45 protein-coding genes and 2 tRNA genes are annotated in these 57,671 nt (G+C 41.2%); 17 read left to right on the top strand and 30 right to left on the bottom strand.

The features are described from left to right. Positions 1 to 199: 199 nt before the first annotated feature. On the bottom strand, positions 200 to 970 hold the full coding sequence (gene mazG, locus BM176_RS27785; RefSeq protein ID WP_090107669.1) for a nucleoside triphosphate pyrophosphohydrolase: 771 nt from the start codon (positions 968 to 970) through the stop codon (positions 200 to 202). Positions 971 to 1,123: 153 nt separating this feature from the next. Here mazG and BM176_RS27780 point away from each other — a divergent pair, with 153 nt between their 5' ends. The 3 genes from BM176_RS27780 (at position 1,124) to BM176_RS27770 (ending at position 4,343) form a co-directional block, all read left to right on the top strand. Then, a complete protein-coding gene (locus BM176_RS27780) occupies positions 1,124 to 3,388 on the top strand; it encodes a Tex family protein (protein WP_090107668.1) in 2,265 nt (754 codons plus the stop codon). A 296-nt stretch (positions 3,389 to 3,684) separates the two neighbouring features. After that, positions 3,685 to 3,927, top strand: a complete 243-nt coding sequence (locus tag BM176_RS27775) for a hypothetical protein (RefSeq protein ID WP_090107667.1) — start codon at positions 3,685 to 3,687, stop codon at positions 3,925 to 3,927. After that, a complete protein-coding gene (locus BM176_RS27770) occupies positions 3,924 to 4,343 on the top strand; it encodes a DUF983 domain-containing protein (protein WP_090107666.1) in 420 nt (139 codons plus the stop codon). The genes BM176_RS27775 and BM176_RS27770 overlap by 4 nt, the downstream gene beginning before the upstream one ends. 22 nt (positions 4,344 to 4,365) lie before the next feature. Here BM176_RS27770 and BM176_RS27765 read toward each other — a convergent pair whose 3' ends face one another. Next, entirely contained in the window at positions 4,366 to 4,884 is a 519-nt protein-coding gene (locus BM176_RS27765; RefSeq protein ID WP_143097943.1) for a hypothetical protein, read from the bottom strand. A 73-nt stretch (positions 4,885 to 4,957) separates the two neighbouring features. Then, complete coding sequence (locus BM176_RS27760) at positions 4,958 to 5,737, bottom strand: enoyl-CoA hydratase-related protein (protein ID WP_090107664.1); 780 nt, start codon at positions 5,735 to 5,737, stop codon at positions 4,958 to 4,960. Between the two features lie 285 nt (positions 5,738 to 6,022). On the opposite strand from BM176_RS27760, the gene BM176_RS27755 reads away from it, so the two are divergent. The 5 genes from BM176_RS27755 (at position 6,023) to BM176_RS27735 (ending at position 8,704) form a co-directional block, all read left to right on the top strand. Continuing rightward, entirely contained in the window at positions 6,023 to 6,868 is an 846-nt protein-coding gene (locus tag BM176_RS27755) for a hypothetical protein (protein WP_090107663.1), read from the top strand. A 109-nt stretch (positions 6,869 to 6,977) separates the two neighbouring features. Next, positions 6,978 to 7,053, top strand: a tRNA-Gly gene (locus BM176_RS27750). A 50-nt stretch (positions 7,054 to 7,103) separates the two neighbouring features. After that, positions 7,104 to 7,189, top strand: a tRNA-Leu gene (locus BM176_RS27745). A gap of 108 nt (positions 7,190 to 7,297) precedes the next feature. Then, positions 7,298 to 8,098, top strand: coding sequence for a Fic family protein (locus BM176_RS27740; protein WP_090107662.1), 801 nt, complete (start codon positions 7,298 to 7,300; stop codon positions 8,096 to 8,098). A 51-nt stretch (positions 8,099 to 8,149) separates the two neighbouring features. Beyond that, entirely contained in the window at positions 8,150 to 8,704 is a 555-nt protein-coding gene (locus BM176_RS27735; protein WP_090107661.1) for a GNAT family N-acetyltransferase, read from the top strand. On the opposite strand, the gene BM176_RS27730 is transcribed toward BM176_RS27735, so the two are convergent. From BM176_RS27730 to BM176_RS27680, 11 genes are all read right to left on the bottom strand, one after another. Next, a complete protein-coding gene (locus BM176_RS27730) occupies positions 8,705 to 8,959 on the bottom strand; it encodes an AAA family ATPase (protein ID WP_090107660.1) in 255 nt (84 codons plus the stop codon). A 726-nt stretch (positions 8,960 to 9,685) separates the two neighbouring features. Beyond that, positions 9,686 to 10,468, bottom strand: coding sequence for a hypothetical protein (locus BM176_RS27725; RefSeq protein WP_090107659.1), 783 nt, complete (start codon positions 10,466 to 10,468; stop codon positions 9,686 to 9,688). Between the two features lie 69 nt (positions 10,469 to 10,537). Beyond that, positions 10,538 to 11,098 (bottom strand): DUF3347 domain-containing protein, encoded by a 561-nt coding sequence (locus BM176_RS27720; protein WP_090107658.1) that lies wholly within the window; start codon positions 11,096 to 11,098, stop codon positions 10,538 to 10,540. A gap of 48 nt (positions 11,099 to 11,146) precedes the next feature. Then, positions 11,147 to 12,364: an efflux RND transporter periplasmic adaptor subunit gene (locus BM176_RS27715; protein WP_090107657.1), complete on the bottom strand. Its 1,218-nt coding sequence runs from the start codon at positions 12,362 to 12,364 to the stop codon at positions 11,147 to 11,149. A gap of 16 nt (positions 12,365 to 12,380) precedes the next feature. Next, positions 12,381 to 13,679 carry a heavy metal-binding domain-containing protein gene (locus tag BM176_RS27710; protein WP_090107656.1) on the bottom strand — a complete coding sequence of 433 codons (1,299 nt, stop codon included), beginning with the start codon at positions 13,677 to 13,679 and terminating at the stop codon, positions 12,381 to 12,383. After that, positions 13,657 to 14,901 carry a TolC family protein gene (locus BM176_RS27705; RefSeq protein ID WP_090107655.1) on the bottom strand — a complete coding sequence of 415 codons (1,245 nt, stop codon included), beginning with the start codon at positions 14,899 to 14,901 and terminating at the stop codon, positions 13,657 to 13,659. The genes BM176_RS27710 and BM176_RS27705 overlap by 23 nt, the downstream gene beginning before the upstream one ends. Next, entirely contained in the window at positions 14,885 to 16,819 is a 1,935-nt protein-coding gene (locus BM176_RS27700; protein ID WP_177230568.1) for an efflux RND transporter permease subunit, read from the bottom strand. Before BM176_RS27700 ends, BM176_RS27705 begins: the two co-directional genes overlap by 17 nt. A 2-nt stretch (positions 16,820 to 16,821) precedes the next feature. Beyond that, positions 16,822 to 18,156: an efflux RND transporter permease subunit gene (locus tag BM176_RS27695; protein ID WP_255373598.1), complete on the bottom strand. Its 1,335-nt coding sequence runs from the start codon at positions 18,154 to 18,156 to the stop codon at positions 16,822 to 16,824. A 181-nt stretch (positions 18,157 to 18,337) separates the two neighbouring features. Beyond that, a complete protein-coding gene (locus tag BM176_RS27690) occupies positions 18,338 to 18,736 on the bottom strand; it encodes an HYC_CC_PP family protein (protein ID WP_090107654.1) in 399 nt (132 codons plus the stop codon). Positions 18,737 to 18,848: 112 nt separating this feature from the next. Next, entirely contained in the window at positions 18,849 to 19,061 is a 213-nt protein-coding gene (locus BM176_RS27685) for a heavy-metal-associated domain-containing protein (RefSeq protein ID WP_090107653.1), read from the bottom strand. A gap of 102 nt (positions 19,062 to 19,163) precedes the next feature. Further along, complete coding sequence (locus tag BM176_RS27680; protein WP_090107652.1) at positions 19,164 to 21,437, bottom strand: heavy metal translocating P-type ATPase; 2,274 nt, start codon at positions 21,435 to 21,437, stop codon at positions 19,164 to 19,166. A gap of 425 nt (positions 21,438 to 21,862) precedes the next feature. Between BM176_RS27680 and BM176_RS27675 the strand changes: the two genes are divergently transcribed. The 4 genes from BM176_RS27675 to BM176_RS27660 all read left to right on the top strand — a co-directional run bounded on the left by BM176_RS27675 (position 21,863) and on the right by BM176_RS27660 (position 26,815). Then, the gene (locus BM176_RS27675) at positions 21,863 to 22,969 is read left to right on the top strand and encodes a Gfo/Idh/MocA family protein (RefSeq protein WP_090107651.1); all 1,107 of its coding nucleotides are present in this window, start codon (positions 21,863 to 21,865) and stop codon (positions 22,967 to 22,969) included. A 71-nt stretch (positions 22,970 to 23,040) separates the two neighbouring features. Beyond that, a complete protein-coding gene (locus tag BM176_RS27670) occupies positions 23,041 to 23,709 on the top strand; it encodes an FAD-binding oxidoreductase (RefSeq protein WP_090107650.1) in 669 nt (222 codons plus the stop codon). 129 nt (positions 23,710 to 23,838) lie between these two features. After that, positions 23,839 to 24,219: a hypothetical protein gene (locus tag BM176_RS27665; protein WP_143097942.1), complete on the top strand. Its 381-nt coding sequence runs from the start codon at positions 23,839 to 23,841 to the stop codon at positions 24,217 to 24,219. Between the two features lie 436 nt (positions 24,220 to 24,655). After that, positions 24,656 to 26,815, top strand: coding sequence for a TonB-dependent siderophore receptor (locus tag BM176_RS27660; protein WP_255373597.1), 2,160 nt, complete (start codon positions 24,656 to 24,658; stop codon positions 26,813 to 26,815). A gap of 114 nt (positions 26,816 to 26,929) precedes the next feature. Here the strand turns inward: BM176_RS27660 and BM176_RS27655 are convergent, their stop codons facing one another. The 13 genes from BM176_RS27655 to BM176_RS27590 form a co-directional block, all read right to left on the bottom strand. Further along, positions 26,930 to 27,124 (bottom strand): KTSC domain-containing protein, encoded by a 195-nt coding sequence (locus tag BM176_RS27655; RefSeq protein ID WP_090107647.1) that lies wholly within the window; start codon positions 27,122 to 27,124, stop codon positions 26,930 to 26,932. Positions 27,125 to 27,178: 54 nt separating this feature from the next. Beyond that, positions 27,179 to 27,940: a YoaK family protein gene (locus BM176_RS27650; RefSeq protein ID WP_090107646.1), complete on the bottom strand. Its 762-nt coding sequence runs from the start codon at positions 27,938 to 27,940 to the stop codon at positions 27,179 to 27,181. Between the two features lie 13 nt (positions 27,941 to 27,953). Then, positions 27,954 to 28,550 carry a class I SAM-dependent methyltransferase gene (locus BM176_RS27645; protein WP_143097941.1) on the bottom strand — a complete coding sequence of 199 codons (597 nt, stop codon included), beginning with the start codon at positions 28,548 to 28,550 and terminating at the stop codon, positions 27,954 to 27,956. Positions 28,551 to 28,670: 120 nt separating this feature from the next. Next, entirely contained in the window at positions 28,671 to 29,987 is a 1,317-nt protein-coding gene (locus tag BM176_RS27635) for a HupE/UreJ family protein (protein ID WP_218162295.1), read from the bottom strand. Positions 29,988 to 29,989: 2 nt separating this feature from the next. Then, positions 29,990 to 31,378, bottom strand: a complete 1,389-nt coding sequence (locus BM176_RS27630) for a DUF3500 domain-containing protein (protein ID WP_218162294.1) — start codon at positions 31,376 to 31,378, stop codon at positions 29,990 to 29,992. Positions 31,379 to 31,520: 142 nt separating this feature from the next. Further along, the gene (locus BM176_RS27625; protein WP_090107642.1) at positions 31,521 to 32,210 is read right to left on the bottom strand and encodes a LytR/AlgR family response regulator transcription factor; all 690 of its coding nucleotides are present in this window, start codon (positions 32,208 to 32,210) and stop codon (positions 31,521 to 31,523) included. A gap of 55 nt (positions 32,211 to 32,265) precedes the next feature. Next, positions 32,266 to 34,446 carry an alpha-N-acetylglucosaminidase gene (locus BM176_RS27620; protein ID WP_090107641.1) on the bottom strand — a complete coding sequence of 727 codons (2,181 nt, stop codon included), beginning with the start codon at positions 34,444 to 34,446 and terminating at the stop codon, positions 32,266 to 32,268. Positions 34,447 to 34,606: 160 nt separating this feature from the next. Continuing rightward, the gene (locus BM176_RS27615; protein WP_090107640.1) at positions 34,607 to 36,220 is read right to left on the bottom strand and encodes a RagB/SusD family nutrient uptake outer membrane protein; all 1,614 of its coding nucleotides are present in this window, start codon (positions 36,218 to 36,220) and stop codon (positions 34,607 to 34,609) included. Positions 36,221 to 36,243: 23 nt separating this feature from the next. Continuing rightward, positions 36,244 to 39,510 carry a TonB-dependent receptor gene (locus BM176_RS27610; protein ID WP_090107795.1) on the bottom strand — a complete coding sequence of 1,089 codons (3,267 nt, stop codon included), beginning with the start codon at positions 39,508 to 39,510 and terminating at the stop codon, positions 36,244 to 36,246. A gap of 314 nt (positions 39,511 to 39,824) precedes the next feature. Next, on the bottom strand, positions 39,825 to 40,985 hold the full coding sequence (locus tag BM176_RS27605) for a FecR family protein (RefSeq protein ID WP_090107639.1): 1,161 nt from the start codon (positions 40,983 to 40,985) through the stop codon (positions 39,825 to 39,827). Positions 40,986 to 41,051: 66 nt separating this feature from the next. Then, entirely contained in the window at positions 41,052 to 41,612 is a 561-nt protein-coding gene (locus BM176_RS27600) for an RNA polymerase sigma-70 factor (protein ID WP_090107638.1), read from the bottom strand. A gap of 201 nt (positions 41,613 to 41,813) precedes the next feature. Then, positions 41,814 to 44,717: an N-acetylmuramoyl-L-alanine amidase gene (locus tag BM176_RS27595; protein ID WP_143097940.1), complete on the bottom strand. Its 2,904-nt coding sequence runs from the start codon at positions 44,715 to 44,717 to the stop codon at positions 41,814 to 41,816. Positions 44,718 to 46,163: 1,446 nt separating this feature from the next. After that, positions 46,164 to 48,515, bottom strand: coding sequence for a GAF domain-containing protein (locus BM176_RS27590; protein WP_090107636.1), 2,352 nt, complete (start codon positions 48,513 to 48,515; stop codon positions 46,164 to 46,166). Positions 48,516 to 48,604: 89 nt separating this feature from the next. Between BM176_RS27590 and BM176_RS27585 the strand changes: the two genes are divergently transcribed. Both BM176_RS27585 and BM176_RS27580 read left to right on the top strand, forming a co-directional pair. Further along, on the top strand, positions 48,605 to 49,816 hold the full coding sequence (locus tag BM176_RS27585; protein WP_090107635.1) for a serine hydrolase domain-containing protein: 1,212 nt from the start codon (positions 48,605 to 48,607) through the stop codon (positions 49,814 to 49,816). 45 nt (positions 49,817 to 49,861) lie between these two features. Beyond that, on the top strand, positions 49,862 to 50,881 hold the full coding sequence (locus BM176_RS27580) for a class I fructose-bisphosphate aldolase (RefSeq protein ID WP_090107634.1): 1,020 nt from the start codon (positions 49,862 to 49,864) through the stop codon (positions 50,879 to 50,881). A gap of 385 nt (positions 50,882 to 51,266) precedes the next feature. Here BM176_RS27580 and BM176_RS27575 read toward each other — a convergent pair whose 3' ends face one another. Then, on the bottom strand, positions 51,267 to 51,455 hold the full coding sequence (locus tag BM176_RS27575) for a hypothetical protein (protein ID WP_090107633.1): 189 nt from the start codon (positions 51,453 to 51,455) through the stop codon (positions 51,267 to 51,269). Between the two features lie 40 nt (positions 51,456 to 51,495). After that, complete coding sequence (locus BM176_RS27570) at positions 51,496 to 52,908, bottom strand: protein kinase domain-containing protein (RefSeq protein WP_090107632.1); 1,413 nt, start codon at positions 52,906 to 52,908, stop codon at positions 51,496 to 51,498. Between the two features lie 535 nt (positions 52,909 to 53,443). Here BM176_RS27570 and BM176_RS27565 point away from each other — a divergent pair. The 3 genes from BM176_RS27565 (at position 53,444) to BM176_RS27555 (ending at position 56,727) form a co-directional block, all read left to right on the top strand. Then, positions 53,444 to 54,424 carry a helix-turn-helix domain-containing protein gene (locus BM176_RS27565; RefSeq protein WP_090107631.1) on the top strand — a complete coding sequence of 327 codons (981 nt, stop codon included), beginning with the start codon at positions 53,444 to 53,446 and terminating at the stop codon, positions 54,422 to 54,424. 329 nt (positions 54,425 to 54,753) lie between these two features. Further along, on the top strand, positions 54,754 to 55,632 hold the full coding sequence (locus tag BM176_RS27560) for a helix-turn-helix domain-containing protein (RefSeq protein WP_090107630.1): 879 nt from the start codon (positions 54,754 to 54,756) through the stop codon (positions 55,630 to 55,632). A gap of 105 nt (positions 55,633 to 55,737) precedes the next feature. After that, a complete protein-coding gene (locus tag BM176_RS27555; protein ID WP_090107629.1) occupies positions 55,738 to 56,727 on the top strand; it encodes a helix-turn-helix transcriptional regulator in 990 nt (329 codons plus the stop codon). Here the strand turns inward: BM176_RS27555 and BM176_RS27550 are convergent. After that, on the bottom strand, positions 56,724 to 57,500 hold the full coding sequence (locus BM176_RS27550) for a hypothetical protein (RefSeq protein ID WP_090107628.1): 777 nt from the start codon (positions 57,498 to 57,500) through the stop codon (positions 56,724 to 56,726). The genes BM176_RS27555 and BM176_RS27550 overlap by 4 nt on opposite strands. Positions 57,501 to 57,671: the final 171 nt, after the last annotated feature.

Genomic DNA, 57,671 nt, shown 5'->3' with positions numbered 1-57,671 from the left:
AAAATTGACTTCGATTGATTTTATATCGTCATGAATTGTGATTGATCATAAATATACTGCGTCTGCCTGTTTAGCTCCCTGATTTAGCTTTAGAATATGATTTTAGATTAGATCATTATTATACTTCACCTGGTCATCACGGCAGACAAGGTATATTTATTGATCAATCACAATCACACTTTGCCAGTACTATACTGGATTATTGTTTCTCTGTTTTTTTAGCTTTATTCCAGAGTTCATCCATTTCTACCAACGACATTTCATCTAAAGATTTCCCCATCTCACCCGCCATCTTTTCTATATATTGAAAACGGCGGATGAATTTTTTATTGGTGCGTTCAAGTGCATTTTCTGCATCTACCTTCAGAAATCTGGAATAATTGATCAGGGAGAACATCACATCTCCGAATTCATCTTCTATATCCTTTTCCGTGCCACTTTCCACCATTTCCTGCAATTCCTCCATTTCTTCTTTTACTTTTTCCCATACCTGTTGAATGTTATCCCATTCAAAGCCTACCTGTTTGGCTTTATCCTGCAGGCGCATTGCCTTTACCAGGGCGGGTAAGGCAACAGGTACCCCACTGAGAACAGATGTTTTTCCTTCTTTCAGCTTCAGCTTTTCCCAGTTCTGTTTTACCTGTTCATCATTTTCCACTTTTACATCCCCATAAATATGCGGATGCCGGAAAATCAGTTTTTCGCAGACACCATTGATAACATCTTCTATGGTAAACTTTTGTTGTTCAGTACCGATTTTTGAATAGAAAACGATGTGCAGAAGCAGGTCGCCCAGCTCCTCTTTCATTGATTTCCAGTCCTCATCAGTAATGGCATCCACCAGTTCATATAATTCTTCTATTGTTTGTTGTCTTAATGTATGGATTGTTTGTTTTTTGTCCCAGGGGCACTTTTCCCTCAAATCATCCATAATATGTAACAATCTTTCAAAAGCCGTATTATTTTCCATTTGTCAAATATAAACAAGAAGAAGCATTTAACAGGGAGTCAAAGCGGTGTGGCCACATACGAATATGTTAATTTCTTTTTGTGGACGTAAGGTTCAATTTAGTTACATTTGCCGCCGGTTTTGATGAACCGTTAAACGACTAATTTTTAATTCATGAATACCAAACACATTGCGCTTATTTCAGCAGAGCTGAATATCGCAGCGCGACAAGCGGAGAACACCATGAATTTGCTGGCAGAAGGGTCTACGGTGCCCTTTATCAGCCGCTACCGTAAGGAAGTGACAGGTAGCCTGGATGAGGTACAGATAGGGCGTATTGAAGATCTTCAGAAACGCTACAAGGAGGTGGATGAACGTCGCGCATACATTATCAAAACCATTACAGAACAGAACAAAATGACACCGGAACTGCTGGATAAGCTGGAAAGTTCCTGGGTGCTCACAGAACTGGAGGATTTATACCTCCCATATAAACAAAAACGTAAAACCAGGGCTACAGTTGCTATTGAAAAAGGCCTGGAACCACTTGCCAAACTGATCTTTGAACAGCTGGAAAATGCACCGCAAAGTGTTGCGGAGCAATACCTTAATGAGCAGGTAGCTTCTACAGAGGAAGCTCTCAAAGGTGCCCGTGATATCATGGCAGAGTGGATCAATGAAAATGCTGAGCTGCGCGATAAAATGCGTAAACTGTTCACCCATACTTCCAAACTGACATCCAAAGTGATCGAGGGCAAGGAAGCAGAAGGTGATAAGTATAAGGATTACTTCGACTTCAGTGAAGAACTGAATGCGATTCCTTCTCACCGTGTAATGGCTATTTTACGCGGAGAAGCAGAAGGTTTCCTGTATGGCACTATCAATCCTGAGGAAGAAGATGCTACTGAAATTATGCACAAACAGTTCATTACCGGCCATAACGCCAGTAGCGAGCAGGTAACCAAAGCAATTGCGGATGCTTACAAAAGGTTGTTGCGTCCATCACTGGAAAATGAATTCAGGGCAGTAGCCAAAGAAAGAGCAGATGCCGAAGCGATAGAGGTATTTACAGAAAACCTGCGTCAGTTATTGCTGGCTGCTCCGCTGGGACCAAAAGCAGTAATTGCTGTGGATCCGGGTTACAGAACAGGTTGTAAAGTGGTAGCCCTTGATGATCAGGGAAATATGCTGGATAACGATGTTATTTATCCCCTGGAAAAGAATTATAAAAGAGATGATGCAGAAGCCCTGTTGAGAAAATGGGCTCAAAAATATAACACCGAAGCCATTGCCGTAGGTAATGGTACAGCAGGTCGTGAAACGGAAGAGTTTGTGAAGAAAATTGATTTTGGCAAGAAGATCAATGTGTTTATGGTGAATGAAAGCGGCGCTTCCGTTTACTCTGCCTCTGAAGTAGCAAGGGAAGAATTCCCTGAATTTGACGTAACTGTACGTGGAGCCATCTCTATCGGTCGCAGGCTGATAGATCCACTGGCAGAACTGGTGAAGATAGATCCGAAGGCAATTGGTGTGGGGCAGTATCAGCATGATGTGAACCAATCTAACCTGAAACAGAGCCTGGACAGAGTGGTGGTAAGTTGTGTGAATAACGTAGGTGTGAACCTGAACACGGCATCCAAGCACCTGCTGGCATATGTATCTGGTCTGGGTCCTTCCCTGGCGGAAAATATCGTAAAGTACCGCAAGGAGAATGGGGCTTTCAGTAACCGTTCACAGCTGAAAAAAGTAACCCGCCTGGGTGAGAAGGCCTTTGAACAGTGCGCAGGCTTCCTTCGTATTGAGAATGGCGATAATCCGCTGGATAATTCAGCAGTGCATCCTGAGCGTTACAACCTGATAGAATCTATGGCCAGTAAACAGGGAAGTACTATACAGGACCTGATGGCAAAAGAAGATCTCCGTAAGAAGATCAATCCAAAAGATTATGTGAGTGAGGAAGTGGGATTGCTTACACTGGAAGACATTCTGAAAGAACTGGATAAACCCAGCCGTGACCCACGCGATGAAATAGCAATCTTTGAATATGCAGAAGGGATCCGCACAATGGAAGACCTGAAAGTAGGGATGACATTGCCCGGTGTAGTGACCAACATTACCAATTTCGGTGCTTTTGTGGATGTGGGTGTTAAACAGGATGGTCTTGTACACATCTCCCACCTGAGTAATAAGTTCATTACCAATCCTAATGAAGCGGTGAAGCTGAATCAGAAAGTGACTGTAACAGTACTGGAAGTAGATGCTTCACGTAAAAGGATCTCTCTTTCCATGAAGGATAATGAGGTAGCAGCTAACAGTGGTGGCGGCGGTGGTGCACGGAGAGAAAACAAGGGTAATAAGCCGTCTTCCAAGCCGGCAGCTCCTGCTCCGCTGAATGACTTCCAGGCGAAACTGAATGAGTTAAGGAAAAAGTTTAATTAAAATTACTTATAATAGGGATGTACATAACCCGGTGGTCATACCATCGGGTTATTTTTTTGTTACTAACAATATGGTTATTTCCCGGGATTATTGTTTTTTAACCTGTGTAAAAAGATGGGTATTAATGTAGCCATTCCACCGGAGTATTATTTATTAACATTGAATACCCTCAATTCTGAGTAATTGATAAAAATCAATTTTTTAAGTGAAAAGATTTAACGGATTTAATGCCCAACTAAGGTACCTTTGCGGCGTCAGACATCTCAAGTCAGAGAATGCATCTTTATACATGAATCATGACAACAGACGAATACGCATCACAGATCGTTGAGCAATTAAAGACAGCAGAGAATTACACAGAGGTAGAAGCCATTATAGAGAAGAACGACTTTATTATCCAACGATGTTTAGCAAAATTGCAGAGCATTTTAGAGAATTTATCGCCACTTGCCTTTAACAGTACCGAATGGAGTAGCTTTCGTTATGCTATTATACATCTTCGCAGGCAATCACTGCTACAGGCAGTTACCAATTTATGAAGAACCCATCCTATATACCCAGTTTATTACTGAATAAGTGCCCACGTTGCAGACAGGGGGATCTGTTTAAGAACAAGAATCCTTATGTGCTGAAAAAGGTTTTTGATATGCATGACAATTGTCCTGTATGTGGACAAAAAACCGAACTGGAAATAGGCTTTTGGTATGGAACCGGGTATGTAAGTTATGTGGTTGCGGTGCTTTTTTCGCTATTCAATTTAGCCTGGTACTGGTTGATTTTTGGGATCAGCTGGAGAGATGACAGTGTTTTTCACTGGCTGATTGTGAATGGGATTCTGCTGGGATTGATCATGCCCGGGCTTATTCGCTGGTCAAGGACCCTTTATCTGAACTTTTTTGTGAGTTATGAACCAGGAAGGCTCCACAGGAAAGAGGCTGACCAAAAGCCTGTATAACATGATTTTGGTCAGCGCAATATTAGTTTAGTGGGAATTTCTGTTTCCACCTTAATAGTTTTTGCGGGTAAGTTGAGTCATGCTTTTCCCCATAGAGTTTTACGATTCCATTTACGGAAATACCAACGTACACCAGGTCGCGGTTCATATCTACTGCAATTGCAGCTTCATCTGTACCACAGTAATGGCGCCGGCAGCCCTGGTTATAGAGTATTGGGCCTTCAACTTCTACGGGTGGTGTCACATCAAACCGTTCTGTAAAAGCCACTTCTTCTTTTCCTAATAGTTGGCTGATACGTGTTTTAAGCGGTTCTTTCTCTAACATGCCGGTTTCAAGGGCATATTTACCATCAAATCGTTCAAATAGTTGCCAGGAAGCTATCTGAATTGGTTCTACAGTATCGCTGGCAGCTATCATTGTATCTGTTTCCGGAGGGACACACCGTTTTTTTTCTTCAATTTTAATTACCGTTGGTTGCTTACATCCTAAAATGCAAGCAGCCATTACATAAAGAGCAGCCAGTTGTCTATTAATCGTCATGGTTTCTTTGGTTCTATTAGGAATGACGAGTTACGGATAAAAAGCAGCTAAATCCGGATTATACTTCGTCTATTCACTTTCCTTTAAATACGGGTGTTCTTTTTTCAACAAAAGCCTGCATTCCCTCTTTTTGATCATCGGAGGCAAACAGCAGGTAAAAATTTTTACGTTCAAAATGCAATCCTTCCTCAAGAGAACTATCAAATGCTTTCAGTACAGATTCTTTTGCCATTTTTACGGCTAAGGGGCTTAGCGCTGCTATTTCGGTTGCCAGTTTAACGGCTTCCTGTAAGTATAGTTCTACAGGAACGATCCGGTTAATAAGTCCGGCCTTCAATGCTTCTTCAGCGGTAATATAACGGCCGGTTAAGACCATTTCCATCGCAAGGGCTTTTCCTATTGCTCTGGTTAACCGCTGAGTTCCCCCAGCACCGGGCATAACGCCAATTTTTATCTCTGGTTGTCCGAAGCGGGCCGTTTCACTGGCCACAATCATATCGCACAACATTACCAGTTCACAGCCACCGCCAAGTGCAAAACCGCTTACAGCAGCAATCAACGGCTTCTTAATTTTCTTTATTGTATCCCAGGTGCTGAACTGGTCAGTGTTAAACATATCCATAGCGCTTTTACCCGCCATCTGTTTAATATCTGCGCCTGCAGCAAAGGCTTTTTCGTTACCGCTAATTACGATAGCGCGTACACTGTCATCTGCATCCAGGATCTTTAATGCGTCTTTCAGTTCGGTCATGAGCTGTAAGTTTAACGCATTTAGCTCTTTGGGTCTGTTTAATTGTATATGCGCCACGTATGGGGCAACTTGCTGGTGTATGATAATATATTCCGGTTGCATATCCTAAGTTACGGAATTAATACTGCTACGATCGCTGTGAAATTTGCAAATATAAATTGTTTAGCTTGCTAATAATTAATTGACAATCAATATTTTTCAATTCTTTAAATCCGTGGTATAACCAAATGGTTGTATTTTTCAAAATAGTGGCGTATACAATATCTTTCCGGTAACTTCCGTTCAAAGTAGCACCTATTTCTAACTGTACAGTACGTTATAGGGGGTAAATATAAAATTATCTTATCAAAAATGAATCGAAGGATTATTTTTGCATCTAATATGTATATGAGAAAATTATTTTTGCTGATAGCTGTAGTATTTGGGCTGCAGGGAGTGACTAATGGCCAGTTTTATTACCAGGACATTTTCAATACTATACGTACGGAAAACAATCTGCAGGTATTAAAAGAAAATAAAGTGCTTACGCAGTGGGTAGAGAGTTTGGATGCGAATATGGAAAGCGATGATGATTTCAGGTGTCAGCGGGAAATACTGCAGAACTACCGGAAAATGAAGTCCAAAGTACAGTCCAGGGCTACCGGTTACTCCTCCATGATGTCTTACTTCTCCACAAATGGGAAGCTGACAAAAACGGTTGACAGTTCACAGAACAGTACCACTATCATCAATTATATCCGCGATACGGCTTACAAACTGACAGAGGTATACCTGGTGTCACAGGATCAGAAAAGTAAATATCAGTTTACAGAAACGAGAAGATATATTTATGATTCGCTGGGCCGTCCGCTAAAGATGATCCACTTTCATAATGACAGGATTCAGGATTCATCTACTGTTACTTTTACCTTGAATGAGAAGGGACAGGTAGCTGAAGAATTTGAGTCCGGCAATAATGTTTACAGTCAGCGGATATACTATAAATACAATGATAAAGGCTTGCTGACAGACATTGTACGCTACTCTCCTTCCCGTCAGAAAATGCTACCTGATTACATGTTCGAATACGATAATCTGAAAAGAATAACACAGATGACTACCGTGAACGGACAATCGGCGAACTATACTATATGGAAGTATACTTACAATATACAGGGCCTGCCGGATAAAGAGGAATGTTATGGTAAAAAGAATGAATTACTGGGGATAATCAAATACCGTTATTCTAAGTAATTATTAAAAATAAGGGGTAGGAATTTTGTTTTTTCAAAACAATTCCTATCTTTGCAATCCCAACGAAAAAACAACAGTTCTTTTAGCGGGTAAAGTTCTTAAAAACTATGCGGAAGTAGCTCATTTGGTAGAGCACGACCTTGCCAAGGTCGGGGTGGCCGGTTCGAGCCCGGTCTTCCGCTCCAGTAACAACACTTCCAAATTGCTTGCAGTTTGGATTTTTTGTTTCCAGGATACCCGGATGGTGGAATTGGTAGACACGCCGGACTTAAAATCCTGTTCTCCGCAAGGGGAGTGACGGTTCAACTCCGTTTCCGGGTACGTTTACCAGAGCAGAGGCTCTAAGAGATTAAAGGTCGTTCGAAAGAACGGCCTTTTTTGTTTGTACCGCTTTATTGCTTAAATTCAGTAGATATCCGGCATAAATTTATGAAGCCATTAGAATTGCAAATATTAACAGCAGATTTATTAAGCGGGTATATTTCAGTAACATCGGCTGAAATATTGACAACTGCCTATAGCCAGCTTTCTGATGCCCCATTATCTACCAAAGAATTCAGCTTTTATACATCTGTTGCATCTGTATATTCGAGCAAAATAGAAGGTGCTACTATTGAGCTTGATTCCTATGTTAAGCATAAAAGATTTGGAATAGAATTTGAACCTGATTATACCCGAAAAATTGATGATCTCTATCTCGCATATGAATTTGCCCAAAATCAAATTCCCAATAAAGCAACCATTTCACAAGCACATACGGTTCTGGCAAAACACATTGTAGCAAAAAACTGGCAGGGGAAATTCCGGAGCCAGAATATGTATGTTACAACCAATGATGGACGTATTGAATATATAGCTACTTCTCCTTTTGAAGTAGCTACAGAAATGAGTAAGTTTTATGCTGACCTTGAAATATTACTAGCAACAAATCTAACTATACAGGAAACATTTTTCTTTGCCAGTTTGATCCATCTGATATTTGTAAAAATACACCCCTGGAATGATGGTAATGGCAGAAGTGCGCGTTTATTGGAGAAATGGTTTCTGGCGCAAAAGTTAGGACCAGCAGCCTGGTTTATTCAATCAGAGAAATATTATTATATCAAGCACCAGGAATATTATAATCATATACGTCTTCTTGGAATTGAATATACCGAACTTGATTATTCCAAGGCATTACCTTTTCTGTTGATGTTACCACAGGCATTGGTGATGAAGGAGGAGAACTAATGTATAAATTCGTATCTATGCCTTTTGTGTTTTAAATATATCATATAGAAAATGGAAACATTGAATTTAATAACCCCACGACTCAATATAAGGCACCTTGTATCAACAGATCTCCCTGACTTTTATATTTATCGTTCGAACCCTGAAGTAACAAAATACCAGGGCTTTGATGTCATGACAATGGAACAGAGTGATGCTTTTATTAAAACAAATTCGGAGAAACATTATGGGAAAGCAGGAGAATGGGTACAATACGCAATTGAGAACAAAGAAACAGGAAAGCTAATTGGCGACTGCGCAATTAAACTTGATCAATACGATCTAAGAATTGCGGAAATAGGAATTACTATTTCACACCTTGAACAAAAGAAAGGTTATGCAAAGGAAGCCTTATTTACACTTTTGACTTTCCTGTTTGACACAAAAAATATTCATCGGGTTGTAGAAATCGTAGATGTCGAAAATACCGCCTCGATTAACTTGCTAAAAAGCATTAGCTTCCGACAAGAAGGACATTTTATTGAGAATATATTTTTTAAAGGAAAATGGGGAAGCGAATTTCAATATGCCATGTTGAAAAGGGAATGGGACAAAAGAAAAATATAACTATAAGTGAAATTCTTGTAATCGTAATTCATCAACGACAACCTTTAGCGCGCGGAAAAGTTCAGGGACAAGCTGCACTTCATCAATGATTAAAGTGTTTTTATAAGCAGACAGGATACTTTCCGGAGCTGATGATGCCGCCGCCATATGCGTAGGACGGTCAAATGATACATAAGAAGCAGCATCACTATTGCTGCCAATTTGTTCCCTGAGATTTTGTACGAGGGTACTTTTACCGGATTTGTCTAGCTCCATTCAGGAAAACAACAGGACTTACATTTAAAGCCTGTAGCAATCGTGAGGTAATATAACGGGGTAATGTTTCCATACCTTGCAAAACTAAAGACAACCTTTATAATTTCAAAAGTCAACCTTTATTTTTGCAAGAACAACGTACAATCTATTGACAATAAGGATCATGCCATCTATAAAATCTACAATCAGGTGATTTTAGGGATACACTTTAGTTTACCAGAAGGGATTGCAGCCACAGAAGCTTTGTTTATCAAATACTATTGTAAACTTCAAACAGGATTATCTAACAAATGTGTAAACCTATATTAGGACTATACCGATACTGGTTAGATTCATGGCTCCTTGTGCTATAAGCCCTATATAAGCCCTATACAACCCCTCTATAACCCCTCTATAAGCCCTCCTTATTTAAGGGGGACTTATAGAGGGGTTATAGAGGGCTTAATAACAGATTTTAAGTAAATCGTAGTACTTACACACTACAATATGGCCAGGCTTAAAGGAGCTATAGATTACACCGGGAAACCAGGAGGGTTTATCCGTCTATAAAAGAAGAGATATGGATGGTACATTTTCAGGATGTCAACCCCCTCTATTTTCTTTTCAATCATTATTTAAAATCAATCTCGTAATCAAATCCTTTAGATTGCAACTTATGGAGCCATTTTTTATATAAACTCCTTCCGGTTACAAGCTTACCTTCTTTCAAATATAGCGTCTCCCCTGTTATCTTACCACCACCCTCTTTTTACCTCGTTTCAGCCATCGGGCACTCACGGCATAAAGCAGGAAACCAGACATTACCGTAAACAGGCCAAAAATTGAGAAAGCACGTAACATGATGTTACCGATATTATCTCTGGACTGATAATCCATAGTGTGCAACATCCACAGGAAGTCGAAGATTCGCCATTTATTATTGCGAAACTTCTGAACAGTTCCCAGTTCTGTTGCTACATACACGGTAGTAGCAGTGGGATGCTCAAAGGTTACAGCATATGCCGGCAAGGCACTTTCCCGGTATTCATGGTGCCCGCCGGTGGCTGTTAAGTATTCTACCGATGCTATCTTCGGATTACCGTTAAACCGTGCCATAGCTACTTCTACAGCTTCCTGCCGGGAAAGCGCGGGCCTGATCCTGCTGGTAGTGGCATCAACGAGATAAACCTGGTGATGGCCGGAATGCTCATGCGACATGCCATTGCCTGCAACTCCTTTACTTCTTATCTGATAGTATGGTTTGCCCAGGATCTGTATTAACTGAATGGAAGATATTGAGTCTATCCCTGCTGTCTTTTTGATACTATCTAAAGCTACCGAAGGAGATACGAGTGGAAGGCCCGCCGATAACAACGGCTCCGGCTTTTTCTGGAAATCACCATGTACTTCGTCCATATTACTCCAGCTGAAATATAGACCTCCAATTGTCCAGAGCAGGAACTGAATGCCCAGGATAAGACCCAGATAACGATGTGACCTGCGAATGTAGTAATGCTTGCTTTTTGCCATGAAAATCTGAAAGTAAAATAATTGAAATGATTAAAAGCGAACCAATATTTCCGGATTGTATCTGAGATATTATTGAATCGTTTCTTTTACTTCTCCACAGGTCAGCATCTGATCTCCGAAATAAGGATTCTGTATTTCCTTATCACCGCTCAGCCAGTAAGCACCCTTGTTATTCATCGCCATAGGACAGAAATCAACATACAGCTGACCGCTATTCAGACCCGATTTTCTGGCCAGGGAAATGAAATCGTTACTTAATGCTGAAAACGCAATCCGTTGCTCCTCTATATCAGTTGTGGCAGTTATTTTTGAGGCATTTGAACTAATTGCTTCACCGCCTGCCACTTCTTTGGCTCCGGTTTCAATGGCATTACCTGCTAACCTGGCTTCTTTCACATCGCCTTTAATCAGCGCAGAAGTAAGGTGTATATAATGCTGATAAATTGCATTCAGCTTATCGTTCTTCAACTGAATTCCCGGTACGGAAGTAGTGCTTTGTGCTACAGCAACCTCCTGCTCATTGGTTGAGTCAATGGCCTTACTGTCTTTACTTACATTACTGTTGCCACATGAGGCCAGGAATATCAGGGCCAACAGATTAACCATTGCTACTTTCATGAATTGTTTCATTATTTTTTGATTTTTATAAATACGCAATTAGGTGTAAATGTTTAAATATCACATTCCAGACATACCAGCCATTGGATCTGATCCTTTTTTAAGAATATATTCAGAATACAATAAATAAGCGCCGGTAACTACCACCGTATCTCCTGCCTCTAATCCGTCTGTAATTTCAACAACATCGAAATTTTCCATACCTGTTTTTACCATACGGGGTTCAAATTTTCCACGTGCTTTTCCAATCCATACATGTGCTCCTTTACCATCTCTGATTACCGCGTTTACTGGCAGACTTAATACATCCCCCTTACTTTTAACCGGTAAAAAGATGTTTGCCTGCAAACCTGGTTGCCAGCGGTTATCAGGATTAGAAATACTTCCACGTACCTGCATCAATTGACTGCCACTTTGCAATGACGGATTGATAAACTGTACAGTCATGGTTTGTGGTTCATTTTCCCATCCGGCAATGATCACCTTTACTGATTGCCCCACATGAACAGCAGATGCTTCTGCGGGATACAAATCGGCTTCTACCCAAAGTTGATTATAACCTTCCAGACGCATAACGGCGCTACCCTCTCCTACATATTGTCCTTCCGAAACAATAAGTTCTGATACCACCCCGCTAACGGTTGCCGGGTAAATAACATAAGGGTTCACCTTTTGAGATTGTACCAACCTGCTGATCTCTGCATCTGATTGATCATACAGCACCAGCTTTTGCCGTGCGGCCTTCTCAATTTGCTGAAAACGGGCATCGTCCGGGAACTGTTTTATCTGTGCTGCTGCCATCAGGTACTCCTGTTGCAAGGATGCCAGCTGTTCTGAATATATTTTATACAAAGGCTGACCCTTGTTTACTTTTACACCTGTTTCTTTTATATAAAGCATCTCAATCCGGCCTGGCACCCTGCTTGAAATAACAGCAGATTTTTCGGGATCCGTTACCAGCCGGCCATTCAGTTGTTTGAAATTGGATAAAGTATCCGAACCTATAACCATTGTAGTGATGTTGCCCAGCGCTATCTGAGTTTCTCCCAATGTAAGTGAGCTTTCTTTATTATTCTTATCAAACGGCACCAGGTCCATACCGCATATAGGGCAGGTCCCAGGCTTATTCTGCACTATCTGCGGGTGCATGGGACAGGTGTAGGTTTGCTTCTTTTCATCAGCCTCCTGTTTTTTACCTGCATCTTTGCAGGCTGCCAGCAATAACACCGGCGCGAGTGAAACAAACACAACTGCTTTTAAAAAACTTTTCCTTTCCATGTCGTTATTGTTTCATTTAATTATTAGTTTTTATGAAGCTCTCACTATCCACCAAATAATAGGCATTGGAAGCTACCTTCCAGTCACCGATATCCGTAATCACCTGGATCATGTCTTTTACTTCCACTCCTGTTTCTATTTGAACCGGAACATATACATCCTTTTCTCTCCTGAAGACAATAGATTTATTACCCAAACGCCGCACTGCTTTTTTAGGCAGCCACCAACTGTCCGTATAAATTATAGGTACATTGGCAGTCAGCAACTGACCTACCTGCAAGTGATTGTCGCCCAGATACACCCGTGCCAGCGTAAAGTTCAGGCCATTGCGAAATACAGGTTCTATCAATCCAATATTACCGGATTGCATCGCGTTGTCGTCGCTGGTAGGGAAGAATAATAATTTCTGCCCACGTTTGATTCTTGCGGCTAATTGAGATGGAAAAGCAAATTCAGCTACAAGCGCTTTGGCCTGATAAATAGAAAAGAGCGACTGACCGGCACTTACATATTGCCCTTCACGTAATAATACAGGGGTGGCCGCTGGAGCCGTGGAGGGTGCAGGACCTGATGCTCCAGCCCCCATGCCGCCCATTCCGTCACCTGAAGCCACAGCTGAAGGAGCTGTGGCTGTGATGGCTGCAGGAACTGCTGCTGTTTTTTCAAGAATATATCCATCACTGTTACTATAAACAGGAATACGATAAAGGATATTACCGGTTTTAAGCACCTTGTCAATTTGCGAAGTTTGCATGCCCAGCAGCAATAAGCGTTGTTTTGCTCCGGCCAGCATTTCCTGGCTGTTACGGGCAACGTAGAGTAACTCCTGCTGTGCCGCTGCCAGATCAGGAGAATATATTTCCATAATAAGCTGACCTTTCTGTACTGGCTGATAATTATACTTTATCAGCAATCGCTCTACACGCCCGCCAACCCTGCTGGAAATACTGGTTTGGTTGCGGGTATCATAAGTAATAATCCCGTTTACTTCTGAGGCATAAATACGGGTGCCGCTTTCTCCCTGAATAACAGGAATAGTGGCAATCACCTGCGCATTAACGGGCCTGGTCAGCCTGGTAATACTACTATCCATTACCAGTTCCTTATTGTTATCCTTTAATACAAGGTCCATACCGCATATGGGGCATTTTCCCGGCTTATCACGGATTATCTGCGGATGCATAGAACAGGTATAAAGCTGACTGGTTTTATGTTCAGCATGAGCTGCCTTATCTGTCTTTCCTTTACAGGCTGCTAGCCCCAATAAGGCGACTGACAAAGGGAAGAATATTTTAACGATATAACTGTTTCTCATAATCCACTATCATTTCGTAGAGTTTTAATTTCTCATCCAGTACATTAGATTGCATCATGGTGAGCGCTTCCCAGGAGTCGATCACATTAGATAAAGCCAGTTTATTTTCCTGGTAATTCAGGAAATTGGCGTCCAATGTTTGCCGTAAGGCAGGAATGATTTTTTCTTCCATAGCTTCCACGCGTTTCTGCATCGACTGTATCTCATACTGCATACCGTAAAGCATCCCCTGCGTTTCCTGCAACATAGCAGCCCTCTCCTTTTCCATGGCCTGTACATTATACTGCATGGCTTTTACGCCCGACTTATACATTTTAGATGACCATGGTGCAATTGGAATGCTGATCATACCCATGGCGCTAAAGGCATTTGGCATCATACGGTTCAAAGGATACATATGGTCAAAACGTACCCTGAAATCGGGTTTCTTCTCCCGCTTCATACTTTCAATATTCAGCTGCATGGAACGGATGCTCTCATCCATTTTCACCACATCCTTCCTGGCAGTGGCAAGTGAGGCTGTGTCGTACGAAGGTGCCATCTCAAAAACGGGCTGGTAAGCGGTATCAATTTCAAACTCCTGGTTTCCCGGTGCATTCATCAGGCTATTAAGCCATGATCTTGCTTTTGCAATGATACCTTCCTGCATGCGGATCATGTTGTAATTCTCCTCAATCTTTGCTTTGGCTTTAAACACACCGCTGAGCTGGGATTGATTATACGGATACCGCACTTCCTCAATCTTCTTCATCGTTACCATGATCTTCTCATTCTCATGCAGTACGGCTATACGCTGTTGGGCAATGATCCAGTTAAAATAAAGACGCTTGGCCTGCGCTTTCATATCATTCAAGGTAATATCCCTGGTGGCGCGTTCTACATTTCCCTGGGAGGCAATATATTTCTTCTTTGCATTCAGCTTGGCTGGATTAGGAATGTCCTGTTCCACCTGAAGCATCAGGCTGCCTTTGTCCCTGTCGTCCATAATCACCTGGCCAGGGTAAGGTGTCATAAACGTTCCTATACCTACCATGGGGGCCATCCAGGCAGTGGAGGCATCTGCGCTATATTTATAGCTTTCTGCTTTCAGGCCATATGACTGTAACATTATATTATTCTTATCCACTCTCTGCAGAATGGTGTCCAACGGTAATACCTGGGCAACCAGTTTCAATGGCATCCAAAGCATTATTAATAGTATATATTTAGTGATGTACTTCATGAATATCTATTTTTCCATACTTGCGTAATTCGTATTCTTTCGACAATAAAAAGATCAAAGGTGTTACCAGCAGAATATGGGTGGATGAAGTAAGCACTCCACCAATCATAGGTAATACTATTGGCTTCATCACATCTGTGCCCACACTGGTAGCCCAAAGAACGGGAACCAAACCAAACAGCGATACACAAACCGTCATCAGCTTGGGGCGCAAACGTTTGGCTGCGCCGTGTATCACTGCCAGTCGCAGATCTTCCCTGGTAATTGTTCCGGAAGAATTGCCTTTCTCTTTCACCAGTTGCTGCATGGCATCGTTGAGGTAGATGACCATTACGATCCCCGTTTCTACTGCTATACCAAACAAAGCGATAAAACCTACTGCTACTGCAACGGACAAATTCACACCCCAGAAATAAATCATATAGGCACCCCCTATAAGTGCAAACGGTACCGTGATCAGGCTCAGAAAGGCTTCCCTGATAGAATTAAATGCGAAATACAGCGAGAAGAAAATGATCAGCAATACGATGGGAGCAATCCACAAAAGCGTTTTCTGACCACGGATAAGGTTTTCATACTGGCCGCTCCACTCCAGGTAATAGCCCTGTGGCAGAATGCCTTTGGCCTTACTCATTTTACTTATCGCCTCACTCACAGTACCGCCAAGATCCCGTCCGCGTACATTGAATAAAACGGCGCCGCGAAGCATCGCATTCTCAGAAGAAATCATCGGAGGCCCATCTTCAAACTTCACATCTGCTACAGAGGATAATGGAACTTCTCCAAAAGAAGCAGACATGATGGGGATACGTTTAATACGCTCCACGCTGTTGCGGTAATCCTGTGCCAATCGTACGCTGATAGAGAAACGTTGACGGCCTTCCACAGTATTACCGATTGGAGCACCTCCAAGGGCAGATTCCACTGTTTGATTTACATCATCTACGTTCAGGCCATAACGTGCCAGATCCTGCCGGCGAACATCAATGTTGAGGTATTTACCTCCGGTAACAGGTTCCACATAGAGGTCCATGATTCCAGGTGTACCTTCCAGGGCCATTTTCACACGCTCAGATACAGAGGCAATTGTATCCAGGTTCTGGCCGTATACTTTAACCCCTACGTCCGTACGAATACCTGTGGCGAGCATATTGATACGGTTAATAATTGGCTGTGTCCAGCCATTTACCACTCCGGGAATCTGCAACTTGCCATCCAGCTCATTGATAATATCTTTCTTGGTTATGCCTTTCCGCCATTGAGCTTTGGGTTTCAGCATAATGATGGTTTCTATCATACTGATAGGAGAATTGTCGGTAGCCGTACTGGCACGTCCGGCTTTTCCCAATACCTTATCTACTTCCGGAACAGATTTAATGATCTTGTCCTGCACCTGCAAAATACGCTTGGCCTCAGCATTGGATATGTCCGGCAGCGTTACGGGCATAAATAATATATTTTGTTCATCCAGTGGTGGCATAAACTCACTTCCCAGACTTTTAAGCAGGGGAATAGTAATAACCAGCGCTATTACATTAATAGCAATGGTAGTCTTACGCCACTTTAATACACCTTTTATAATAGGCTCGTAAATTCTCTCCAATATCCTGTTCACGGGGTTATCATGATCTGGTCTAAACTTTCCTTTCATAAAGAAAGAGATCAGCACTGGTGCCAGTGTTATTACCAGGAACGCATCTACGATCATGATAAAAGTCTTGGTATAAGCCAGCGGGTGAAACAGTTTACCCTCCTGACCGGTCAGCATGAATACTGGCAGAAACGAGGTAATGATAATGATGGTCGCAAAAAATACCCCACGGGATACCTGCTTGCTGGACTTCTCAATTATCTGAAGCCGCTCTTCTTCGGATATCCATTGCGGAGATTTTTTAAATATATTCTTCAGCCAGTTCATAATTACTTGTTTTTTTGTTCGTCCTGCCACTGCATGTACCGTTCTGCCAGGTGTTTATAGGCATTTTCGCTCATGATGATCCCATTATCCACAATGACCCCGATTGCCAGTGCAATGCCTGTTAACGACATGATGTTGGAAGAAATACCAAATGCATTCAGCAGGATAAAACTTGCCGCCAGGGTAACCGGGATCTGTATAATGATACTAAGGGCACTACGCCAGTGGAAAAGAAAAATGATCACTACAATAGACACTACTATCATCTCTTCAATAAGCGTATGCCTGATAGAATCTACTGATTCTTTAATGAGCTCACCTCTGTCATATACAATATCAAACTTTACTCCTTGTGGAAAGCCTTTGGCTACTTCCTGCATTTTTGCTTTCACCTTATCAATTACAGCAGCTGCATTCTCACTATAACGCATTACCACAATACCGCCTACACGTTCTCCCTGACCATCCTGGTCAAAGATGCCCAACCTGGTTTCTCCGGTCATCTGAACGGCGGCTATATCCGATACCCGGACAGGAATACTGTTCTGTGTTTTAACAGGAATATTCTCTATTTCAGCTATTGACTTTAAGTAGCCGGATGTTTTAATAATATAGCCAATATCACTAAGCTCAAATTTTCGTCCTCCCGATTCATTATTATTGGCCCGTACTGCATTGATAACTTCCGCTACTGAAAGTTTATAATAAAGTAGTTTGTTGGGATCAACTGTAATCTGGTATTGCTTTTGAAAACCGCCGAATGAGGCTATTTCACTAACGCCTTCTACATTTTGCAAGGCAAATTTTACGTACCAGTCCTGCAAAGCCCGTTGTTCTCCCAGGTCCATTTCCGGTGCATCCAATGTATACCATAGAATATGCCCTACACCGGTACCATCTGGTCCTAGCTGTGGGGTTACTCCTGTTGGTAATGTTCTGGAAATGGTACTCAATCTTTCCAGCACTCTTTCTCTTGCCCAGTAAATATCTACGTTATCGTTAAAGATGATATAGATAAAACTCATTCCGAACATAGAAGTACCACGTACATATTTTATTTTGGGTAATCCCTGCAAATTAGTCACCAGCGGATAGGTGATCTGGTCTTCGATCAGTTGCGGTCCGCGGCCCATCCATTCTGTAAATACAATCACCTGGTTTTCGGACAAATCCGGAATAGCATCAATGGGGTTCTTCTTTACCGCAAATATGCCCCAGGCAAACATTGCTGCCGCCATCACCAGTACAATAAACCGGTTGCGCAATGACCATTCTATAATACGATGTACCATATCTCTTCTTTTCTGTAAACCGATGCAGCAGGCATTCTGCCTCATCTGCCGTATAATGTTTTATTTGCCTGTCACCTGATGCATGCCCATGAGATAGCTGTTACTGACAGCAGCACAGAACAAGCCATTACAATCGCATGGCGTTGGCTCATAAATATGTAATTGATGGAAGTTGGGTTTGAGGCTATGCAGAAGTCATCGCATATGCCAGGGGGTATTCGTGGAATCAGATAAGAAAGGTGCAGTTTAATATATGGGGCGGTACTTTGCTACTTCGCGGTGGTGCATTACTGGTTGGATATTCTACGACCAAAGAAAGTGAATGAACCTGTGGCAGTTCAAAATAAGAAACGGGAGTTTCCAATGCTGCCATCTGAATGAAATGAAAAGCATTTTCAGCTGCCTTCTGGTCTTTCTCCAGTTTTACTGTTTTGTGCTCATCCCTGCAGCATTTCTTAGCAGTTACTTTACTTTGATCAGCCCCACACTTGTTGCATTTTTTAGCGTCTGCATGCCATAATCCTACTTCTACCAGCTTTCCCATGCAGTAATGCATGTGGAAAGTGGCTCCGATGGAGGAACCAACATACAGAAAAGCTAATATGAGCGCCAGGGCCTTTTTCATTTCATGACAAAAATAGACTAATTCTTAAATTATTTGTTATATAATTTGGGGCTTGTTTTATATTTAAGAGTTATACGGACAACCAGTGGCCGTCCGTATAATGATTGGGCTATCATACCAATGCTTCTGCCTTATATCCTGCTTTTTCTATAGCCTGTTGTATTTCTTTTTTGCCGGCTTTATCGGTCGAAACTGTTAACACCTTGTCCGGACTTTGAAGATCCACTTCCCAATTGTCCTGCCCTGCTAAGTCATTCAATACAGGTGTAACAGTAGCGATACAACCTGAACATTTGATATTTGTTTTAAACTGTACTGTTTCCATTGTTATTCCTTTTTAAAATTAGATTATAATGTAAAATTAAATGGTTTGATCCACGCCATTGTTATACAATCATTACTACGTTTTATATAATTATTGGCGTCTTTAAATTTTTGCTGCTTTCAAACGCAAACTGTTGCTGACAACACTCACAGAACTGAGCGCCATAGCAGCTCCTGCAATCATAGGATCTAATAAAAATCCGTTGACAGGAAATAAAATACCTGCTGCTACAGGGATACCAATTATGTTATAAATAAATGCCCAGAAAAGATTCTGTTTGATGGTGCTGACTGTTTTCCGGGAAAGCTTCAATGCTTTGGGAATACTATTCAGATCAGATGTGATCAGGGTCATTTTTGCTACATCCATTGCAATGTCAGAACCTTTGCCCATGGCAATGCTTACGTCTGCCTGGGCCAGAGCCTGAGAGTCATTGATGCCATCTCCTACCATTGCCACGATCTTGCCTGTCTGCTGTAATTCTTTTACGAATGCTGCTTTATGAGAAGGAAGCACTTCGGCCTTGTATTGTTTTATTCCTGTTTTCCTGGCGACTGCTGCAGCGGTGTGCGTATTATCACCAGTAAGCATATACACTTCAATACCATCCTTCTGCAATGATGCAATGGCCTCTCTGGATGTTTCCTTTATTTTATCTGCGATGGCAATTACTGCCAACAGTTTTTTGCCTGCTGCAAAATAGATTACTGTTTTGGCGTCTTCCTGCAGAGACGCTGCTTGCGTTGCCAGTTGTTTATCAACAGTAATACCATTTTCATCCATTAGTTTCCGGTTACCGGCCAGGTAAATCTGCTGTTCAAAAATAGCCTTTACTCCCTGACCAGTCAGGCTTTCAAAGCTATTCAGTTTAACAGGTTTTGCTCCACCATCATTCAGATATGTTACTACTGCTTCCGCCAGCGGATGTTCCGACATCTGTTCAAGGGAATACAACACTGATTCCTGCACTATTGGATTATTGATCTGTGCATTCCATATCATATCTGTTACTACTGGCTTACCTTCTGTAATTGTGCCGGTCTTATCCAGGATAATGGCATTCACTTTATGGGCCAGTTCCAGGCTTTCGGCATCTTTAATGAGAATATTGTTTTCAGCACCTTTACCAACGCCCACCATGATAGCGGTAGGAGTTGCCAGACCTAACGCACACGGACAAGCGATCACTAATACTGTTACAGAAGTAAGCAATGCATGAGTGAAGGCATTGTCCCCTCCTATCACCATCCAGATTAGAAATGTAAGAATAGCAATACCGATCACTACTGGTACAAAAATTCCGGCAATCTTGTCCACCAGCTTTTGTACCGGTGCTTTGCTGCCCTGGGCTTCCTGTACCATTTTAATAATTTGTGCCAGCAGTGTATCTGCGCCCACTTTCTCGGCCCTGAACCGGAAGCTGCCTTTCTGGTTAATGGTACCCGCAAAAACGGGATTCCCACTATTCTTTAATACTGGTACGGGCTCACCGGTTATCATGCTCTCATCTACATAAGAAGTTCCGTCTGCCACTTTACCGTCAACAGGAATCTTTTCTCCTGGTTTCACTAACAGCAGATCCTGCACTTTTACATTAGAGATGGGAATTTCCCGCGTATTGCCAGATTCATCTACCAGCAAAACTGTTTTAGGTTGAAGTCCGATGAGCTTTTTAATAGCTGAGGAAGTATTGGATTTGGCTTTTTCTTCCAGCAGTTTGCCCAGCGATATAAACGCAATTACCACAGCTGCTGCTTCAAAATAAACGTGTGCATGTAACCCGCGCTGATGCCAGAACTCCGGATATATTGTATTAAAGGCACTGAATAACCAGGCGATACCTGTACTCAGCGCCACTAATGTATCCATATTAGCTTTACGATGTTTTGCCTGTTTCCAGGCATTGATAAAGAAGTTACGACCCAGGAAAAAAACTACCGGGGTTGCCAGTGCCATCATGATCCAGTTGCCATAAGGCATATTCATAAAGAACATTCCAATAATCACTATGGGCAAGGATAATACAGAGGCCCAGATGGTGCGTTGTTTCACCTCCCGGTAATGGCGCTGCTGAGCTTCTTCCTTTACTTCATCCTGATTCTCTTTGTCGATCACCAGGTCATAACCAACGGAACGAACACTGCTTTGCAGCATTTCCGGGGTTACCAGTGTATGATTATATTGTACCCAGGCGGTTTGATTGGCAAAATTTACTCCGGCATCCTCTACACCGGGTACGGACTTTAACATTGATTCCACGCTTATGGCACAGGCTGCGCAGGTCATTTCCAGCACGGGAAAGGTATCTTTTGTGGTGCCTCCTTTGTGCTTCCTGTTTACTGCTGATTCCGGATGTAATGATATAGCTGATGACATAAAGTTCTTATTTTATACAAAGCTACTTTGTCCCCGGGGCTCCGGCGTTACACTATTCATTAGGAATTGTATATAATTTTAAGACTGGCTATCAGAAAAATCATTGAAAGTTATCCGGTCATGTAAGAATTGGTTAGATAATCGTCCTTTTTATGTACGTTTACCTGAAACAAACAAATGGCCCTTAGTTTGAAGTTTGTGTCAGGTTGACGACAAGTTCGTCGTGAGTCTATAATTGCTTCATAGATAGGACATACGTTGAACAATCTTTGAGCACTAATATGCGATCTAAGGGTGTCCAACGTATGTCCAAAGTATGTTCAACGTATGAAGCAACTATAGACTCACTATTAACTTGCTCTAATGTTACCCATATGTCAGGTACAAAAATTGTAGGATATTTACCCATATAAAAACCCTCTGTTATGAATTCACGTCGTGACTTTTTGCAAAAAATTACTGCTTCTGCGATAGCCTTTTCCGTATTTCCCCGATACGGACTGGCAGAAAATCCGGAGCTCTACGATGGCCCAGTGTTAAGAGTAGCTATTATGGGACTTGGAAGTTATGGTTCCCGGGTGGCAGAAGCCATGCAATTCTGTAAAAAAGCAAAACTGGTAGGACTGATCAGCGGTACTCCCTCCAAGGTCAAAGACTGGCAGCAGAAATATAACATTCCGGAAAAGAACTGTTATAACTACGAGAACTTCGACAAGATTAAAGACAACCCGGATATTGATGCCGTATATGTGATAACGCCAAATGCCCTGCATCGTCCGCAGGTTATAAGAGTAGCGCAAGCCGGCAAACATGCGATCTGTGAAAAGCCAATGGCAGTGAATGCGAAAGAGGCACAGGAGATGATAGACGCATGTAAAAAAGCCAATGTGAAATTACTGGTAGGTTATCGCATGCATTTTGAGCCACATACTTTAGAGGTTATCCGTATGAGGAAAGCCGGGGAATTGGGAAAGATCCTGTTTTTCCAGGGATTGTGTGGATTCAAAATAGGTGATCCTACCCAATGGCGGTTAAACAAGCAACTGGCAGGCGGTGGCTCTTTAATGGATATAGGCATTTATGCGCTGAATGGCGCACGTTATATGGTGGGTGAAGACCCAATATGGGTAACTGCCGAAGAGACGAAAACAGACCACGTAAAATTCAAAGAAGGGGTGGATGAAACCATCCAGTTCCAACTTGGATTCCCCAGCGGAGCTGTAGCCTCCTGCCTGTCCACGTACAACATGAACAATCTGGATAAGTTTTTCCTGAATGGCGAGAAGGGATTTGCAGAATTACAACCCTCTACCGGGTACGGGCCTATTAAAGGACGAACCAATAAAGGTGAACTGAATCAACCGGTGGTAGTACATCAAACTTTACAAATGGAAGAAATGTCTGCCATCATACTGGAAGGTAAACAACCGGTAGTTCCTGTGAACGGAGAAGAAGCATTGAAGGACCTGAAAGTTATGGATGCTATTTATGAGGCTGCGAAAACCGGCAAACGGATACCTTTGGTGTTGTAGAAGATTGTTCTCAGATGTTCAGGCTGCTCCTTTAATCAAAAAATTGGTGACCTTGCATTAAACAACTATCTATGGCATCTTACCCGGTAAAAATCATCTCGTTACAACAGGTAACCCATGATGTAAAACGTTTTCGTATAGAAAAACCTGCAGGCTATAAATATACTCCCGGCCAGGCGACTGATGTATCTGTCAATAAACCAGGATGGGAAAATGAAACCAGGCCCTTCACATTTACATCATTAAACAGTGATCAATGGCTGGAATTCACTATCAAAAGATATGCAGATCATGAAGGGGTCACCAACCTGCTGCATCAATTGGCAGAGGGAGACGAATTAACCATCCGTGACGTATGGGGAGCTATCGAATATAAGGGTCCTGGTTATTTTATAGCAGGTGGTGCCGGTCTTACCCCGTTTATTGCTATTCTCAGGGAATTACATCAACAAAATAAGCTGGATGACAATGTATTATTCTTCTCTAATAAAACGGCTGATGATATCATCTATCAGGAAGAATTAATAAAAATGTTAGGTAAAAACGCACATTTTATTCTTACCCGCGAGAAAAAAGAAGGTTATGAAAATGCACATCTCAACAAAGAATTCTTTCAGTCAAAAATAACTGACTTCAGCAAACACTTTTATGTATGTGGTCCGGATAAAATGATCCTGGATGTAAATGCGGCACTTGAACAATGCGGGGCTACCACCGAATCTTTAGTCTTTGAAAAGTAAACGTCCCCTTTCAAAAAATACTGACGCAAATCACCCCCTTTAATAATTCCCATCATAGGCCTTTTTTTTACATCCGGCTAATTTTGGGTGAAACAGTAGATGCAATTTGCGCAGAATAAATATTTGAAAATGGTAAACGGTAAACTTGAGGAATTATTAACGACACATGAGTCCTGGAAAAAAGGTTTAAAAGTTTTGGAAGATGAAAACATACATTTCAAAACCAGGCTGGCCCAGATCTTAAAAACAGAACCCAACAAAGAGCAGTTGGAAGTATTAGAATATTTTCAGAACAAGTTCCTCAAAACTGATGAACAAATAAGCCTTCTAAGGCATGAGATCAGGGAACAGCAATACTTCCTGCAACCCGCTTCGAATACAAATGGCCTGCAACTCAGGAAAAGTATAGATATGCAGAAAAGACTGGAAGTAAAAATCATCATCATCACAGAAAACTTTGACAACCTGCGAATATCGTTCAACGATTATCTGTCAGACAATTTTTCTTAACCCATAGTTTTCCTTCTTCTGGCAACGGATAAAAACAGGATTCCAATCCGTATGCCCATCTCCCACCCCTGCTGTGTGATATATAAAAAGGACGGCTGTAAGGCTTTGCCACAAAAACGTAATACAAACTGAAAATGAGCACTTTATCATTGATAAGCCTGGATTCCAGCATATAAGGCCGGATACCCACCGGTATAGAACCAGAAAGGTAACCGCCTTACCAGAATTATTGCATCGGGGAATTTCAGATTCATTTTCGACATAACAAATTGATAATGAACGTATTTATTTATAAACAACAGGTAATATATTGATTATCTACCTCTCATAATAATACTGTATATCTCAATTTATTCCTGATTGCGTAAGTTGTTTTCCCGATTTGATAAATGGCTTTCTCCGTTTAACATTTCCTTTGCACAAATATTCTCTGTCTGTGAAGCATTTCTACTTTTTCATTTTAGCATTAATATCCGTAAGCGTCTCTACTTTTGCCCAGAATGGGCATAAAGATACCACCAGCCAACTGGCTGAAGTAGTGGTAGATGGCAAAAGGAGCCTGAATAAAAAGGCTATTACTATAGGTAAATTGCCTGTAGCCTCGATAGATTTACCACAAAGCGTAACTGTTATCAACCAGGAAGTATTACGGGATCAGCAGGCACAACGCCTGAGTGATGTTGTGAAGAATATCAATGGAGTGTATATTTCTACCACCCGGGGTAGCACACAGGAAGCATTTTTTGCCCGTGGCTATTCATTTTCCAGCTTTAATATGTTTAAAAATGGCTCCCGTGTAAATTCAGGGGTAATGCCGGAAATGAGTTCGCTCGAAAGAGTGGAAGTATTAAAGGGAAGTGCTGCTATCTTATACGGGAATGTGGCTCCTGGTGGTATTCTGAACATGGTTAGCAAGCAACCTAAATTCGAAAGTGGTGGAGAAGTTTCCATCAGAACAGGTAGTTTTGATCTATTCAAGCCTGCCATAGATATTTATGGTCCTGTTTCTAAAAACATTGCCTATCGTGTAAATGGTACTTACGAAATGACTAACAGCTTTCGTAAAGAAGTTAGTTCGAAACGTTATTATATAAATCCTTCTATGTTGTTCAAACTGGGAGAACGTACCGAATTACTTGTGCAGGCAGATTATCTGAAACATGATTTTACTCCTGATTTTGGAATAGGTACATTAGGTAATACTATCATTCCGGATGTTCCCCGCTCCAGATTCATGGGTGTAAGCTGGCAGTATGCTCATACTCAACAGACTACATCTACTGTTACCTTGAAACACCAGTTAAATAACAACTGGTCTTTGAACGGAACAATCTCTTATCAGAATTATAACAGGGATTATTATTCCACCGAAAGAATACAGGCTTTGGCAGATGGCAAATTTAGACGCCCACTTGGAAGAACAAAGACTAATGAAGATTATTATATCGGGCAGATTGATCTGACAGGGAAATTTAAAACCGGAGTTTTCGAACATACCCTATTAGCAGGTGTGGATGCTGACAAGTATCTGACCGTGAACTATGCATATGATCAGCCTACAATGTATGATTCTATCAACATACTTGATTTAAATATGTACAAACAGCGTACAGATATTCCTGCTGCAAATATTACCAGAAGGGCAAATACATCTACCAACAGAGCAGGAGTATACGTACAGGATCTTATCCGCATCTCAAAGAAGTTTAATTTATTAGCCGGCATACGCTGGTCATATCTCGAAAATGGAGCTCCTGATACCTTCTATTTTAAAACAAATACACATATAATAGGAAAAGGTAAATATGATCAGGCATTCTCTCCCCGTTTTGGATTGGTATATAAACCATTGCCTGCTACTGCCATATTCATGAGTTATTCTAATTCATTCTTAGTGAACACAGGCGTAGGTGTAGATGGTGTACTGAACCCATCTATTATAGATCAATATGAACTTGGTGTAAAGAATGATTTCTATGAAGGATTACTTTCCACGAATGTGACACTATATCGTATAAAAAATAACAACTTTACTCAAACAGCTGCTTTCAAGGCTGATGGAACACAAAATTCCGATCCCAATCTCAAAGCTATGATTGGTGAAACGATAAGTGATGGGATTGAGGTAGATATCATGGGGCATCCGCTTCCGGGCCTTGACATTATAGCGGGTTACAGCTATAATAATATGCGTATCACAAAAACACCTGGTACAATTGGTAGTAATATTAAAGGTGAACGCCTGGTAGGTACTCCGGATCATACTGCTAATGCCAGTATTTTTTACACCTTTGCTACTACAAAATTAAAAGGCCTGAAAATAGGTGCTTCTGCTTATTATACTGGTCAGCGTTTTGGAGGATGGAATAATGTAGAGCCTGCAAAAAACACAACACCACCACCCTCCAGGCTGATCTCCGTAGCAGGTTTTGCAACAGCAGATCTTACTGCAGGGTATACTTATAATAAAATATCTCTCCTGGTGAAAGTATCTAATATTACCAATACAAAAAGTTATCTGGTGCATGAAAACTATAGTGTAAACCCTATTGCTCCAACAGCATTTGTGGCTACTATAGCATATAGATTTAAATAATCAGAATAATCTCATTCGGTAATCCCCCGGTTACTATAATACTGCAATACAATGCAGCATTATAATAACCGGGGGATTGTCCTTTTTATAAATATATTTCCTCTTTCGCCCTCTTTATACTTTCTCGAAATTGTACTTCCCTTTAATATGCCTGTTCAGAAATATACCTTTTGATTTCGCTGCTTTCATTCTGTTATAAACATACTCAGGCACATGCAGATAATCATATATCAGTCCTGATACAAAGGTTATCCGCAATATCTGTTTTACAGAATCATATTTCATATGTGCAACTACAGTAGAAGGCATTATAATATCTTCTATTGAAGAGACGCTACAATTATCATTCCCTTGTTGAGTGGCTTAATTATTACTATATGAATAAATATGATGTCTGGAAATCCTGACTTTAACGTGGTGCATCATTTTAGTCAGTTTAATGCGGAAAATGTCATAAAATATAGTGATCACCAATATACCCGCGGGCAAATAAAAAGTATAATATTTGAGGTGCAGAAAAGTATACCCACCAATTATTCCACCCATCAGGAAAAAGAATATGATCACCAGCCTGAGCATAATTTTCCTGCCAACAACAAATCTGTTTTTACGTGGTACAGAGATAACAGTATACAGATCAATTCCAAGATCAGTAAACATCCCCGTCAGATGTGTTGTTCGCACTACCGATCCGGATACAGTGGATACCAGTGCATTCTGCAATCCCATTGCAAATAAAAGGCTTCCCGCAAAATATTCTGTTTTGATAATAGACTGATCGTAGGTATATCCAAAAGTACCTATCAATATGAGGATCACTATTTCAATTATTATGGGTACTGTATGAGCATGCTTCCTGTTACGTCCTACTTTTCCAATACAAAAACTTGAGAAAAACGCACCGGCAAGGAATAATAACAACCATAATCCCACCATTCGTACAGATCGAAGATCGCCTGTGGCCAGCTTCTGTGCTAAAAGGGCCGCATGTCCCGTTACGTTTGTAGTAAGAACTGCAAATGCAAAAAAACCTGCTGCATTTACCATTCCCGCTGTTGAACATAAAAGTACAGCTATGCGTAAATTATGTTTATAATTTCTTCTTCTTCCTGTATGACGTAACATATTGTTTCAATCATTACCTTTTTACCCACATTTTTAATAGGAAATCTACTGTTGCATCCACAAGCTGGTAACTTGGAGGCACTTCATCTTCCAGACTATGATAGGTTACCAGGCGCGTACCACTTGGTCTATTGTCTAATGCCTTAAAAAGGTATCGTGAATAGTAGGTGTATAAACTGAAAGAATATTCTATCTGCTGATCAATATGATCTTCTTTGGCAAGGTTTTCAAAGAAGGCATTATAAAAGTAAAAACTATCATACGCATCAAGATCTACCTGCGTAAAATTTACGTTTATAAAATCCGCATTTCTTGTTTCCGTTAGTTCTTTTGCTGCAAGTGAATAATGGTATAACTCTTTCCGTTGCTCAATACCATGAAAAGATACGTCTGGAAAGAAATGGGCGCCAACAAGACAAAATTTACCTACTCCACTACCAATATCCAATACTTTTTTCTTTGGATCCTGCGCAAGGAACCGGGCAGCTTTCTTTGCTATTTCCAACGGTGTCCAATGTCGCTTCGATAACTTCTGTATTCTTTCAGGATATAACCAATCAAAGGCAGCATCATTTTCATACCATATTGGAATTGATACAATTTTCTCCATATTCTGACCAGGATATTTTTCTCCTGTGAAGGTAGTTCTACCTGCACTAAATTAAACTGATACTTTTCAATCAAAAAACTGAAAAAAATCAATTTTATCTCTGGTCATTTTCTCTATGAATTACAAATGAGGCATTTTATTTTTATACCACTCCCACCCAACACTCAGCAATGCAATTACTCCTAACACGAATAGCATCCACGGGGCATACTTTGTAATATTCTGTACCAGGTCAGTAACCAGGTTCGCCTTATCGGAGATCCGTTGCATCACCCATGCAGATGCTGCTATAGCGGCCAGAATTGCGCCCGCAATTCTCACATAGGGATAGACAGCTGTCCGACTTAACAAAATCAACCAGGGGGCTGTTAATACAATTACCAGTAACTGCATCAGTTCAATGCCTATATTAAAACCAAGAATACTTAGTCCCATACGGCCGGCATCCAGATCCAGATTTGCAAGTGTGCTGGCAAAAGCCATTCCGTGAATAAGTCCAAATCCCGCTGTTATCCAGGTTTCCCTACCGGAGAAGATAGGCCGTAATGCATGAATGGCAGATACCAGAATGGAAATAGCAATGAGAATTTCTACCGGTTGGCCGGGTAACCGTAGCCAGCCGCTTGCGCCTGCCAGCAAGGTAATAGAATGACCGATAGTGAAAGCTGTAACAACCTTCAACAGGCGGAGAGTACTATATTTTAAACCTCCAAAAGTACCCCAGCGTTTTTGTCTTACCAGCAAAGGGGCCGGCAATAGCAGTACCAGCAGGAAAAGCAGATGATCAGTACCTTCTGCAATATGTTGAATGCCTAATCCTACCATGCTTTTAAAGCCCCGCCAGAGGCTGCCGCCCGACTGGTTAATATGTAATGGCGGAATAGTCCAGTTAGGCACATCCAGCCGGATAACGCCTACTTCTGTTGGCTGTTCTCCATAATTACCATTTTCCCAATCCTGCCGGATAGATACCAGCGCTTTATGTGTTACCAGCTGATGAATGATCACATCATAATTCAGTGTGAAATCTTTGGTACTTGCACCCGCAGGAGGTTGCAACCAAAGATGCGCGGTGAGTTCCTGGTAAGGACCACTGGCGCTTTCTTCTACAGGTTGCACTTGCAGGTCGCGGACGGTTACTGTCCACCGGCGGCCATCCGGACTTACCGGATGAATATGTGCCAGAAGATATTCACGGAGTTGTGGTGAAAGCCGGGTAAGCAATGTATTGGTATGCTGATTCACATCATGCCCAAAGGCAAGTTGTAATTCGCTGAGCGGCAATTGCAATTCTGCGGTAACACCATCTGATTTAATATCAAGCAGCACAAATGAGTTAGGCATTGGATGCGCCAGAACTTTTCCGGGTAATATTATTAAAGCTGAAATCAGCCACCGGATAATAGTCCGGCGGCTGAAGTTGATTGAATATGGCATTGTTAAAATGTAAAACTGTTACCGTAATCTCTTGTATGATCACGCCAGATGCTGTGATAGTGTATCTGGCTTGGATATACCACCCCTGTCTGACAAACAAATTCAATCCATACACTTGGTCCGTCGATGCGTACATAATCTGCATTGGACGCAAGCGTGGCATTTCCAGAATAAGCAATATAAGTACTGCTTAATTCACTCTGGTAAGTAGCCAGCAGCGTTGCTGCCGTAGCATCATCAACATCCTGTACCCATGGTTTCATAGCCGCCAGTACAAGTAATTGTTGCGCACTGGTTAAAGAACTTACTGCAAGTCCAACTTTTGTAGAAGGAAACTGTCCGTCTTCGTTTGGCCCTAACAGTACGTCGCTAAAGGTGGTTGAAAGTTTTGCACTTGCAAGTTCCGTGGTACTTAAAGAAGCCAGCATAGCTGCCATAGTAGATTGTTCACTGGCAAGTGGTGCATAAGTAGTACCGCTGGTTGTCCAGCTTTTTGGTTCAATACCTTCAAATCTTGGTGTAGCGCCAACCACTGCTCCAGCTTTATACGTGATATTCACAGCCAGATGGTGACCACCAAATTGCAACTGCCAGGTACCTGTTGTAGAAGGAGTACCAAGGAATGCAATGAAATAAATACCGGATGAATATGAGCTGCCGCCACTGGCTGTTTTCAGCACATCATCTGCAGCCATAATCTGTGTAATTTCACTATATCCCTCATCGGTAACAGTACCGCTCGCAGCAGCTACAACGGCCAGTGCAGCAGTGATCTGAGCAGAAGTCAGATTTGTGAACTGCAAACCATTACGACAACTGGAACCACATGGAAGATTTGACCATTTGATAGCAGTAGTTTGCGAATACCCTGGTAATAATGTGGAAAGTTGAGAAGAAGAAAGTGTTGCTTCAAATGCTTCTGCCAGGCACACTACTTTAGCTGGAGTATTTGCGGCAGAACTACAATCCGCAGTAACTGCAGCAGAATCTACTGTCAGTGAAAGACTGCAACTTTGTCCGCCCAGGCTGATTGCAAATGCCGCCGTACCATATGAAGTGGGCGTACCAGCAATAGTGTAAGTCAGACTACCAGCTCCACTGGCCAAGGTGCCTGCTTGTAAAGTAGCTGTTAAACCTGTTACTCCTGTGGAAGAAATAGCAGAACCGGCTGAGTAAGTAGCTCCGTTTCCTCCAGTATAGGGAACAGTTGCGGTTCCACTATAAACAGTTCCATTTACGGCAGTAGTAGAAAAGGTAGCTCCGGAACAAGTGAGCGCTGTAATAACAACACTGGTACTGCTATCTGTACTGTCTTTTTTGCTACACGCAAAAAGTAATAAAATTACTAACGTGGAGATGGACATCCCACAAAAAATCGTTCGCTTTTTCATGCTATTGGTTTAAAGGATTCAATAAGGGTATATCATCATAAACCAGAATTTATGGTCGGGGTTTAATACCGGAGGTGCGGATTGGGGCGAATAAGGAATATTCGAGGGTGAATTCTGTAATTATTTTTCGGAGCTGGGATAACTATTTCCGGAACGACTGAAAAAACAGGTTTTCATAACTATTGCCAAGTGGTACTTTATGTCCTGCTACAAAGATGATCTTATTGCGTACATTATCAATATGCCTGAGCGAAACAATATAAGAGCGGTGTACGCGGATAAATAAGGTAGCGGGTAATTTTTCGAGCAATGCCTTCATTGTCATTCTTGAAACGACCGGATTCTGATCCTTTACATAAATTTTCAGGTAATTATCATATCCTTCTATTAAGAGGATATCGTTCATTGGTATTTGCATCAAACTATAATCAACGCGCAATACTAAGTTCTGCTCTTTGGGAATATTTAACTGCAAATGTTTTTCCGCTTTTGCTATAGCTTGTTGAAAACGCAGAAAAGTAAATGGCTTCAGAAGATAATCTACGGCATTCAATGTATAACTTTCTACGGCATATTCACTGTAGGAAGTTGTGAAGATGACCATTGCCTTTTGCGGAATAGATTTGTAAAACTTTATTCCTGACAATGAAGGCATATTGATATCGAGAAATAACAGGTCTACCGGAAATTGCTCCAGGTATTTCAAAGCTTCTATTGTTCCGGTAAATGTTTTTTCCAGGACGATGGTATCCAGTCTCCCGCAAAAAGTGCTGATTACTTCCAATGCAGGAGGTTCATCATCCAATGCTATTGCCTTTATCTGATAAGCCATCAGGGACAATATAGTAAATCTTTCCGGGGCAGTAATGAATATATTGATTTACCATTCATCTTAGCGCAAATTCTTGCCGGTATTTCCGGTATAATTCCTGTGCCACAGCAATACTTTTCCCCTTTGGATAAACAGGAAAAACTTTCTGTTCATTCACCCATTTCCATTCCCATCCACTGATCCTTTTGTTGAATCCGTTGAAGTCAGGAGGTGTTCCCGATCTCAGTGAAAGTTGCAGCATATGAAAGAACTGCTGCCAGCGCTGGCTGTAAAAATCATTCAGCAGGCCGCTCCATTGCCGGTTGGAATATTCATGTAATGGACTATTTGCATCTCCCCATAATGTGATAAGATCACGGGCATTGCGCTCATACAATGCCTTTTCTTCATTAGTATTTCCCCATTTCCTGGCATCTGATAACCACGGTCCCAGCATAAAATCCTTTCTTGTTGTTAGTAGCCTGTCCATATCACTGATCAGGGCAATAAACTGCCTGCTATATGTTAAAAATGCAATGCTGTCTCTGTTAAGGAAAGCATTTACCCATTTGCGTTGTAATGGCTGTGCGTAGTTGGCCAGTGCCTGTCTTGTTATATCAACTACGTCATACCGGAATCCGTCTGTCCCCTCCCCTTTGGCGGATGCTTTTATAAACAGATCCCATGCTGGTAAAAGTTCTTCCGGATTATAATTCAGCTTTGTACGCGTCCATTCAGTCGTTGAATCCAATGTGGGTCTGCCGGTGATGATGGACTCTGCTCCGTCCCTGATCAACTGTCCATTGTAAACAGTCCGCCTTAATATCTGCCATGCTTTTATGAGGTCTTTATCATTGCTCCCATAACGGTTAAGCACATATTTTGACAACCAATCATCCAGTAATATGGGATCCGGCTGCCAGGTATGCTGCATCATCAGTTCGTACATTACAGGATTCTGTTCTATGGCCTCCATAGTTAAGCCAATGCCACTCAAACGCTTTGATGCAGTGTCTTTTAATGCCAGTGCAGGATCAGCAGCTACTCCGTCCATTCGTCCAAACAGGTTTACATTTCCGCCAAAGTTGTTAAGCATATTCCAGATCCAGGGCTTACCATAAAAGGCGGCTGTTCTTTTCCATACAGGCTCGATTTCAGCTGCAAGATCCAGCAGGATCATCTTATCGTCTGGAACCGCATTCAACAGTGCAGCTATCTGCGGACTACCCCAGAACTTACGGTCACTATAAAATAACCATCCCTGCATTACCCAAACAGCGGCGGTATCTGCCTGCTTCATGCCATCATAAATTCTTGCACTCAGCTTTGATAAAAAAAGAGAATCATTTGATGGAGGTTCATTTTCATTAAAAGTATCGGCAGAATACAAATGGTCTGTACCATATAGTTTCGTCTGCACTTCCAGGAACTTCTTACCTATCAGTGCAAACTGAGGATCTTCTGAATCAAGAATATAAGTATCTGCAAAACCATTTTTCCAATTGGTTGCTTTTAATTTTGCAGCTGGAAACTTTTCTTTAAATGCGGGCGGTACATGTCCTGTAAATGCGGGCAATACTGGTTTCATTCCCAGGTCTCTTGCACGTTGCAGGATTTTTAACTGCAATGCTGCATGACTTTTTATCCAACTGAGGGGTAAGGGACCACCCCAGCCATCCAGATTTCCCATCCAGAACCAGGCAGTGTAAGCAGGGCCGCTGAAAAACCCCGCCAGTTCCTGATCGGTGAATCCCATTTCCTTATACACCAGATACCATGTATATTCCTCTCCTGTGATAGCCAGTGGCATATTGATGCCATGCAATGCCATCCAGTCAATCTCTTTTTCCCAACGTTCCCAATCCCACCAGCTCATGCTATAATTGAAGGTGCAGTAGTTGAGGTAATACCGGTATTCATACGGTGTTTTACGCTGTATCTTCTCTTTTACTACAGGCAGTTTTGCAGGCAAATGCAGGTTCGTACCGTTCCATGTAATCTGACAGTGGCAATATTCATCCAGGTAATAATACAATGCTGAAGCGATTGCTGTTCCGTTATTTCCACGCAGGATAATTTTATCATTCCTGCTCTCTATTTCAAAAATATCTTTCTGTTCCGGTAAAGCTTCTACTATAAACGATGTTTTCTTATCCGGTACTATCCTGCCTATAAGATCATATGCTGCGGTTGTTTTCAGCTGGGCATATGTATGAATACCTGAAAATATAAAAAGTATACAGAGTAATTTCTTCATCCTGATAATTATTAATTTCCGGAAACCTGAATAATGGTTCCATGTGATTAAGCCTTTGGTGCGTACAGCAGAATTTTATGTTTGAAAAGAATATGGCTTTGAGATGATGTGTAACTTTAAATTACAAAATCTCAAAGCCATGAATCTTAGAGTTCTATTATCAATATCCCGGATTCTGTATTAGTGCCGGGTTCAACTGCATAGCAGTAGTTGGAATAGGGAATATGCGATGACGGATATCAGCATCTGTTTTGAAACCCCATTTATCCTCAAATTTGCCAAAACGGATCATATCGTTCCTGTGCCAGCATTCCCAAACAAGTTCTCTGCATCTCTCAGAAAAAACATCATCCAGTGTAACGCTACCTAATGCAGCAGAAGTTGTTCTTTCCGCTCTTAATTCATTCACCAGAGAAAGTGCCGTTTGTCCCATAGTAGGCACACCACCCCGCAGTATTGCCTCTGCTTTCATGAGAAGAATATCTGAATAGCGAAGAAGAGGAATATCATTCTTCTGATTCCTGTTAAGTGAAGTAGCATCAGGATAGAATTTGATATTACGATATCCCATATTCCAGGCTATTTCATCATTTCCTGCATCAAACGATGCCACATCCTGGCGAAGCGTAACTTCCGGTTTTATATCAATCTGATAAGTATAAGGTTCAGCTCCATCAGCACCGGAATAAAACTGGTCGTATCCTTTTTTGGTAGTGGTAACAGTGGCTGGTGTAACACCGTCTGCAAGGAATTGTGGACCTGTAAGCCACTGGCCGTTGCGTACATCATTCGGATCGTTAAAGTTGGCGTAAAATTCCGGCAGCGTACATATAGCCGCATCCGGAGTAAACGGTAAACCAAATTTTTGAACCAGTCCGCGGGGCACATCATATCGTGCATGCAGGTTCTGCGCTCTATATACGAACGTACTTGTCCAGGAAGGATCAAAAGGTATAGCAAAAATGAATTCCTTCATTTGTGGTCCGTTATTGGGATAGAACATTTGCAGATAGGTACTGGCAGGTTCCAGTGAATATAAACCGGATTTTATAACATTATCGCAGGCGCTGATACAATCATCATTACGTTGTGTACCTGTATATACTTCGGCATTCAGATACATTTTAGCCAGTAAAGCATATGCCATCCATTTATTTGCCCGTCCATATGTAGATACACCACTTGCCGGATTAAGATCAGGGATGCAGGCTTTTATTTCATTTTCTATGAATGTAAATACCTGTGCTCTCGCAACATTGGGCTTAGCAGTAAAATCTCCGCTCACAGTATCAATTGGTACATTACCAAAATTATCCATCATCATAAAGTAAGCCAGTGCGCGGATCATTTTCAGTTCTGCCAGTGTGGTTTTCTTTGTAGCGCCTTCAGGCATATTACCCTGCAGAATTGAAACCGACTGGTTAACAGTACCTATAATTGTGGAGCACCAGTTCCATTGCTCATTCACTTTGGCATGATCTCTTGTCCAGGTATGATAATGTAACTGTTGAAATTCAGCTCCATTATACCAGTTACCACCTTTGGCTGGAAAGATGGCTTCATCTGTGGTTAATGTTTCAAGAAAAAAATATTCTACAGAAATATTCCCCCTTAATGCCACATAAGCCGGGCCTGCGGCTGAATTAAACTGTGCACTATCGTTCGGAAAAACATCCGATGTCAGTTCAGATTTGATTGGCACATCCAACTTATAACAGGCACTTAAAATACACAACAGCACCGGAACGTATATATATTGAGTTATCTTTTTCATACTGCTTTTTTTAAGAGATTCGATTAGAATGACACATTAACACCAAACAGGAACGTGCGCGTTTTAGGATAAAAGTTATTGTAATCAACTCCCGGTGCAATTCCGCCCTGGTTTACTTCAGGGTCTGTACCTTTAAAGCTGGTAATTACAAAAAGATTGTTCGCTGTTGCATACACCCTTACATTTTTAATGTACGGACCCAGATTCTTAAAATTGTATGCAAGCGTTGCATTATCAAATCTCACATAACTACCACTTTCAACAAAACGGGAGGAATACAGGTAAGCATTATAATCTGCTACACTTTCGCCTGCGGCATCTTTTAATATATTAGTATACTGCGCTGTGTTTGGCCGGAAAAGATCTGCCCGTGTGGCATTAAATATTTTGTTACCGAATACGCCTCTTAAGAAGATACTAAGATCAAAATTCTTATAGTGAAAACTGTTAGACCATCCCATTAATAATTTAGGCTGGGAATTACCGATATAGTGATAATCCGTACCAATGGCAGGTGTTGTTGTCAGTTTACCATCTCCCCCTATATATTGTGATACGCCGTTAGCATCTTTTCCTGCATAGATCAGTGAGAAGAATTGCCCTAAAGGCTTGCCTTCTTTTAAGATCTCTAAAGAATGACTTGACTGACCAAGACCTTCCGGGAATGCCAGCAGGATAGAGTCTCCTCCGGAGAACAATGGATTAGATAAACTTGTGATCTCATTCTTATTATGTGCGAGATTGATACTGCTGGTCCAACTGAAGTTTTTATTATCTATCACTGTAGCATTCAAACTCAATTCAATTCCTTTATTACTCATACTTCCTCCATTGGCAACAATAGTACCTGCGGGAACAAGAATAGGATCTACCTTATAGGAATAAATCATGCCGGTAGTTTTCTTATTATATACATCTACCGAACCACTTAGTTTACCTTTCAAAACAGTAAAGTCTACGCCTATATTAGCGGTGCTGGTTTTTTCCCATTGCAGATTTGGATTGGCAGCCTGAATAGGGCCACTGGCTGCAATAGCCGATCCATTATAATAGTATACACCCTGTGTACCTGAAATGAACCTTGCTGTGTATGCATTAAAACCTGTAGCATTACCGGTAACACCATAACTTGCTCTGAGTTTCAGATCGGTAAATACTGCCTGGTTCTTCATGAACTCTTCCTGAATAATTCTCCATGCTACCCCTACTGATGGGAAATAACCCCATTGGTGATTTTCTCCGAATACAGAACTCCCATCTCTTCTCAAAGATGCCTGCAAGAGATACTTTTCATTATAACCATAATTTAACCTGGCAAAATTGGAGATCAGCCTGTTTTCCTGGTAAACGCCATCTGGTCCAAATCCAATCTGGAATCCGGAAACTGCATATGGGTTACTTAATGCGAGGTTGGTATACCCTATGTTGTCAACGGGAAAGTTACTGGTAGTTACCTGGAAGCCTTCGCCTACTTTATTATTCTGCCATGAATATCCTAATACAAGATTTACAGCATGTAATTTGAAATTCCTGTTCCAGGTAAGAAAGGTTTCCAGGATCTTGCTGGTGTTCTGATAAGAATTTCTTGTTGCCTGTCCGTTTGCGCCAAAGGTTTGCGGATTATGAAATCCCAGTCCAGGATTGGGATTATCATACATGCTGTTATAATTGGTGGTGAAGTATTTATTGTAGAATTCACCATGCATTGAAGTAAAGCCGATATAAGATAAATTCAGGTCATAGGTAAGTCCGAATGGTAATTTTACCTGTGTATTAAAACTTCCAACCAGATTATTATATTTATCATTCATCTGGCTGTTATTGATCATCGATAAAGGATTATAATAACCTTGTGACGTAAAATTCTCAAAATAGCTGCCGTCTGCATTTTTAATTGGAGAAACCGGCAAGTGAAGTGCTGATTGCAGCAATACTACATTACGGTAAGGGATATCATTGGCATTGCTATTTGAGTTAGTTACATTCAAACCAAAGCGTACTTTATCATTCAACGCATATTGTTCTACACTAAGCCGGGCAATAACACGTTCCAGATCACTGTTTAAAAGGATACCTTCTTTTTTGGTATAATTCAAACTTGCGGCATAAGTACCATGATCGCCACCGCCACTGAAGGAAATATTGTGATTATGAGATATTGCCTGATTTCGCTGGATGGAACTCTGCCAGTTTGTATTTGCACTTTTATCATCAGCCGGAGAAAACGACTGGCCATTTTTAGTAAGGAAGTTTCTTAATTCACCGGCATCCATCATATCCAGCTTATTTGACACTTTTTCTATACCAACATAACCGCTGTAGGAAACCTGTGTTTGTCCCTTTTTCCCCTTTTTGGTTGTTACCATAATAACTCCATTGGCGGCACGGTTACCATATATGGCGGTAGCTGCGGCATCTTTCAGTACATCGATAGATGCAACATCATCTGGTGCTATGGCAGAAATGTCTACTCCCGGTACTCCATCGATCACATAAAACGGACCCTGGGAACTGTTGAGGGTGGAGGCTCCACGTAATACAACAGTAGCTACAGCATTAGGGTCGCCACTGGCTGAAATATTCAGTCCGGGTACTTTCCCCTGCAATAACTGCCCTACGTCAGTAATGGCGCCTTTATTAAGATCTTCTGCCTTTACCGTATTTACGGCACTGATCAAACTTTTGCGGGATTGTTTTCCATATCCAACCACTACCACATCACCTAATCCTATTGATGAGGATGTAAGTGTAACTGCTATGCTGTTCCGGCCATTTACCGGTAACTCCTTTGGCTGATAACCGAGATAGCTGAATATAAGTATTGCATTCTCATCTATTCCGGTTAGCTGATATTCTCCGTTTGCGTTAGTCTGCGCCCCTTTAGATGTTCCTTTTACCTGAACAGATACTCCGGGAAGGGGATTACCCTTCTCATCAGTTACCCTGCCGGAAACAGTCATATTCAGCACCGCTGCCTCCACTTTAATATCCGCATGTTGCCTGGCTGTAACAATGATCGTTTTATTTACGATCTGATAAGTAAAAGGCTGGTCTTTAAAGATGATATCCAGCACATAAGGCAGATCTGCATTATCTATCCGGATACTTACATTCTTTGCATTATTCAGTAAATCCAGTTTGTAAAAGAATTTGTAACCGGTCTTTACCTTTATCTCTTTCAGTACCTCCACCAGTGGCCGGTCTTTTAGAGATAAGCTCAGCTTTTGTGCATATCCCGCTGCATTTACCTGCAAACAGGCGATTGTGAGCAAAATGACAATCATTTTCATAATAAGGAGCGTTTTTCGTTGCCGGAAACGAAATGTTTCAATGAGATGGGCAACGCTGCCACATTTAATTCTGGTTGAATAAAGCCAATTTACAGGCATGGCTTTTACATCATCATGCAATTGCATAGATTTGCAGTGTTTGGGTGAGCGATAATTGATCTTCGGTAGATTTTTTTGTCACCTGCAAAACCCAGGCATTACAGGGGCGGCCTCAATCGCCCCTGTTTAATTACAGGTCATGCAGGTACACTGACTCATGGTGGTTCGTTTTCCATAATGCCCGATTTAATTTTGGTTGAATACTCTTATGTTGACTACGCGCGTACCAGTATTTTATGTCCCTCTACAGTAAACTTAACGCCACTTACTTCCAGTATCTTTAAAACAGTTGAAATATCTGCTGTCCTGTCTATTTCTCCACGGAAAAGTCCCTTGGGAATGCCATCAGGATAAACCACCTCTGCATCATACCAGCGGGCCAGCTGCTGCATTACTTCTTCTATCGTTACATCATTAAAACTAAATACACCATTCTTCCAGGCAACTACCTCATCTACATTCACAGCCAGTACATTCAATTCACCTGTATTCTTCATTTTTGCCTGCTGTCCGGGTTTGAGCAATACTTCTTTATTATTGCCGGCAACCTTTACCATTCCTTCCAGCAATGTTGTTTTAACAGCTGGTTCTTCTCCATATGCCATTACATTAAAGTGTGTACCTAATACCTTTACTTCCATATTATTATTGACACTGACAATAAATGGCTGATGGTCATTTGCGGCTACTTCAAAATATGCTTCTCCTTTCAATTTCACCGTACGGTCCTTTCCATTAAAAGCTGTGGGGAAAATAAGCGTGCTGGCTGCATTCATCCATACAACAGTGCCATCGGGCAGTGTTACCTGGTACTGCCCTCCACGTGGCGTAGAAAGAGTATTAAAGGATACCGGTTTCCCGGCATCCTTCCCCTGTCCATCCTTATAAGCCAGCTGTCCGTTGCCAAGTTTTATGATCTGTACAGTTCCCTGTTTTGTTAATGCTCCGTTTTTCTCATCTTCCAGTACTATCACATCTCCGTTTGCCAGGGTAAGTGTGGCTTTATTCCTACCGGGAACAATGCTGTTTTTAGCTTTAGACTGAGCGTCTGCTAATGGCCGATCCTGCTTCTCTTTAACTGCATACCGGTAAATTCCTCCTGTTATAATTAATGTGAGCATCACTGCTGCTGCCCAATACCATTTCCTTCCGGATATGCGATGAACCTTTTCATCTCTTATAGCATTGAGTATGGGAGATAACATCCGGCTTTGCAGCTCTTCCGCAGAATGCACATCTTCTTCCTTCCACTCAATTGCTTCGTCGGGAAAAGTATTATACCAGTTTTCAAACAATACCCTCTCTTCAGGACTAATAGTGCCTTTCAGCAATTTATTTGCTAATAAGGATATTTGCTCGGGAGTCAGATCACTCATTATAAAGCTGCTTTATTATATAGTCTTTACAACTGACCGGTTTCCCTTAGTCCTGTTAAAAAAAAATTAAAAAAGGAGAAAATAGAGATGTTTCAGGGAGGTGCGCAGGGTCTTTAGCGCCCTGCTTATATGGGCTTCTACAGTCTTAACAGAAATATTAAGCGTTTGTGCTATTTGTTTTTCACTAAGCCCGTTTTCACGGCTCAACCGGAATACCAGCCTGCATTTCTCAGGCAGCGCCGTTACAGTACTTTCCAGTTCATCCTGTAATTGCTGATAACTAAGCCATTGTTCTGTGCTCGTATCTGCTTCAGGCAGGTTAAGCATAGACTGCCGGTCTGTTTCGTTCTTTCGTTTGGCAAGAAAAGTGATGATCTTATACTTAAGTGCTGCAGATATATATGTATGGAAAGAATGGCGTAACTGTATAGTATCAGATCTTTTCCAGATATCCAGGAAAACCTCCTGTACTACTTCCTGTGCATCCATTGTGGACTGAAGACGAACATAGGCAAGGGTTACCAGTTTTTCCCAATAACGTTCATAAAGAGAAGTAAATGCAGCAGCATCACGCCGTTGCTGCAAAATTTGCAATAGTTCTTCATCACTGTTCTGATACTTATGCATAAATGAGTCCCTTAGCAGTAATTACATGGATAAACTGTTCCCCCCATAAATGTACTAAAACAAATTTATTAATTCGTCGCTTTGGATTCAGATGAACAATGGCGGACTGTACCCATCTGTTTTATGGCGCACAACTTAAAAGAGCTGCCCGCTACGGGCAGCTCTCCTCAGGATCCTCAATGATATGTAGCAATGGCTTGTTTATCTGGCCACTACCAGTTTTTTACTTTCTGAAACAACAGACAGATTAGGTTTGATGGTAACGATATAGATGCCATTCTTTAAGCTGCTGATGTCCAGTGTAAACTGGGTAACACCGTGTTGCAGCTGAACAGGTTTGCGCTGAAGTATCTTACCTGAATTATCAGATATAAGGACAATAGCAGGACGGGCACTTGCTGCTAAAGTGTATCTTACTCTTACCACATCGCCAGATGCTGGGTTAGGGAATATAGTAAGGTTAACTTTAGAAATTTCAACCATGCCGTCCTTCTCTTCAGTTTCAGGAGCTTCTGTTCTTGCCAGAGTGGCTGCAACAGTTGCTGGTACCTGTACGGTTACATTACCTGGGTTATAATAATGATTCAGGATCCAGGTGTAAGTCTTATCACTTGCCCAATAGCTGGAACCCCACTGGCACATACCTCTGCCATGACCGTTCTTAGCTTTACCGGCACAACGTGCATCGGAAATACAAGGCCAGCCTGAGCTGGTACCTGTACCACTGTAACCATTACCACAACCAGCGTTGTTATTCTCAGCAGAATATTCTGATCTGAAAATTGCACCACTCTTGATTAATACAACGCCAGCAGTAGCTTTAGCTGCATTAATGGTAGATGTAGCGGTTTCGCTACCCCATGCCTGATTACAAGTAGTAGAAGCAATATCGAAGTTCGATTTAACCGGATGTTTCACATAGTAAGCACCATAAGAACGGTAAGCAACTGCACCAGCTCTCAGAGAAGCTGCTTTCCAGCTGGAGATCCATTCGTTATCCAAACCAGACTGTACATAAGCTTCAAGGCTCATTACCTTTACGCTTGAACAGGTTGTGCATGAACAACTGGTACCTACACGGATACTCGTAGGTACAGATATAGCAGCAAGACTAACAGCAGATTCTGCATCCTTGTCGGCTAAACGCAGGTACTCACTTGTTTGTTGTGCTTCATCAGCTTCTGTTCTGTCGAACATACCATGCGTGTAAGTTTCCACTTCTTCAGTGGCAGACTCAGTAGCAATTCTCTGATCATCACTTGCTGATGCCAAAGGTGTAAGTCCAACTTTTACAATGATTTTATCTGCTATTACACGGATGTTGTTCAGTACATAAGGTTTAAAACCAGTTTTGGTAACCCGCAGTGTAGTTATAACCGGAGCAACAGCTTCAGTAGCACTAACAGGAACTGGGATAGTTAATGTAAAGAAGCCACTCCTATTAGAAATAGTAGAACGACCACCAGCAGTTACTATTGCACCTGCAATCGGACCATTCGTTATAGCACTTCTAACATAACCTGAAAGTACCATGTTACTTGCAGCAACTACCTGACGTGTTGCTTCATCTTCTGATGCAATACTGCGCATAGAACTGATACGATCCATGCTAATATCAGCAGCAATTTTTGTTTCATTACCACCTTCAAAAGATGTTTCTATCTGATCATATCCTTTTGCGCTGAAAGAGAAAGTATATTTTCCTTTTTCGGCATCGAATGATGTCTGTCCGTTTTCATCTGTCTGCACCTGAGTGGTAGCACCATCAGGTCCGGTTACAGTTACGGCAGTATTGGCAACAGCAAAACCAGTTTCCTGATCTCTTACTGTAATAGCGATAGCGGTAGCTGCTGTTGTAGCAGGATTGATTAAAGCGGCATAACTTTTCCAGTTCCAGTTAATTCCCGGATCTGTATGTGAGTTGCCATCATAATGCTGATGTCCTTTAATGCGTACTGTTTTAGGCTGATAGTTTGTACCTGAAGTGGCAGCTCCTTTAAAGCAGGCAGCTTTACTGATTCCGTACTTGGTACATATGTTACGTACCAACGCAGCAGAAGATGCATACATTTTGGTAGTATACCATTTTTTATCGTCAACATAACCTTCATGTTCTATACCAATAGTATAGCCGTTGTGGTTCAACACATGATAGGCTTTGTCTTTTTCACGCACCATCTGTGTTACCTGTCCGTCGGAAGAACGGATCACATAGTGTGATGATACGATAGCAGTACTGTTCTTGAACCAGGAAATAGTACCTGCATAACTGCCCTGTGCAGTATGGATTGTTACATTGGTAACGGCTACGCCGCCACGACCTACAGTAAAGTTATTAGCATGGGCTGCGCTGAATATTGCCGGACCATAATCCGTACTTAATACAGAAACACCTTCAATTGCTGCGCTCTGATCCAGAACGTTATCAGGTGATATTACTTTATCTCTGGCATAATCTATCTGTACACCGGTGGCTTGTAATGCACGCAATGTTTTTGTTGGATAGATTTTTTCCAGCTGTACATTTGCAGGCGCTCTTGTAAGCGATGTTGCGGTAAAGCCTTTCTGCAAATTATCATACACATCATAAGTGTACAATGAGCGGGCGTATGCATTTACTGCACTACCATCATTAGGAATTTCAGAAATACTTTCCAGTACAGAAGCATAACTTTCAACGCCTGCAGTTGCGGCCAGTTTCCGGCTACCTGCTTCGCGACTTAAAAACTTTGCTGTGGCCAGGATCTGAAGCCTTACATCGTTTTTAAATTGTGAGGTGCTGATATTACTTAGTTTACTAACTTCTACAAGGTTATTTTTAAAGTAACCTTTTCCGTTTTCTACTAAACCAAATATGCCAAACCGCTGTGGCATGTCCATACAATTGGTATGGTCAGTACCTTCATTTGGTTGCAGGTTAGTCATATGTGTGGCGGAATAAGCCATCGCTTCAAGTATTCCTTTAGGGAGACCGGGATACTGACGATAAGCTTCATTGAAATAATTGTCCAGACGGGAATTTGTCGTCTGTTGTTGTGCTACCGATTGCATAAAGGGCAATAGGAGTAACACAGCCATTTTAAGCAGCAAATGAACTCGATTCATAGGTTTTTGTTTATGGTTAATCTTGGGCTAAATGAAGCCGGGTTATGCCACCTTTACAGGTACATAATTGCTACATTTTCATATTTGAGGGATCCTGAGTTTTAAGTGTTTTGAATTTAGGTTTCAATAATATAGGTTAAGAATATTGATTTGGTCGAATCAATCACATAGTTCCAAAAGCAGCTAATAAAATACTACAAGATAAGTATCAGTCTATCGGTCTTTCTTTATACAGAATAGGTTTTTCTGTATTCGTTTTCAAAACTAGTAAAACATATTCAGAATATAAAAAATAATTTATATAAAAGGTTGTGAGAACAACAATCAAGATAAGAACGTGATGCATAAACGCTGTATTCGAACACGAAAATAATTTGCTTTCGATTTGATTTGTTTTGCTTTGGATTGCTTGGGTTTTCTTGGGATTCAGGTGGAACAATTACGGACTGCACCCATTTGGTAGTAACGCTATTTAACGTTATCAAGCGTATGAGCTTTAGAATATTTATTAAACGATATCCATCGTGTGTCAAATGGCTAAGGTCCGTAATTGCCCACCTGAATCCCCCGCTACTCCTGCCCTTCCTCTTATTCTCAGTCTGCTTGTTATTGTTTTATTGAGCTTGCATTTTTACCATGCAAAAGTGGTTCCTGATATTTTTAAATACCTGTATATTCATTTGCGGTTGAAAGGTTGTGTGCAAACGAAAAACTAATTTCAGCATTTAAACCAGATGCAATTTTTAAAACCCTGTAACTATATTAGAAGAGTATTTATGATTACGAAGTACTGCGTGAATTTCTTTACGCATATCTTCACAAATAACTGGTCTTTGCACATTGTCTACTATTTTTATACATGCATAAATATGATGTAGTATTGTACCTCCAACAACATATTCGGGATCGCCCTGGTATATCTTATAATTTAATGGGTTATATTCCGGATCGGCTTCAATATGTGAGGGTATAAACTCAAACCACGCGCTGGGGCCGGAGCATGGACATATGCATGGACAAGGCATATAATAGTACTTTTGTAATGAAACTTAACTGCTTTCAATGCAAACTTCAGTACAATTATTTAGAATTAATTATGGAGAAGGGATCATAAAAGTATGGACATCATTAATATATTCTCTCACTATTTCTGTACAACTGTATTCAGTTATTGATCTAAATCAAGCGGGAAGCACCCGATGGATTGTCAGGCAAAATGCAAGCTCAATAAACAATTGAATAAAGACAAAATCAGCAAGCAGCCTGGAAAGAAGAAGAAATACCAGAATAGCGGGGGATTCAGGTGGGCAATTTCGGACCTTAGCCATTTGACACACGATTGATATCGTCCAATAAAAAAACTAAAGCCCATACGCTTGATAAAGCTAAACAGGATTAATACCAAATGGGTGCAGTCCGAAATTGTTCCACCTGAATCCAAAGCGATTAATATACCACTCCAACCCTCAAAGCTTTTAATCCGCTTAACCCCTGCAGGTCTTCCAGATCCAGCTCTTCGAGATCGTGCTGTAATACTTCCTTTTGCTGTAAATATTCGATGAACGGAAGGTAATCCCGTACATCAGATTTATCAAAATAAATAAGCACTATTTTATCCGGTTGGGTTAACCGTTCATCTGTATCGCGGATACGAACTTTATCAATCCTCTTTTTAATCATCTGATACCTGATACTGTATGCTCCATCCACATCAAACTTTCTTTCATCCGCACGGAAGCCAATATTAATAGTATGATTATGTACAAAGATCAACTGAGTAGTACTAAGAGCAGTAGGCATCTGCGGCAATAATTCATGCGTTATTTTTGCAATAGCTGCCATAGAGGAAAGCTGCCACAGCCGAAGATTTTTCAGATGAAATTGACTGAACGGTTTATCCGGTGCTATAGACTGACCGATATAAATATCATATTCTATTCCATCCGTTCTGAACTTTTCAAAATAACAGGGATAAGGTTGCTGTAATGTTTCCTTTTGAGATTCGTAATATTCAGAAACTGCACTGTTGATCATCTGCATGGCAACTTCAAGCGCCTGACGGTTACCATGTAAAGTACCATTGATTGTATTAAGATACTGCAGATAAGGATCAATTATGCTGCTTGTATCCTTTTCCTGACGGGATAAATAAATTAAGTAAGGAGTGATTTCTTCATTAAAGAAAATACTCAGATTGTTCTCATCTGCAGCATGTAACTGTTCCTGTTTGAGTATTTCTTCCTGCCACTTCCTGCTTTTAAAGATCAGTTCTTCCATGATTGCAGAACGATCATATTGTTGCAATGTGATCAACTTTTCCAGCAAGGTATTCAACTGAATATCCAGATCGGCGATGATAGCTTTATTTCGTTCAATAGTAGAGTTCCGGATATCTACAGCGCCATATAAAGGATATACATCGTTGAAATAAATAGGTGATGTTTTGGCAGGCAGTCCCTTCTTTTTATTATATAAATATTCCCATGCTGCTTCATTGAATTTCCATTGTACCGATGCCTGGATAGATGTGAATTGTTCTTTAATGATATTCTCGATCTCCATGTTGAATTCATCGATATATACCTGCGACACCTGTTCTATTGCCGATTTTGCGGGCTCCAGCAATGCCAGTACACTCTCATCAAAAGTAAGATCGCTCCAGGTATGCATACATAATACACCTACCAGATTATGATGATGAAAAACAGGTAGCAAGGCCAGTGACCGGACGCCCAGCTTCCTGAAGTATTCCAGGAATACTATCTCCTTTTCTTCGGGATTGGGTATATTTATATCCTGAGAAAAGAAGAAACGGGGATTAGCGGAATATCCTTTCACCTGACGCTGAAAATTTTCTAATGTTAACCGGTCTTCACCCCATACTGAAAACAATACACCCGTCCCTCCCTTTGCATAACCATATACCGGCTCATTATTCACTCTTACAAAAGGGAACAGGTCAAATTCAATCTTATTATTCCGTACCAGTGTTTTTAAAGATTGCATCACAAGCTTATAACTGGCATCTTCATTACCGGGATTGTTTGCCAGTCTTACCTGCTGAATATTTTCTATTGCTTTTAGAGGAGTAACGTCTGATACTGCAATTGTACCAATTCCACGGAAGCTGAAGAGGTTCAGGGGAAGTATATCTTCCAGGATCTCATATCCTGCTCCATCAGTCAGTTTTGAATACAGTTTTCTGAAATCAATTTCCGGCAATTCTCCCTTTACGGATACAGTAACAAAATCCATGTTAATATGCACCCAGTAATATTCTTCCAGGCCCGTAGCAACGTTCGTTGCGCCATGATATCTTTCTGCGTGAAGGGGTACCTGGAAATTATACAACCTCTTTAGTATCAGAGAATACAATAATTGTAAACGTTCCCGGTGCTGTGCTGCCACTATTTCCGGCGCTTCCACATCTTTCTCATGCCCCTTCTTGTTTTTTATTAGCTCATACAACATGCTGGTACCATAAAAAACAATAGGTTTCATAGGAAAACTAAGCGCCCAGGCCAATTCATGTTCACCCACCATCGGTGCTGAAAGACACAGGTACATCTGTTCCAGTAAATCCTCATACTGGTGAATATTTTCCAAAGAAATTTCCAGGTCGTACACATTACGACCCTTAAACAACTTCAGCGTATCTTTATAAAATGCTGCTTTAACAGTCTGTTCTTCTGCTATTCTTTTTTCCAGATGATCCATAAACGGTTTAAAGGAAATAGCTGCATCCACCTCCAGAATGTCAGCAATTCCACCGGTAAGGTCAAGTACGATCTTTTTCATGTTCTATAGTTCTTTTGCTGGCTTAAAGCCTTACAGGGCTGAATTTAGTAAATTTAACGGCTGTCTGAAAATATTTATATCTTAACTGTATGAAACGCCTGCTGACTTTTTCCCTCCTGATCTGCCTTACTACCATAAGTTTTGCGCAGTCCAAAGCCTATTTTCCTCCTCGCGGGGAATGGCAACACCGCTCTCCTGCTGCACTGGGACTGGATTCCGTTAAACTGGCGGCGGCTATTCAATTCGCGAAAGAGAATGAAACACAGGCCTCCCGGAGTATGGAAATATCGCAGTCTCTCAGCTTCGGAAAAGAACCTTTCAGCACAGGTATTGGCCCCTTTGCCGACCGGGGAGATCCTACCGGCGTTATCATTTACAAAGGATATATCGTGGCCGAATGGGGAAACCCTTTACGGGTAGATATGACACATAGCGTTACCAAAAGCTTTTTATCAACCGTCGTCGGACTGGCGGTCGATCGCGGCCTGATCCATAGTGTATATGATACAGTTGCTGGTTATATACCTCCTATAGAGGTTTATAATCCTGTGGCCGGCAATCCCGGTGCTGAACAATTGGGGCAACCTCAGCTACTCTTTCCATTTGCCAGTGCTCATAACCGTACCCTTACCTGGGATGTGATGCTCCGGCAAACGAGCGACTGGGAAGGTACATTATGGGGAAAACCGGATTGGGCAGATCGTCCGGAAGGCAACTCCGCCGAATGGATGACCCGTAAAAGAAATGCTCCGGGTACCGTCTGGAAATATAATGATGTCCGTGTAAACGCGCTGGCTCTGGCTGCTACCAGCGTATGGCGACAACCACTTCCGCAGGTTCTCAAATCATTGATCATGGATTCCATTGGTGCTTCTAATACCTGGCGATGGAATGGATACCGGAACTCATGGATCGTACTTGATGGTTTGCCGGTGCAATCTGTGAGCGGCGGTGGTCACTGGGGTGGTGGGATGTTCATCAATGCTTACGATATGGCTCGCTTTGGTTTACTTACCCTCCATAAAGGCAACTGGAATGGTAAACAACTCCTTTCGGCTCAATGGGTAAAACAGGCGTTAACACCTACTTCCGTAAAACCGGGATATGGTTACATGAACTGGTACCTGAATACAGACCGGCAGTTTCTTCCCAGCGCTCCGGCTAATGCTTTTATGCACGTGGGGAATGGTACCAATGTTATTTATGTGGATCCTCAGCATGACCTGGTGGCTGTGGTGAGATGGATAGAATATAAATCGCTTGATAAAATGATAGAACATATCCTGGCGGCCATTAAATAAAACGGATCAAATTTTGATGCTGTAAACACTTCAGAAACCAGCATCATGAAAACAAAAGAATTTACAGACACAGCAAAGGCCATGATGGCAGGCGATAAAGGCCTGCTGGCAATGGACGAAAGTACTCCTACCTGTAACAAACGTTTTGCGGCGGTGGGTATTCCCCAAACTGAAGAATATCGCAGGGCTTACCGCGATCTGATTGTAACCACACCTCGCCTGAATACATGTATCAGCGGTGCCATTCTCAGTGATGAAACAATCCGCCAGCAAACTATTGCAGGGATTCCTTTTGCGAAAGCCTTACATAACAACGGGATCATACCGGGCATCAAAGTAGATCTGGGTGCAAAAGATCTGGCGGGTTTTCCGGAAGAAAAGATAACTGAAGGACTGGATTTATTACGTGAAAGATTGACTGAGTATTATGCTTTGGGTGCCAGATTTGCTAAATGGCGGGCAGTGATCACCATAGGAAAAGATATCCCGACAAGCGGTTGTATGGAGGCGAATATGCATGCCCTTGCCCGGTATGCTGCTTTATGTCAGGAGGCCGGGATAGTTCCTATTGTAGAACCGGAAGTTCTGATGGATGGCTCCCATACATTAGAACAGTGCAAAAAGATAACTCAGGATGGACTATTAATGCTCTTCTCCCAGTTGCATAGTCAAAGGGTAGATCTTCACGGGGTAATATTGAAACCTAACATGATACTGCCAGGCAAGGATTCTCCGGTGCAGGTGGAGGATGATATCATTGCTCATGCTACTATTAAATGTCTGTTACGATGTGTTCCCGCATCTGTACCGGGTGTTGCTTTTTTATCAGGCGGGCAGTCGCCGGAACAGGCTTCTTCGCGTTTAAATGCAATTCATATTATAGTTCCTACTTTGCCCTGGGCGGTTACATTTTCTTATGCAAGGGCTATTCAACAACCGGCATTGGAATTATGGGCGGGGAAAGAAGAAAATGTAGCGGCTGCGCAAAAGGTTTTATTTCACCGGGCAGATTGTAACAGGTTAGCACGTAAAGGGAAATATAGTGAGGCGATGGAAAAGGTTTGATGCGTATAGTGGGAGGATGGGTATAGTTGGGGGATGGAAAAAGTTTGATGGGAATAGTGAGGTGATGGAAAGATCTGATGGGAATACCGGAGGATTCAGGTGGGATTGCGGGCTGCACCCATTTGGTTGGAATTCTATTTAACTTTATCAAGCGTATGGGCTTTAGTTATTTATTAGACGATATAAATCGTGTGTCAAATGGCTAAGGCCCGCAATTACCACCTGAATCCAACGCGGCAGATAACCTCTTTTGTGGGAATAAATATCAATATCGTTTAGGCTTTATAGAGGTATTTATTTGTAGCAAGAATATAGTATTATGCTCTGGTAAGAACTCCCTGTTTGTAGTAAATGATTTATACTACAAACAGGGAGTTCTTAATTTTTAAGGAACCAGATTGTTCACTGGTATATCTGTTTTATATTCTGGAATTACTTTTACTGACTGTAATGTTGAATTAACAGCGGCCTGTTTTGCGGCTGCATCATCAAAGTATATATGCGCAGGAGATAACAACGGCGTGATCTCTAATCGTAATGACGGTCCTTCCAACTGACCATCAAAACGATTCAACCCTGGTGGTAATCCTGCATATGTGCAAATTTTTTAGATATTACACTAAAGAATCGGGTCTCTGAAAAATGTTCCTTCTTTCTTTAATTTCGCTATCGCGGATTATAAGAAGGTTGATCTCATTGATAACATCTTTTTGTATCCCGCTTAATGAATATCGTAGTAAAGGATTTGTCACAAGTCCGTTTTTGATGGTTGACACCAGCGCTGTATCTCCGGCAAATGAGGAAGCCTTCAGCCAATGAGTATTATCCTCATATTCGTGATAATCTGTAGCCGGAGGTCCTATCACTATATAATGCAACATGGATGCTAAGGAAAAAACGTCTTCTTTGATAGTAGGTTTTTGTACCTGTAGTTGTTCCGGCGCCATAAAACCAGGTGTTCCAAAAATAAAGGGATGCGCCGGTTTATTAAGTTTCCAGTTGTACGATAATTCAAAATCCAGAAGATAGATCCTGTCTTTTTTATCTATAAGAAAGTTTACCGGTGTAATATTTCTGTGTACATAACCATGATTATGCAGGGAACTGATGATTGATAAAATATTCCTGAAATAAGTTAAGAGTGTAACCTTATCCCTTATACGTAAGTTTTTCCAGGTAGTATTATTCTTTACCCGGTTAATCACCTCTTTATAATCCAGGCTATCAATATACCGGGTAATATAATACACATCATGATCCTCTTCAAAGAAACCTAAAACTTTAGGTGTAAGAATACTTTTGGGTAATGATTGTTGCACTTCTCTATCCCATTCAAAACGGTCTTTTATATTTCTGCCATAAATATCCATCACGGCATTTTCTTTACCGTGTTTAATAAGGCAGGATTTAAAACCCAATGGGGTAATGGAGATTCCTTTGTAAATGCTACCTTTGAAACCATTCTTCAATAGCTTTGTAGGGATATAACGGTATCCGAATATTTTCTTTGTTCTCCGTACATAAGCAGAAGGGATTTTAAAGGGAATCTTTGCCGGTAAATTATATTCATACTTTATTTCACCTTTCTCGTCTTTTTCAACAGTCATATAATTTACAAAGAGTGTTTTGCCCAATCTGGTTGCAAATGGGATATCAATTGCTTTGTAGGTATTGGTTAATTTATAAAGTATAGCTACCAGTTCTTTTGCCTGTTGAAGGGATTGGGTGAATATAGATAATGACCGGCCGATTAGCTGATGCTGCATAACGCCACAATTCATCAGGTAATGGCTGCCTTCATTTTTTATAAGTTTAAATACCAGGTTCCTTTCGGTTAAAACGGGAAGTACATTGTCCAGCATAACTTCCATATCCTGTGGCAATACAGACAGTATCAGTACCCATCCTTCCTTCAGATCTTCTAAATTGCCTCCATATAAAAAGTTCTCATCTTCTTCAAAGGTGATGCCTTTAGAGGTGATTTTTTTCGCATAGTTTTTGAAAACATATTTTTCAGCTTCTTTCATATGTATGAGTTTTTACAACCACCTTTTTAAGAGATTACCTGCCAGGGATCCCTGTATATTCAGTTGGAAGTGGGTTAATCAACATTAGCATTATAAGAATTTCTTTTAGTCAACGTATTTGCGCTTATCTACCAGGGAGGTTGTAGCCATCTTTTTTGTGGGCCAGATCCAAAGTCATTGGTTAACAATCGCTATGGCATTAATTATAGGGTGCCATTGGTAAAGACAATTTTAATGAAAGATGCTGCTACTCGACAACAGTAATCAAATTTTTTTAAAATATTTTTCCTGGTCAGCTTATGGTTATTTTAATGATTGAATTAAAAAATTAAATACCTTTAAAATTGGATTAACCTTTAATTGCTTGTGCAGATCTGCTAGTCGTTAGACCCCTATCCTCAGCCATAAATGCATATGTCAATTATCAACTATTCCGTCTATTAAACAACGGACTGTTTGTACCCAACATTGTGTGGTTTAACCCATGTAACAGGGCAGACTGTATTAATTACTCAATAAGCTAATTTTTACACTAATGGAACTTACATTTTTCTGCAATAGTGAACAGGATAGCATTTCCTACCCTCTTCCTCAATCCATTACCAATGAGATACAGACCGGTTTGAACGGGGTACATAAATCAGGCTGTTTTGGAGAAGTTTTATTGCATGAAACATCCGGTGATTATGCGAGTACCTGGTTTAAACGATATGTTATCACCCAAAAAACGGCTTTACAATGCAAATCGGACCAACCGTTGTTAAGTCTGCAGATCAACCGGAATGTTCCCTATACGTTATCCATTAATGGCATGGGCAATGTATCGTTTCTCCAGGAGCAGTATAACATGCTTTACCTCCCGCAAACGGACATTACATCTGTGCTCAAGCAGGGAATATACACTACTGTAGAAATCCATTACGAATTAGGTTATCTCCAAAAATGGCATGAGCACATTCCCCTGCTGGACAAACTACTTACAAGCATAGAGAAAAATATACCTGCAAAGCTGACCAAAGAGAATTCCAATGCCACCCCCCAGATCCTCAATATTCTCCATGAAATGGAAAATTGTGCGTTTGTCAATGATCTCCGGATCATGTATATGGAAGCGAAAGCGTTGGAATTCTTATCGTTATGTCTTCACAGAGCTGGTAACCTGATTCAGACCGGGAGTATAGAAACACTAAAACCCCATCACATAGAGAAACTTCATCATGCAAAGACTTACCTGTCTCAGCATATAGACACTCCGGTTTCCATTAATGAGGTAGCCCGTAAGGTGGGTATGAACGACTATATGCTAAAGAGGGGGTTCAAGCAATTGTTCGGCATGGCCATGTATGATTACCTGATTGAAATAAGGATGAAAGAGGCCAGGCAGCTATTGCTCGATTCCGACCACCATATAGGTGAAATAGCCTATAAAATAGGATATAGCAGTATATCCAACTTCTCTACGGCATTTAAAAAGAAATACGGGTATCCCCCGAGTGCTATCAAACGGAAAGGATAAAAAAAACTCCGTTTAGCAGAAGTTTTTATCCCTATTTAAGAACTTTTTTCTATGGAGGGTAAGTAACTTCATAGTCAACACAAGAAGAACCTGTGCACTTATAGATAGATAATACGAGCTTGAACAATCCCGGTCAACATAAATTATGCTTTTTTCATAAGGAGGTGGTAACAGACTTGGCATCCGCCTTCTTATTTTTTTATCCACCATTTCCACGACTGGCTTTTATACATAATAATCCGTTAACTCTATAATTGCCAGGATAGATCCTATAATTGCAGTGTTCAATAACGTACTAAGGAATTTCTAACCCCCATAAATTGTTACCCATGCTCAACTTTCAATTTAATACAAACGGCGTTACAGAAACAATATCAAATCCGGAATCACAAATTCAACCTGGGGAAGAAATCATACATGAATCCGGCGATTATGGTAATGCTACATTTATCAATACAGTTGCAGGCAATGCGAACATCTGGTTCAGGGAATTAGATATAGCAGCCCCTACAACCCTGCATTGCCACTCAGGAGAACCATATCTATACATACATATAAATATTTCCAAACCAATGCGTTATTCCTGTCCGGGAATGCCAGACCTATTTTTCAGTGCGGATCAGTTTAATCTCCTGTTTGGTTCACAAATGGAATTAAGTACCCGTTTACAAAAAGGGAACTACCGGACAATGGAGGTTCATTATCCCCTTAGTTATTTACAGAATATGGCCAATCATATTCCTCATCTCCAAACATTTCTTAATCTCGTTAAAAAGGATGGTACAGGAACTATGTTTGATACAAATCTCAATGCCAGTCATGAGATATCCACTATCATCAAACATATCGTTTACTGTGCTTTTAACGGTGATATCAAAACAATTTTTATTGAAGGCAAAGCTCTTGAACTGCTAACTGTATGCCTCAATAAAGGGCTTAAAGTCTTCAACGATCCTATCATTTTAAATCAGCATGAAAAAGAAAAACTAACCGAGGTAAAACAATACCTGCAGGAAAATATCGATCAGCATCGCTCTACTGAAGAACTAACCCGTATCACAGGACTGAATGAATGGATCCTTTTCAAAGGATTCAGGCAGCTGTTCAATGTCCCCATTCATGAATACCTGTTTATTAAAAGGGTAAGAAAAGCAAAAGAGCAACTGCTCTCTTCGAACAATCACTCAGACTTCTCATCACTATCCTAGCTTATGCTTTGAATCTTTACTAAAGCAATCCTGTAACATTTAAACATTTGTTATACGGACCCGTATGCCTGTTTATTGGTAATACAATTTAAACATTAAAGAATTATGTACGCACTGAGCCCAAAGCAAGAGCTGGAGGATACGTATATCCCGGGCATTCCTCCTTCCCTTACACGTTATATGATATCCAATGCCGACAAAACATTTCATACAAGCGGAGATTATGGTTTACAACTGTTCCAGGTAATAAAATCTAAAAGTTTCGAAGCCTGGCAAATAGATTTTGAAATTAAAACTGATACCACTTTTACTACATCCGCAAAGGAACCCGACCTGGATATGCATATCGCAATACAGAATGATTTTAAATACACACTGAATGGGATTGGAGAAATAATTTTGCCACAACGCCGTTTTAATTTCACCTACTCCCCCCTCCCCGAAGGCAATACGAAATTTGAAAAAGACCGGCATTATCAGTACATAGAAATACATCCCAACTTAGAGGTATTAAAGGGATTAGTCAGCAGCTTCCCCATCCTGGATAAATTTCTGCACAACATCACCAAAGAGAAAGCTGTGATGCTTACAAGGCAGCATCCTTCTACTACTGGCGATATGCTGGCTATTATCTACCGCATTCTATATAATAGCTATGAAGGGCCTATAAAGGATTTATATCTTGAAACAAAACTATTCGAATTGCTGGTGCTTGGCTTACATCAATCTGAACAAACCACCACAAAACCCGATGCTGTTTCATTAAGCGATTACGAAAAAGAAAGGATCCAGGAAGCTAAAGATTACCTGATTACAAATATGGATAACCCTTGTTCCATTTCCTGGCTTGCCAAACACCTGAGGTTAAGTGAACGCAAACTTCGACTTGGATTTAAACAACAATACGGTACCACTCCATTCGATTTTATGCTGGAAGCGCGGTTAGAAAAAGCTATGGAGTTGTTGTTAACCACCCATACTCCTGTTCAGGAAATGGCTGCTATGACGGGGTATAGCTACGTACCTAATTTCATCGCAGCTTTTACAAAGAGGTTTGGCCAAACGCCGGGATCTTTTCTGAAGAAGAAAGCTTAGCCTGTCGCCAGGATTTTAGCGCTCCCTGCATTCTGTACTATGCTTATCTCATCGTTGGTAAATGGTACCCCCATTTCTATGCCTACTGATACCACCAGCGTTTGCGTTTCATCCGGTTTTCCGGGGAGGTTTAATTCAATTTGCCTCCCCGTATATGGGAGCTGCGCTATTTGCCAGTCGGTATAAACAACCTGCACTACCTTATCCGTGATTGCAGGATCAGGTTTGCGGGCATTGTCCGTTAGCTCACCAAGGGATATAATAAAGCGGTACATAGGCGATTTCCAGGGCAGGAACAGGTTTATCTGGGGGATAAGATCCGGGAGCTTCACTATTGCGCTATGCCTGTTCCTGTCGATCGTACACAGCAACGGATGCCTGATAATGCCATCAAATGGATACCTGTTGTTTAAACTGAACCCCTGCAGTAAATTGTGGTACTTCGAGAACAAAACTTCCTTTTGCCCTTTTATATTATTAGTGTCATACTTTTGAATCGTACTGTTGAGGGAATTCAACCGGGATAGGATCTTATGATCCGCCAGGTGCTTTACATACGTAAGCATCCACCTTACATTACTTGCCGCCGTTGACCTAATACTGAATTCACTTGAATTATCCCGTATAGGCTTGCAGGATTCTGATTTTTTTATCTTCTTTTTGGATCCCCCTCCTTTCATCCTCACATAAATATCATCCGATCCTTTTATCCTGTAGGCAGACATATTACCCACACTTCCGGTAAACCTTATACCGTCTACTAAAATGGCCATAATGAGTGTTTTAATACTCACCTAAAATAAAATAATTTCATAAAAAAAACAAAAATAAAGCATAGATAAAGCATATCTCTTCCATATAACTAATCTCACGCAATCTCTTTTTTGAGCTGTTGGAGTTTCCTTTCCAGGTAGGCTATTTTTGCTTGTTGCCGCTTTTGTTTG

The sequence above is a fragment of the Chitinophaga sp. CF118 genome, assembly GCF_900112615.1.
Taxonomy (GTDB): domain Bacteria; phylum Bacteroidota; class Bacteroidia; order Chitinophagales; family Chitinophagaceae; genus Chitinophaga.
This window is presented reverse-complemented; position numbering and strand designations above follow the sequence as displayed.

Coding starts and splice junctions, on each gene's coding strand:
- mazG (WP_090107669.1), bottom strand. CDS start 970: ATGGAAAATAATACGGCTTTTGAAAGATTGTTACATATTATGGATGAT.
- BM176_RS27780 (WP_090107668.1), top strand. CDS start 1,124: ATGAATACCAAACACATTGCGCTTATTTCAGCAGAGCTGAATATCGCA.
- BM176_RS27775 (WP_090107667.1), top strand. CDS start 3,685: ATGACAACAGACGAATACGCATCACAGATCGTTGAGCAATTAAAGACA.
- BM176_RS27770 (WP_090107666.1), top strand. CDS start 3,924: ATGAAGAACCCATCCTATATACCCAGTTTATTACTGAATAAGTGCCCA.
- BM176_RS27765 (WP_143097943.1), bottom strand. CDS start 4,884: ATGACGATTAATAGACAACTGGCTGCTCTTTATGTAATGGCTGCTTGC.
- BM176_RS27760 (WP_090107664.1), bottom strand. CDS start 5,737: ATGCAACCGGAATATATTATCATACACCAGCAAGTTGCCCCATACGTG.
- BM176_RS27755 (WP_090107663.1), top strand. CDS start 6,023: ATGAGAAAATTATTTTTGCTGATAGCTGTAGTATTTGGGCTGCAGGGA.
- BM176_RS27740 (WP_090107662.1), top strand. CDS start 7,298: ATGAAGCCATTAGAATTGCAAATATTAACAGCAGATTTATTAAGCGGG.
- BM176_RS27735 (WP_090107661.1), top strand. CDS start 8,150: ATGGAAACATTGAATTTAATAACCCCACGACTCAATATAAGGCACCTT.
- BM176_RS27730 (WP_090107660.1), bottom strand. CDS start 8,959: ATGGAGCTAGACAAATCCGGTAAAAGTACCCTCGTACAAAATCTCAGG.
- BM176_RS27725 (WP_090107659.1), bottom strand. CDS start 10,468: ATGGCAAAAAGCAAGCATTACTACATTCGCAGGTCACATCGTTATCTG.
- BM176_RS27720 (WP_090107658.1), bottom strand. CDS start 11,098: ATGAAACAATTCATGAAAGTAGCAATGGTTAATCTGTTGGCCCTGATA.
- BM176_RS27715 (WP_090107657.1), bottom strand. CDS start 12,364: ATGGAAAGGAAAAGTTTTTTAAAAGCAGTTGTGTTTGTTTCACTCGCG.
- BM176_RS27710 (WP_090107656.1), bottom strand. CDS start 13,679: ATGAGAAACAGTTATATCGTTAAAATATTCTTCCCTTTGTCAGTCGCC.
- BM176_RS27705 (WP_090107655.1), bottom strand. CDS start 14,901: ATGAAGTACATCACTAAATATATACTATTAATAATGCTTTGGATGCCA.
- BM176_RS27700 (WP_177230568.1), bottom strand. CDS start 16,819: ATGAACTGGCTGAAGAATATATTTAAAAAATCTCCGCAATGGATATCC.
- BM176_RS27695 (WP_255373598.1), bottom strand. CDS start 18,156: ATGAGGCAGAATGCCTGCTGCATCGGTTTACAGAAAAGAAGAGATATG.
- BM176_RS27690 (WP_090107654.1), bottom strand. CDS start 18,736: ATGAAAAAGGCCCTGGCGCTCATATTAGCTTTTCTGTATGTTGGTTCC.
- BM176_RS27685 (WP_090107653.1), bottom strand. CDS start 19,061: ATGGAAACAGTACAGTTTAAAACAAATATCAAATGTTCAGGTTGTATC.
- BM176_RS27680 (WP_090107652.1), bottom strand. CDS start 21,437: ATGTCATCAGCTATATCATTACATCCGGAATCAGCAGTAAACAGGAAG.
- BM176_RS27675 (WP_090107651.1), top strand. CDS start 21,863: ATGAATTCACGTCGTGACTTTTTGCAAAAAATTACTGCTTCTGCGATA.
- BM176_RS27670 (WP_090107650.1), top strand. CDS start 23,041: ATGGCATCTTACCCGGTAAAAATCATCTCGTTACAACAGGTAACCCAT.
- BM176_RS27665 (WP_143097942.1), top strand. CDS start 23,839: ATGGTAAACGGTAAACTTGAGGAATTATTAACGACACATGAGTCCTGG.
- BM176_RS27655 (WP_090107647.1), bottom strand. CDS start 27,124: ATGCCTTCTACTGTAGTTGCACATATGAAATATGATTCTGTAAAACAG.
- BM176_RS27650 (WP_090107646.1), bottom strand. CDS start 27,940: ATGTTACGTCATACAGGAAGAAGAAGAAATTATAAACATAATTTACGC.
- BM176_RS27645 (WP_143097941.1), bottom strand. CDS start 28,550: ATGGAGAAAATTGTATCAATTCCAATATGGTATGAAAATGATGCTGCC.
- BM176_RS27635 (WP_218162295.1), bottom strand. CDS start 29,987: ATGCCATATTCAATCAACTTCAGCCGCCGGACTATTATCCGGTGGCTG.
- BM176_RS27630 (WP_218162294.1), bottom strand. CDS start 31,378: ATGAAAAAGCGAACGATTTTTTGTGGGATGTCCATCTCCACGTTAGTA.
- BM176_RS27625 (WP_090107642.1), bottom strand. CDS start 32,210: ATGGCTTATCAGATAAAGGCAATAGCATTGGATGATGAACCTCCTGCA.
- BM176_RS27620 (WP_090107641.1), bottom strand. CDS start 34,446: ATGAAGAAATTACTCTGTATACTTTTTATATTTTCAGGTATTCATACA.
- BM176_RS27615 (WP_090107640.1), bottom strand. CDS start 36,220: ATGAAAAAGATAACTCAATATATATACGTTCCGGTGCTGTTGTGTATT.
- BM176_RS27610 (WP_090107795.1), bottom strand. CDS start 39,510: ATGAAAATGATTGTCATTTTGCTCACAATCGCCTGTTTGCAGGTAAAT.
- BM176_RS27605 (WP_090107639.1), bottom strand. CDS start 40,985: ATGAGTGATCTGACTCCCGAGCAAATATCCTTATTAGCAAATAAATTG.
- BM176_RS27600 (WP_090107638.1), bottom strand. CDS start 41,612: ATGCATAAGTATCAGAACAGTGATGAAGAACTATTGCAAATTTTGCAG.
- BM176_RS27595 (WP_143097940.1), bottom strand. CDS start 44,717: ATGAATCGAGTTCATTTGCTGCTTAAAATGGCTGTGTTACTCCTATTG.
- BM176_RS27590 (WP_090107636.1), bottom strand. CDS start 48,515: ATGAAAAAGATCGTACTTGACCTTACCGGTGGAATTGCTGACATTCTG.
- BM176_RS27585 (WP_090107635.1), top strand. CDS start 48,605: ATGAAACGCCTGCTGACTTTTTCCCTCCTGATCTGCCTTACTACCATA.
- BM176_RS27580 (WP_090107634.1), top strand. CDS start 49,862: ATGAAAACAAAAGAATTTACAGACACAGCAAAGGCCATGATGGCAGGC.
- BM176_RS27570 (WP_090107632.1), bottom strand. CDS start 52,908: ATGAAAGAAGCTGAAAAATATGTTTTCAAAAACTATGCGAAAAAAATC.
- BM176_RS27565 (WP_090107631.1), top strand. CDS start 53,444: ATGGAACTTACATTTTTCTGCAATAGTGAACAGGATAGCATTTCCTAC.
- BM176_RS27560 (WP_090107630.1), top strand. CDS start 54,754: ATGCTCAACTTTCAATTTAATACAAACGGCGTTACAGAAACAATATCA.
- BM176_RS27555 (WP_090107629.1), top strand. CDS start 55,738: ATGTACGCACTGAGCCCAAAGCAAGAGCTGGAGGATACGTATATCCCG.
- BM176_RS27550 (WP_090107628.1), bottom strand. CDS start 57,500: ATGGCCATTTTAGTAGACGGTATAAGGTTTACCGGAAGTGTGGGTAAT.